Below are 53,032 nucleotides of genomic sequence, written 5' to 3'. Positions count from 1 at the left end.
ACTGCAATCTCAAATATCCGACTTAGAAAATCAGTTAGAAAATGCGTCTCAAACTCGATCGCAATTAGAATCGCAGCTCAACTCTCAACAGTCAGAATTCCAAACTCAAATCGAGATAGCCCATCAAAATCAAACTCAACTTCAATCTCACGTATCCGAATTAGAACAGCAGTTAGAAAGTCTAAATCAAACTCGCTCACAATTAGAATCTCAGCTAGAAACTCATCAGACAGAACGCTCACAGCTTTATTCTCAACTTTCGGAATTCCAAACTCAAATCGAGATAGCAAATGAGAATAAAACTCAACTGCAATCTCAAGCATCCGACTTAGAAAATCAGTTAGAAAGCGTAAATCAAAGTCGATCGCAATTAGAATCTCAGCTCAATTCTCAACAGTCAGAATTCCAAAATCAAATCGAGACAGCAAATCAAAATCAAACTCAACTACAATCTCAAGTATCCGAGTTACAACAACAGTTAGAAAGTGCGCGTCAAAGTCGCTCCGAAGTGGAATCTCAGCTAGAAACTGCTAACAGAGAACGCTCATACCTTTACGCTCAACTTTCGGAAATGCAAAGTCAAATCGAGACAGCAAACCAGAATCAAACCCAACTGCAATCTCAAGTATCCGAGTTAGAACATCAGTTAGAAACAGTATATCAAGAACGGTTGCAGCGAACATCGGAAATTTCCGCAACCGACGGAGCATCTCCCAAAGCTGAATTGGTAGAGGAAAATGCAGCATCAACCTCAGAACCAGCCGTTTTGAAAAGTCAAGAATTTGTGGTTTCTCAGCAAGGTCAAGGCGATTATACTACTATTAGCGAAGCACTGAAAAATGCTGTTTCAGGCATGAGAATTTACGTGCGTCCCGGCCTATATCAAGAAAGTCTAATTCTCGACAAATCTGTGGAAATCATCGGCAGCATAGAATCGGGTAGCGTCACTGTTGAAAGCACCGACTCAAACTGCATTCAAATGACAACAAATAGCGCTTTAGTGCGAGGTTTGACAATGAGAACAACGGGTAAATATTACGCCATAGATATTCGCAAAGGCGAGTTAATCGTAGAAGATAGCGATATGACTTCTGCGGACTATTCTGTCGTGGGAATTTGCGGCCCCGACGCTGATTCTGTACTCCGTCGCTGTCAAATTCATGATGCAATATGGAACGGAATCTTTATCTCGGATCGTGGGAAAGCAACGGTGGAAGATTGCAATATTTATGATAATGGTAGTCTGGGAATCGGTGTCGGATTGGGAGGAAAATTGATCGTGCGTGGCTGTCGGATTAATGGTAATCAAGGTGAGGCGATCGCAGTTTACAGAGATGCGATTGCTACGGTGGATGATTCCGATTTAACTGGCAATACTGGGGGTGCTTGGCGGATTGCAGATAACGGATATATGCGCGGCAAAGGCAATCAAGAATAGAAGAAAGTTCGGCAGCGGATTTTGTAACGGATTTAACGGATGTCACGGATGTAATACGCACGGATAGTCAGAAACCGGGTTTTTGCAACAATACTTCGTTATGGCCACGAGATTTGCTAAAAAACCCGGTTTCTTGAGGAGCAGTGCGTAAATTATGTAGGCTTAAATTCCTAACAAACGAGCGGGGTTTTCTTTGCTCATTAAATCAATTTCGCGCTGAGAAATGCCTTGGTTTATCAATTTTGTCACAAATAATTTGTAACCTTCCGCTGGCAAAGGATCGGGTTTTCTTCCCAAATCTGTGCTGAGAACAAAATGCTCGGCTCCGATTAGTTTAATCGCTGATACCATCTGACTAATTGAAACATGATGCCAGTTTCTGTGTCCCTTGTCAGCGGCATTTTCTCCCATCAAGTCGTTGACAAATGCTAGTTCTAGAAAAGCTCCCATTGCGGCGGCTGTTTTCATGTTTTCTAGGGACAAACCGGGTACGTCGGCCATTGCGTGGGTAATCAGGATGTTTTTAATGTTGAGAAGGTGGGCTTGCTGGACAACTGCCATAACTTCTGCTGAGGAAATGTGCCCGGTTTCCAACACTAAGTTATCTCTAGCTATAATCTTGAGTACCGCTTCAGTTTCCGGTAGAATCTTGCCATTTTCCGCTACTTTAATCCCGATTCCCGACTTGTGAAAAACCTTTAAATGATGCTCGGAATCAACTGTTGGCAGCCACACTACTTTACCGTATTTGCCGCCGATGCGGTGCATTGCTTCTACAGCGTCGGGATTCAGGCCGCCGATCGCGCGATTGAGAACAATTCCCCCGAAAACTTCGATTTGCGGTACAATTTTGTTAACTAGAACTGCGCGCGCTGCTGTGCTGCCATAGTGATTTTTTAGGACAACTGCTTTCATGTGCGATCGCGCGGCTGACTCAGCTACCTCAAAATCATCCAACCTGCGGGGAATCACATCGGGAGACGAATGGATGTGAAAGTCGATCGCACTTTCAATGATACTCCCTTCTGAGCTTACCATCGGCGACTGTCCGACAGCATAAACGGGCAAAGAAAAGACAGAGAAAATGAGCCAAAATACCACGATGATGTAAACCGCCGAATGGAATTCGGGGAGTTTACGGGAACACAAACGAAGTCCGCCTGCGCGGACTGAAGAGTTGGATTGAAATAACTTATAGAAAAGATTTAACCGCATTTGCTAAAGCTTCTGTGTTAAATCAGTAGTTTGAGTCATGGCTATTTATTGTTTTAATTTGCTTCTGCTTGCGCGCTCAATTCGCAAGCCAGAGCCTTGTTTCTCATCATTTGAAAGATGTTGTAAAAACCGTTAGCGCGGGAAGGTGTCAAGCTCACATTCAATCCCGTATCTTGAATGAAATCTGGAGTCACGTTGACTATTTCGGCTGGTGTTAATCCGCTCAAACCTTCGACGAGTAAGCCAACTAATCCTTTGACTAATTGAGCGTCTGAATCACCTTCAAACGAAACTTTTCCGTCGGCTAAATTTGCAGTAATATAAACTTGGGATACGCAACCAGAAACTTTGTTTTCTGGCAGTTTATCGCTTTCGGGAAATGCTGGGAGTCGCTTAGCATACCACAGCAGTTGTTCGTAGCGCTGTTTCGGGTCGGAGTGTCGCTGAAAGCGCTGGACGATTTTAGCTAGGGCTGCGGGTAGCACTGTATTTGCGGACATGATTTCGAGTAGCGGTTTACTTCGCTAATATTATAGACGAATTCGGGGACTCGCGACCTACTTTTTTGTCAATTTGCACGCAGCGGTAGCGCAACTGAATTGAAAAAGCAACTCCTCGCACCTGTGTGACAAGCTATTTCGCCAATTTGTTCTATTTTCAGCAGAATAGTATCGGCATCGCAATCGTAAAATATTTCTTTGACTTTTTGGATGTGCCCGGATGTTGCGCCTTTGTGCCAAAATTGCGATCGAGAACGACTCCAATAGTGAGCTTCACCTGTGGCTAGAGTCTGCTTAATTGACTCTTTGTTCATCCAAGCCATCATTAAAATTGTACCATCTCGATCGTCTTGGGCGATCGCCGGAATCAAACCGCGATCGTTAAATTTTAAAGCTTCAATCCACAAATATTTTTGATCCATATCTATTTAACACTAATTGTATTTCCTCAAGGCGAGGTTATAAACCGGGTTTTTTTACGATAATTCTTCGTTATAGCCAGCAGATTAAGTAAAAAACCCGGTTTCTTTGATCTTAAAGGAGATTTGTCAATGAACCGCAGAGGGCGCTGAGAGGGAAAGGAAAAGAAAAGAGAGCAAAAAAGATGGGCATCAAATTGACTCTCTTTCCTTTATTATGCCCAAGGGGGCGAAACTTTGTGTATCAGCGAATTCTATTCGCAGATAAGTCTAGTGAAAACTTGATTTATGCGCGATTAAACTCATGAATTCTTGACGAGTTCTGGCATCTTCAGCAAACACTCCCCGCATCGCCGAAGTCGCCGTCCAAGAACCTGGTTTTTGCACTCCCCGCATTACCATGCACATATGAGTAGCTTCGATCACAACTGCTACACCTTGAGGTTTTAGCAATCCTTGAAGTGCATCAGCAATTTGTGCAGTTAATCGTTCTTGCACTTGCAATCTGCGACCGTACATTTCACAAATTCTAGCAATTTTTGACAGTCCAATTACTTTGCCGTTGGGAATGTAAGCAACGTGTGCTTTGCCAATTATTGGCAGGATGTGGTGTTCGCAGGAACTGAAAATATCAATGTCTCGAACTAATACCATTTCGTTGGCATTTTCTGTGAACACTGCTCCGTTGAGCAGTTCGTCAAGAGATTGACGATAACCTCCAGTGAGAAACTGCAAGGCTTTGACAACTCGTTTGGGCGTATCTCGCAACCCTTCACGGTCTGGATCTTCTCCCAATCCTAGCAGCAATGTACGCACTGCTTGTCTCATTTCTTCATCTGAAACAGGGGGTTGAGATTGGGTAGAGATAGACGGCTCTACACCATTGCGATCGGTCAGTTTTGGACGACTAGATAAAGTCATGCTTGCAGTGCAGTTTGTGAAATTGTTTAAAAGTGGAATGGACTTTTAGTAACTACTCAATTATACCAATGTTTATAAGAATTGCCATGTTCATAAATGAAATATTTTATAATTTGATTTATAGCTTTTTACAGATTGAAAAATAAAACTAGCCCTTCGTATTTACACAGTTTTTGTTGTTAGCAAAACCTGCGGCAATACAAAGAGCGCAACTACACATAGCAAAGTTATAGACTGATTAAATCTTAAGCCAAGCAACTGTTAAGTTGTTCTCGAATTCCATCGGTATCTAAGTTGCGGCCGATGACTACGAGTTGATTGTTAGGTGCCACAACCCATTCATCTGCATCTAGTTCGTATCTGGGGCCGCTGAGTTGAAAAATGTGTCTCATCGGGCTGTCCTGAAACCAAAGAATACCTTTAGCCCGAAAAACATCGAAGGGCATTTTTTCGGTGAGGAATTCTTGAAATTTGTGGACATCAAAAGGTCTATCGCTCTGAAATGATATCGACACAAATCCATCATTATCTAAGTGGTGAGACTCATGTCCGTGGTGATGATGTTCGTGTCCGTGATGTTCGTGATGTTCGTGATGTTCGTGATGTTCGTGATGTTCGTGTTCGTGTTTTTCCTCAGTTTCAAGATTAAAATTCTTTGCTGAGGTTAACTCTACACCCAAAATTAACGGTAAAGGAACTGCACCGTGTTGAGAGTGGAGAATTCTCGCTCCTTCCTTGACTGTCCTAATGTAAGCTTCTAATTCATTTACCTTTTCTTGAGGAGCTAAATCAGTTTTGTTCAGCAGCACAATATCTGCAAAGGCTACTTGTTTAAAAGCTGCTTCACTATCAAAATGGTCTGGTGTGAATGTTTCGCTATCGACTACTGTAAGTACAGAATCTAGTCTGGTAAAATCTCGCAATTCCGTGCCGAGAAATGTCAGGATAATCGGCAGCGGGTCTGCAACTCCGGTGGTTTCAATCACCATGCAGTCGATGCGATCTTCTCGTTCCAATACTCGGTAAACGGCATCAACTAAACCATCATTGATTGTGCAGCAAATACAGCCGTTGCTTAATTCTACCATATCGTCTTCGGTAGAAATTAGAAGCTGCGAATCGATATTGATATCGCCAAATTCGTTAACTAAAACTGCAACTTTTAAGTCTTGACGATTTTTGAGAATTTGATTGAGTAAAGTGGTTTTCCCGCTGCCGAGAAAGCCTGTAATTATAGTTACGGGCATTCCTCTTTTGGGGATGTCGGAAATTAAATCTGGGGTTTGTACAGTGAGATTAGTCATTGTTCCTCATCTATTAATCGTAGAGGCCCTGTTTGAACTAGATTTAGATCCCCCCCCGCCCCCCTTAAAAAGGGGGGAGCAAGAGGCGGAAAGTCCCCCTTTTTAAGGGGGATTTAGGGGGATCTGAATCTCAAGGAGGAGTTTGAAAACACGCCCTAGCCCGATCGCACTTACAGACTAAACCACCGTGCGATCGACGCCCGTGCGATTTACAACGTATGGGCGATCGCCTGTCGTGATAATGATTCTCATTGTACCGGATATGTTGTTCACGCGCAAGTCCTAAGTTGTGGCGGATTTAGTTCCTGTAGCTTCAACCTCTTGTGGGATAGGCATCCTGGCCTACAGTTGAATTTGAATCTAAAATAGCTGACATATATTCCTCAGCTAGCTTATAAATAGCTATCATCCCTTTTCCAAATAAATACCTCGCCTGCTTGTCCTCCCGCAGCAAGTCGATCGCCTTGGGGATGCCAAGCCAAACAACAAAAACCACTGCTAGCACCTGTCAGAAATTGAGAGACTTGTTGCGCTTCATACCACAACAAAACTTGACCATCATCAGCAGCAGAAGCTAAATTAAATGTACCCGATTGAAAAGCAATATCTTGCACAATTCCCAAATGAAACTCTAACACCCAGCCATCCCATCGGGCCGATTCATCAACTTGTTTTTCTAAAATTCCCACTACCTCAGCGCTAGCAACTGCTAATAGTGGCACTCCCAATTCAGTATGAATATCAGACCAAGCCAATCGCCGGATTTTACCAGGGAAACCGCCCATAAAAACAGGTTTGAGGTCGCTCAATTTAGCAATAGCAATGTTATCATCAAGATTAGCAACAGCAATTCGTGTACCATCAGGAGACCAGGCGATCGCAGCACTCGCCGAAGGTATTTCTAATCTCCTCGGTACTTCCTCCCAACGTCTGGCATTCCAAACCTTCACCCCTTTAGAACCGCTAGCTGCTAAATGCTTGCCTTCGGGATGCCAAGCGATCCCGAAAATCGAAGAATTTTCAAAGTCCAATTGGGCGATCGCCTCTCTGGATTCAGCATCCCAAATTTGAACCTTTTTACCCAAACTAAAAGCAACTTGATTACAAGTAGGATGCCACGCCAGTTGGTCAATCCACCGGCGCGGATTTTCCAACTCGGCAACTAACTTAAGCGATTTGATACTCCAAACCCTCAAAACTCCATCCTGTCCGCCAGCCGCCAAAAATTGCTCATCGCAGGAAAAGCCAATACAGTCAGCAGAAGTCTTTCCGTGCGATCGCAAAAGGAACGACTGCGCCTCCATATCTTGCCAGAGTAAAACTTCTCCAGCAGCCGAACAAGCGGCTAACAGATTCCCATCTTTTGACCAGCAAATTGCCGTGACATAATCTGACAAATTGTCTTGCCAATGCACATCAAAAGACTTTATACTGGCGGCTGCGTTCATGGTAGAATTAGGATAATTTTGTTTGAGAAATGTTAATCAAGCTAGATGGTATTAAATACGCCAATGGCATCTTAAAAAACATTGACCTGCATCTTGAGTGAATTGCGATCGCACCGTTACTTTGCCCTTGAATCAAGAACAATTTTATCTCAATTAAAGGGCTCACACAAAATCCTGACTAATCAACCGCTGGTTTCAACTTTTCAGGAGCTTTAGGAATCGAAGAAGAGTGATGTTCAACAATCATCCATTTGCCGTCATTGCCCTTAAGATAAACAAAAGTATATCGGGCTGGAACGACTTTTTTCTTATCCCCTTCACCTTTGAAAGTAAAAGTGTAGTAACCGCTATTAATTGCTACATTATCGTAGACTCGAATCACGGGTTTATAGCCTTCCGCCTTCAACTCAGGCTGTTTAGCAAACACTTCAAAATAATCCCGAAGCTCCTGCGAAGTATCTCGCTTTTGTTCAGATACTGTCGCCCAGAGAAGAGCATTGGGAGCGTATAATGCCACAACTTCATCAACAACATTGGGTTTCCCCGATGTCACCGTATCTATCCATTGTTGTGTCGTCGCGGCAACTTCTTTTTTACTATCTTCAGGATTAACGGCAACAACTTGGGTCTTGACAGCAACAACATTTTGTGATTTGTTAGCCTCTGGTTCGGGTGAAGTTGTCGCCGTATTAGCCGTGTGAGCACAGCCAGACACTAAAAGGAGGGTAACTAGCAGAGAAAAGACTTGAGTTTTCATGGTTTTTACCTAGTTGCTTGAGAGATTCATTTTCAAGAGTAAAAAAATTATCCCACATCAGTTTACCCTAAATCGTCACCTTTCCCTCAATAGCTAGCTGTAGCCGATTTTGCAAATCTGCCATAGTTAGCGCACCGATATCTCCCTGTTTCCTAATCCGTACACTCAAAGTTTGCTCTGCTACTTCCTTTTTGCCCAGCACAGCAACTACCGGAATCTTCTCTATCTCAGCATTGCGAATTTGCTTGCCCAAACGATCGCGACTGCGGTCAATCTCAACCCTAAATCCCGCTTTCCTGAGAGTATTCATCACAGATTCAGCGTATTCTCTTTGGTCTTCGGTAACAGGCAAAAGCCGCACTTGTATCGGTGCTAACCATAGGGGAAAATCCCCTGCATAATTCTCAATTAAAATCCCAAAAAACCGCTCCAGCGAACCAAAAATAGCGCGGTGAATCATAATCGGTCGCTGTCTGCTGCCATCAGCCGCGACATATTGCATATCGAATCGTTCCGGCAAATTAAAGTCTACCTGAATTGTCGAACATTGCCACAATCTACCGATCGCATCTTGAATCTTAATATCAATCTTCGGCCCGTAGAAAGCGCCGCCACCCTCATCTGTAACATAATCCCAGCCTTTCGCATCCAAAGCTTCGATTAAAGCCGCTGTCGCCAAATCCCACACCTCATCAGTTCCTACAGACTTAGCGGGACGAGTGGACAAATTTACCTCATAATTCTTAAAGCCAAAATCCGATAAAATTCGCTCTGTCAGATTCAGAACTCCCAGAATTTCAGCAGTAATTTGGTCTGGCAAACAGAAGATGTGAGCATCATCTTGAGTAAATCCGCGAACTCGCATCAAACCATGCAAAGCACCCGATCGCTCATAGCGGTAAACTGTACCCAATTCTGCCCATCTGAGCGGCAATTCTCGGTAAGAATGCAGTTCATGCTTATAAGTTAACACATGAAAAGGGCAATTCATCGGCTTAATTTGATAAGCCTGTTCTTCAACTTCCATCGAGTCAAACATACTCTCTTTATAGAAGTCAAAGTGTCCCGATGTTTTCCACAAATCGAGATTAGCGACGTGGGGAGTGTAAAGGAGTTGATAATCTGCATCTAGGTGAGCTTTCCGCCAGTAATCCTCAATAACATAGCGAATTGCTGCTCCGTGAGGATGCCAAAAAACTAAACCGCCGCCAGCATCTTCTTGAATGCTAAATAGCTTTAATTCTTGACCTAATTTGCGGTGATCTCGCAGTTTTGCTTCTGCTTTTTGCTGCAAATAAGCTTGCAGTTGTTCCGCAGTTTCCCAAGCAGTACCGTAGATGCGCTGCAACTGCTGCTTAGTTTCATCGCCGCGCCAATAAGCACCGGCAACGCTTTCTAAAGCAAAGGCATCAGGATTGATTTCGCTTGTAAAATTAAGGTGCGGGCCTGCACACAAATCCCACCAATATTTGTTTGGAGGAAGTGCAATCGGTTCAATTAAGGAAGGTTCTAAATTGACGATGGCATCAGACAATTTGCCAGCATCGGGACTGCCAATAAAGTAGCGAGTAATTGTTTCGCATTCTGGGATGCTGTCGAGGATTTCTAGTTTGTATGGTTCCCCTGATTGTGCAATTTCAGCGCGAATTTGTTCGCGTTCTACAACTTCGCGAATTACTGGCAAATTAGCTTGAATAATTCGCCGCATTTCTGCCTCAATTTTGCTCAAATCTTCGGGAGTAAATGCTTGTTTTCTGTCAAAATCGTAGTAAAACCCGTTGTCTGTGGTTGGCCCGATCGTCACTTTTGTCTCCCGAAAGAGAGTTTGGACTGCCATTGCCAAGATGTGGGCGCAAGTGTGACGAGTGCGCTGCAAGCCTTGGGAGTCTGTCTGGATATGACTTTTAGCTGGTTGCGACTGGACTGGAGATGTAACCATAGCTTGTAATAATAATAATCATTATCATGTTAACATGGCAGGGAAATACTTATCGGACTTGCGTAGTTTAGATATCTCAACCCCCTTTTTAAGGGAGATTTCAAGATTCCTAGCAGCAAACTTATTCACTATCTCATGCAAAATCAAGAATCCGCCATTGTTTTCGACGAAGAACGCGCTTCTTCCTACGACAAAAGATTTGCTAAATTGGCTCCGTTGCGCGATGCCCTTCATTTACTGATCCGAACCCTGCTTTCTGAACTCCCTGTTGACGCTCACGTTCTGTGCGTTGGTGTCGGAACTGGCTCCGAATTGATTGACCTGGCTCAAACGTTTCCCCACTGGCAGTTCACGGCGGTTGAACCAGCGGCCCCGATGCTGGCTATCTGTCGTCAACGTGCCCAAGAGTGTGGCATCGCGTCGCGCTGCACTTTTCACCAGGATTATCTTGATTCCCTGCCCTCCGCGGCCCCGTTCGATGCGGCAACTTGCCTGCTGGTTTCTCACTTCTTCCTCCAGCCGGAAGAACGGCGCGACTTTTTCCGTCAAATTGCGTCCCGACTGCGCCCGAATGGATATTTGGTGAGTTCGGTTTTGGCTGCCGATATGTCCGCGGACGCCTACCAAAGCCTGCTGGAGGTTTGGCTGCGGATGCTGCGGTCTACTGAAATGCCCGAGGAGGAAGTTGAAAAGTTTCGCGATTCTTATGGCCGTGATGTCGCCATATTACCGCCTCAAGAGGTTGAACTAATCATTGCATCGAGTGGCTTTGACGCTCCGGTATTGTTCTTCCAAACTCTTCTTATTCATGCTTGGTATGCTAGGCGAACGTTTGCAGATTAATTTTGTGGGTTCCAGGTTCCAAGACAACACTCTTTCTTCAAGGCGAAGAGAGCGCTAGAAATTAAGAAATATAGCTTTTCTCAAAAAGATGAGGTATGTCTGGCAATTGGTAATAGGTAATTGGTAATAGGTAATTGGTAATAGCTAAGCGATATGTATTACAAGCTTTCTGAGGTTTCTCTCCGGTAAAGATGGTATTCGTGTGTGCATTCTCCCTGATTATCGTAGTAGAATTTGATATACCTCATCTTTATGAGAACCGCTATATTTAAGAAATCTGGATTTAGGCAAAAGATGCGGATTATTCGACAAGTATGTAGGCAAACTATAGCCTTTCTCAGAAAGATCAGGTACGCTTCCGGGGTAGGGCTATGGGCATAGGGCTATGGGCATAGGGCTATGGGCATACCTCACCACGCTTGAGAACCGCTATATTAATAATAATTCTCAGCGGATGGGTTTATTCAACAGTTTGATTTTCTCAATTCCACCTTTTAAAAATATGTTTCGCTTGAGTCTTACGAAGTTGGGATGAACCACTGATATTTGTGTTTGGACAGCGCTACAAACTAACTATTTTGAACTGTAGCGCACGGGGATCGGAAACCCGATTTTTGAGCCTGAGTCTCAATGCGATCGCGCCGCCCTCAAGTCAAGTCCAAGGGCGGCAAACCCCGCAACTGACGCAACGAATTAATACACAACTGACAGTCGCAGCCAAACAGCGCAGCCGCTGCATCGCTTTCTTCTTCCGTAAAATCCAGCATCGCCACCTGTTGGTCACCGGGGCGCTGCCAACCGATTCTCGGCTTAGAATTAGCAGCAGCAGCTTTTCCGGGAAGGCGCACGCAACTCAGACGCTGAGTGTGGGGCGATCGCACGCAGCGAGGCGAATCAGCCGATTTGCCCGGTGTTTCGCCAATTTGAGCGGGACTTGCCAGCACCCTTAAAGACATCAGAGATCCAAACAGCGTCGGACTTACAAGTAAAGTGAGGAGCAATCGATTCATTTGTCGTCAGGAGAGAACTTCAACGTATACAGTAACCGGTTATATGTTGCAATTCAACAAGGTTTTCAGCCCGACATCAGTACAGTTTGCCATTATTAAGGCTTAAAAGCCGAATATTTGCCACCCAAACCTTCAACAATTGTCCGCGTATTGGCAACCATCATTTTTTGATAAGTATCGCCTTCGCTTCCCGGTTCTCCCAAACCGTCCGCAAACAATTCTCGCGGTGAAACTTTTACTCTTGCTTCCTTAGCAACAGCTTCAATTAGTTTCGGATTAATCGTCGTTTCTGCAAAAATTGTCGGCACACCAGAAGCTCTAATATCTTTTACTAATGCTGCAACTCGTGCTGCTGTCGGCGCTTCTTCGGTACTAATTCCTCCCAGTGCACCTACTACAGGAAGTCCGTAAGCATTGGAATAGTAACCAAAAGCATCGTGAGTGGTTACAAGTTTGCGTTGCCGCGCCGGAATTGTGGCAATTTGCGATTTAATCCAAGTGTCCATTCTTGCTACTTGACCAGTAACTTTTTGGGTATTTGCATTGTACGCCGCCGCTTGACTGGGCAATACTTTTCCGAGTTGAGCGCCAATTACCTTTGCCATTGCTGCACCGTTTTTAGCATTGTGCCAAACGTGCGGATCTGGCTCTTTTTTCCCGTCTTCTTCAAATATTTCTGGTTTGGGAACTGCGAGTTCGGCTACAGCAATTTTCGGTGCTTTGTTGGAAGTCGCTTTGATTAATCGAATCAAACTGGGTTCAAAATTGTGACCGCTATAAAGAATTAATTTTGCTTGGTCGATGGCTTTGCGATCGTCCGGTTTCGGCTGGTAAACGTGGGGGTCTGAACCCGCATCGACGATACATTTGAGGTCTATAGTATTGCCAGCTATTTCTTTAGCTAAGCCGCATACAACTGTGGAAGTTGCTACTACTTGCGGGCGACTTTGGGCAATATTTACGGGTGTTTTAAGCGCCGGATTTTTGCTATTCTGCGAAGCCGTTGGCAATATGTTGCTCGATATTGCCGTCACTACTGTCATACTAAATATGGCAACGGTCTTGAAGTTGATTTTTTCTAACATTGTCAGAATTCTCCGAGATTGGATATAATGATAATCGTTCTCACCAGTGGCTTTATATGTTAGAGGTTTTAAATCTATCTGTCAACTACCGAGGAGTTTCTGCGGTTGAGGATGTCAGTTTCCGCTTGGAAGAGGGGCAAATTGTGGGGCTGATCGGCCCTAACGGTGCGGGAAAAAGTACGATGGTTAAGGCGATTCTGGGCTTAATTCCCGATGAAACGGGAGTTGTGAAATACCGGGGGCGATCGCTAAAACAGCAGTTAGGACAAGTAGCTTACGTGCCGCAGCGATCGCAAATTGACTGGGACTATCCAATCACAGTTAAAAATGTAGTCAAGATGGCGAGAACCCGCCATACAGGCTTGTTCCGCTTTCCTTCCCGCCAATCGAAAGAAATAGTTAAATTTTCCCTAGAAAGAGTCGGAATCTGGGAATTGAGAAACCGTCAAATTGGGGAATTGTCGGGAGGACAACAACAGCGCGTATTTTTGGCCCAAGCTTTAGCCCAAGAAGCGGAATTATTTTTCTTTGACGAACCTTTTGCTGGAGTTGACAAAAAAACAGAAGCCGTAATTTTTGAAGTATTTGACGAACTGAAATCCGCTGGAAAGATATTGCTAGTTATCGGGCACGAATTGGGAGAAGCTTCGCGAAAATATGACAGATTTTTATTGATAAATAAACAGATTATTGCCGACGGTTCGAGGGCGGAAGTAATCACCGCTGACAACATTCAGCGCGCTTACGGTGACAATGTTATTTTAATACAGCGGCAGAACGATTAATGTTAAATTTTATCCTCGAACCACTATCTTTTGAGTTTATGCGAAACGCTGTGATTATAGCTGTTTTGTTGGGCATTCTTTGCGCCGTTGTCGGGAGTTATTTGATTGTACAGCGGATGGGCTTGTTGGGAGATGTGATTGCTCACGCGGTTTTGCCCGGATTGGCGATCGCCTTTTATTTGGGCATCGATATTTTCGTCGGCGCGTTCATTTCCGGCACATTTAGCACTCTGATCATTGCCTGGATTCAATCTCAGTCTCGCGTCAAAGTTGATGCCGCAATGGCATTAGTTTTTTCCGGCTTTTTAGCCTTGGGAATCATGCTAATTACTTTGCTAAAAAGCAAACTAGATTTGCACAGTTTTCTGTTTGGAGATATCTTAGGCGTGACAGGCGACGATGTAATGAGAACTTTGGGAATTACTATTTTTGTTTTAGTAATGGTTGCCATTTTTTACAAAGAGTTGCTGTTTTATACTTTTAATCCCTTGGGCGCGCAGGCGATCGGATTGCCAGTTAATTTAATTCATTTCGGGTTGATTTCGGCAATTACCCTGACAATTATTGCCAGTATGCAAGCCGTGGGCGTGGTGTTGGTAGTTTCGCTGCTAATCGGGCCGGCAATTACAGCATATTTGCTAGTGAAAGAACTGCATCAAATGATGGGAATTGGAGCAATTATTGCCGTGATTAGCAGCGTTACAGGAATGTACATTAGCTATTACATGAATGTGCCATCTGGTGCAGCTATTGTGTTAGTAGTTACGGGATTTTTTGGACTGGCGCTGCTGTTTAGTCCGTCTCAGGGAATTTTAACGAGGCCGGAGATGGCGAGTCGCGGGAGTAAAGTTTTGCAGCAGTTGAAACAGTTGAAAAAGTGAGATAATAATCAACATTTGTTTCAACCTGTCGGACTAAGAGTTTAAGATTTGTTGCAATTTTAGTAAATCCCGATCGCCAGTGATAACAAATTCATCCAATTTGGGTAAACTGATTTCAGCAAGGACAACTCGCAGCAGCGAACAAGTTTACCTCAGAAAACGGGTGGGAGCGATGAGTACAGTTTTAGTAGTGGAAGATTCCCGCAGCCAGCGGGAGTGCATTTCACATCAGTTGAGATGCAGCGGATTAAATGTAATTCAAGCATCAGACGGTGTGGAAGCGCTGGATAAAGTTGGGAGAAATTACCCGGATTTAGTATTATTAGATATCGTAATGCCCCGCATGGACGGTTGGGGTGTTTGCCGTTTAATTAAAGCTAATCCCGAAACTCGGAATATACCGGTAGTCTTATTAACCGGGAAGGGACAGCAGTTAGCTTTGTTTTCTAGGGCGATCGATCGCGCCGAAGCCTATGTTAGCAAACCTTGGCAGCCGAGAGAACTTTTGGAGACTATCAAAAAAGTGTTGCTGAATGTTAATATTAAGTTCGATCGAGCTTCGGCTGACGCTTGGACAGAATACGGTATTTTAAACTTAAGTACGATCGAACTGTATCAAAGTAGCGCCGATGCTTGGACAAAATACAGCGCCCAAATTATTAAATTATACGATTCCAGCTTAGCAGCTTTCGAGCAAGCTTTGGCAATTGAACCGAGTCACTCCAATGCAAACAAATATCGCAACCGAGTGCAGACAATCCGGGCTATTTTGATGAAAAAATTAGAGCAAACTCAACCTTGCAAAGTCTGTGATTATTATTACGGCAAAGACGGCATCAATTGTGCAGTGCATCCCGCTGGCCGCCCTCAAGAACTGTGTCGAGATTGGGAATTTAATTAATTAAAGTCAAATGAAAACAAATAACCGCACCAATTTGGAAAAGTTGCTGCAAGAAAGAAACGAACATCCCGAAAAAATGGCAGAAATTGATGCCAAAATTAATGCAACTTTCCGTCAAGAACACACGATCCTGGTAATGGATATGTCGGGATTTTCTCGAACAACTGTCCGTTACGGAATCATTCATTTTCTGGCAATGATTCACCGGATGCACGGAATTGTCAAACCGATAATTTCGGAATGTGGCGGTACTGTTGTTAAGGAGGAAGCCGACAATATTTTTGCAGTGTTTCCCGATGTAAAATCGGCTGTAGAAGCTGCAATCGACTCTCTCAAGCAAACAGCGGCTGTCAACACAACTTTGCCGCCGGAGATGGATATTTACCTCTGCATAGGTATTGGCTGCGGCGATGTTTTGATGCTGGAAGGAGAGGATATGTACGGATCGGAATTTAATCTAGCCTCCAAGCTGGGAGAGGATTTGGCGGAACGGGGAGAGATTTTGCTCACCTCCGCAGCGTTTGAAAATTTGGAAGGTGAGAAGCAAGATTGGGAAAGATTGGAATTTTCGATTTCGGGTTTGGAATTGGTGGCATACAAGCGGGCATTGTCTGCTTAATTTGTCTCATGGTTTTTCACAATGCTAGAAAATAAAATTAATGATCGCCCGTGTTAAATCAAAGAAACCGGGTTTTTTCATGATCTCTCGACTACGAGGCAAGATTTTCGTAAAAAACCCGGTTTCTAACTACGCCTGTGTCCAGGAATATAAAATTTAAAATTAATGATATACCAACAAAAAAATTGGCAAGCTATCAATTTAGCGAATATTCAACAGAGGCTTGCTTGGGTGCAACAACAGCCGGATGGAGTTGTTTTTTGCAAAGATTCTGGATCTCAGTATGTTGCAGTTAGAAAAGACAAAGGTCAAATTAAGCTGTGTTTGATAGAAAAGCTTAATTTGCATACAGATTTATTGCAATCTGTCCTCGATCTCAACAATCCTCTACATTTAGTTTCAGAATATACCCAAGCGATGATGTTGGGTTTAGTTTGGCAAAATCAACCTAAAAAAGTCTACATAGCTGGGTTTGGCGGCGGCAGAATTCCGTTGGTTTTGCACCATTATTTGCCGGAAACTGTTGTAGAATGTGCTGATGTAGATGCGATCGCAATTTCAGCAGCCATACAGTGTTTTGGGGTGCAGTTTGACGGCAGACTAACCGTCGCAATCCAGGATGGGAGAGAATACCTAGAACAGCAAAGTCCAGATATTCGGTACGATATAATTATGACAGACGTGTTTTTTGGCAACGGCTACTTTCCGCACCGGCTGGCCACCAAAGAATTTTATGAACTTTGCAAAAAACACTTGTCAACCGCAGGAGTTGTGCTAGTAAATCTGCTGCAAAGAGATGAGTTTTATGCCCAAAAAGTTAAGACTTTTCAAAGTGTGTTTTCTCAGGTATGCGTCTGCCCTTGGAAGGATATTAATAGTGTTTTAATTGGGACTAACGGCCCTATTTTAGAGAAAGATGAGATTGTTTCCAGGGCAAAATATTTGCAAGATGGGCATGAATTTTCGTTTTCCTTCACAGATAGAGCACAGGATGTTAAAATAGGTACAGAATTAGCTGAAATTATACCTAATTTAGACAAAGCTCAAGTTTTTACAGACGATTCGCCACCTGCCGGTTATTTTGATTGCTGGTTATTTTAATATCAAAAACAACAAAATTGGTTCGTAGTAAGGACTTTAGTCCTCCGAAAATGAGGACTAAAGTCCTCACTACGAACTTAATTAGCATTTTTTTACCGGATTGGATATAATTTATCCTTTGATATATTCAGCCATTTGCTTTTCCAGGCGATCGATCAATGTATCGACATCCACCGCTGCGAGTTCAAAACAATCAGGAGGTGCGGGGTCAATTTCAAACAATATTAGCTTGATTTCACCTTCGCCGATCGCCACAATCGCCACCTCTTTCTCTGGTTTGTGAGCGTTCAGCACTCCGAGAATTTCCTGAATATGACTTTTAACTTGACGGTTTAACTCCTCGACTGCCTCTTTTTTACAGTACACGAAGCGTGGCGTTCCTGCAATATCAATTCCCAAAATATCGTCGTTTTCTTCTCCCCTTTCCAGAAACAGCCCCCAAGCTAAAGCCGCCAATTCTTGTTTGTTGGCTTTCACAAATTTATCTAACTTGCGTCGCCAGTTATTTTCGTTTTTTTGTTCTGAGTCAGGGCTACCAAATAGAAACATTTTCTCTCTTTGCTTGTAGAAACTAATATGTTGGAGTTCGTAGTGAGGACTTTAGTCCTCTCCTGCTGGCTTTAAGGACTAAAGTCCGAACGATCAAACCATAATTATCTTATACCAGATTGCACGCGCCACAGCGACGCATAAACTCCATCGTACTCGATAAGTTGTTCGTGCTGCCCCGATTCTACCACTCGCCCCTCTTCCATGACAAAAATGCAATCGGCATTGCGGACAGTAGAAAGACGGTGGGCGATCGCAATTGTAGTACGATTCTTGGTAATTCGTTCGAGCGATCGCTGAATTGCCGCCTCAGTTTCGTTATCCACTGCTGAAGTAGCTTCATCGAGGATCAAAATCGGCGGATTCTTCAAAACAGCCCTCGCAATCGCAATACGCTGCCGCTGTCCCCCCGACAATTTTTGACCGCGTTCCCCTACAATAGTCTCGTAACCCTCCGGCAATTGCGCGATAAACTCGTGAGCCTCCGCAATTTTAGCAGCATTTACGATCTCTCGATTGCTTGCCTCAAAACTGCCGTAAGCAATATTTTCAGCCACCGTACCGTGAAACAAAAACACATCTTGACTCACCAATCCGATCGCTCTCCGCAAATCTTTTAAATTCAGATTAGTTAATTCTATACCGTCGAGATAAATATTGCCGTACTGTACCTCGTACAGCCTCAAGATTAGTTTCACCAGCGTACTTTTTCCCGAACCAGTCGCGCCCACAATCGCCGTAGTTTTTCCCGCCGCCAGAGTCAGCGAGAAATACTGCAAAATCGGTTTTCTTTGATTATAATAAAAGGTCACATTTTTAAATTTCAGTTCACCCTTAATCGAACTAACTGGTAGCCGGATATCGCCTGTGCGAATGGCGATCGGCGTATCCAACAAATTCATCACCCGATTGGTAGAAGCCATTGCCCGCTGGTATCGATCCATCGTATCACCCAGCCGAGTCAGAGGCCACAGCAACCGCTGAGTCAAAAACACCAAAACACTGTAAGTTCCCACAGACAACCGGCCCGCCACCACCTCCAAACCGCCCAGAAATAGCGTTGCAATAAACCCCAAAAAAATCACAATCCGAATCAGCGGAATAAAAGCCGCCGAAAGGACGATCGCCCGTCGGTTGCTTTGGCGGTAAGCTTCGCTTTGTGTTTCGATGCGCTGAGTCTCATAATCCTCAGAAGTAAAACTTTTAATAGTAGTAATACCGCTCAAATTGTTCGACAATTGCCCGTTCAGAAAACTCACCTTTTCCCGCACATCCGCATAGAGAGGAGCGAGGCGGTTCTGAAAGGCGATCGAGCCCCAAATAATAAAAGGAATCGGCAACATTGACAAGGCAGCAACAGCGGGAGATGCAGCAAAAAAAGCGGCACCAATCACAATCACCGTGGTAATTACCTGAATCACCTCATTAGCACCGCCGTCCAAAAAACGTTCGAGTTGATTGATATCATCGTTGAGAATAGAAATCAAACCGCCCGTACTGCGTTCTTCAAAATAAGCTAATTCTAATTCTTGCAAATGGCTGTAAGCTTCCAGACGCAAATCGTGTTCGATATCCTGAGCCAAATTGCGCCATAAATAATCATAGGCATATTCAAAAATAGATTCCAGGGCCCAAACAATCGCGCTCACAAGAGTGATAATTGCCAGTTGCCAAAAGACATCTTTTATGCCCCATTGAGCCAGGATAGAATCTTGATTTTTCACCACCACATCAACAGCAATCCCGATTAATGCTGGCGGCGCTAAATCGAATAATTTATTCAAAAATGAACAGATACTTGCTAGCCAAGTTTGCAGGCGGTAGCGGCGTCCGTACTTTAGCAGCCGCTTCAGGGGATGGATAGGTTTAGGGGGATTTTGTGACAATTTAGGATGGGGATAATTGGACAAGTTTTAGATTTTTTACTTATTTTTAGGGTTTCATGAACGGGCTAGGAGCAACGTTCCACAGCTTATGAAATTGTTTTTAGAAACGGGCTAGGAGCAACGTTCCACAATCTGTAAAATTGTCTTTGGGAACAGTCTGCAATCCCATTCCACAATCTGTGAAACTGTCTTTAGGAACGGTCTGCAATCCCATTCCACAATCTGTGAAACTGTCTTTGGCAAAGGGCTGCAAGCCCATTCCACAACCTGGAAATTGTCTTGTGGAACAGGCTTCTAGCCTGTTCATGAAAACAGTTTTTGAGAACCGACAAATCAGCCTAGGCTTTAAACGTTAACACTGGCTTCATTTTAGCCACTATCCCCACCATTTGCGCCTCAACTTGTACATCAATTACTGGTTGAATTGGCTTGTAAGCGGCCGGTGCCTCTTCGATTCTACGTTCTTCGCGCAAGGTAATGCAATCTACGCCAGTTAATCCCAAAGCGGAGTCAGTTTTGTCAGCACCTTGGCGACTCATATCGAAGCGCGATCGCGCCCTGCCTGCACCGTGAGAAGCCGATCGCAAAAATTGATCGTTCCCCTTACCAACTAGCAAATAAGACGGCGCACCCATCGAACCCGGTACAATTACAGGCTGACCCGAATTTGCGGGACAAGCACCTTTGCGAGTCACCCAGCCGGCACCTTCAGCTAAGGTAATATTGTGAGGCAAATCGTAGACTAAGGGAGCTTCGACATCGCCGAAAACTTGCCGCAAACGCAGTCGCAGAAGTTCTGCTAGCAACAAACGATTGACAAAACCGTAATTAGCGGCCGTTGCTTCCGCTTGTAGGTAGCTGCTCACAAGTTCGGGATTTGCCTCTACAGACAGCGGAAAAAGCCCGGATTCAGGGTATTTCAGGGTTTTAGGCCAAGCTTCGCAAGCTCGATCGCGCCACATACCGCCGATGTATTTCCCCACATTCCGCGAACCCGAGTGAATCATGAAAGCGATTTGTCCCGATCGCACACCCCAAGTATAAGCCGTAGCTCGATCGACAACTTCCTCAACCACTTGAATTTCGACAAAATGATTGCCGCCGCCGATGGTAGCCAACCCGCCATCCCTGACTATGCCGTCGTTTGGGACTAATTCTTCGGGAGCCCATTTGACATCGCCATTCATGGAACCCCCGAGAAAAGTGCGATTGCACTCTTGCGCCAACTGTTGAAAATCCGAATTTGCTGCGCTACCAATTGCCAACTCCTGCATAGCATCCAGCCATCCGGGGATGCCGTGTTGGAACATGGCGCGGGCGGTTTTTGCAGTCATGCTGACATCGCGAGTACCGAAGAAATAATCGCCTTTCATCAATTCTACAAATCGATCGCGCTTTGCCAGAAATTGTGCGATCGACAAATCAGCAACGTGCAAGCGCATCCCGCAGTTAATATCGGAACCGACAGCCGCCGGAATCACCATTTTGTCAGTTTGGACGATCGAGCCAATTGCCACTCCCGCATCCCCCGGATGGAAGTCTGGAGTAGCGCAGGCGCGACAAACACAACCACCTTGAGGATGCCGAACATTCGCCAAATTTGCTAACTGTTTCAGCGCCTTTGCTTCCACCGGAAAACCTTCAGGAAGCAAAACTTCTGCTTTTGCAGCACCGACATTTTCACTGTTTTCTGTTGTTGTGGAACTGGCATCTTGCCAGTTTTCTCTAGCACCAACATTTTCACTGTTTTCTCTTGTGGAACTGGCATCTTGCCAGTATTCTTTCAGAGAACTATTGAGACAAATCGAGTAGACTTGATTGTCGTAACTCACATCAAGACCTTGGCGAGACAAAGCTCGCAAAAGCCTGTTCAAATTTTTTGGCTGCTGCATAAAGAGTCTGTTGCGGGTTGCAGTGCAACCCCCACAAATTGAAGAGATGTTGTAGTTGTTAAAAGACTTTGGTTCAGCAGCCGCAATCTTTTTAGAGACAAGTTGAAGGCAACTTATCTACTTATGGCGATCGTGGCACATAATTTTTTATCTGTCAACTTCCAGCGAGTATCAGAAACCGGGTTTCTGCCTAAATACTTCGCAGCCCAGCAAAAATTTTGGTCAGAAACCCGGTTTCTTTGCCCAGCGAGTATCAGAAACCGGGTTTCTGCCTAAATACTTCGCAACCACACAAAAATTTTGCCAAGAAACCCGGTTTCTTTTCCCAACGTCTCCTAAATAATTCCAGTTTTCATAGCTTACAGATAATATCTAACCGTTGTGACAACCCGACTTCTTTTAGCCCGCAAAGCCGCCTTCAAAAAGAAAGCAGTTTGATTGTGCAGCAGTCCCTCCCACCAATTTCGCGTCACAAAAGCCGGAATAATCAGCGTTAAGAACACTCCCGGCCGCTGCTCTTCAAACAAAGTCAAAAAGTGAGTCAACGCCTCGCCAACCGAACGGTAAGGCGATTCCAGAATTTCCAAAGGAATGTCAGACTGCAAATCTTGCCAAGCAGCTTGCAATTTTGCTCGATAGGTCAAACCAATATCTACGTGAACCGCCACAACCTCATCAGAAATTAAACGAGCATAATCGAGGGCCTCCAAAGTTCCCCGGTGCAACTGTCCGACTAACACCACAGCCGGATGTGTCACCGCCTTAACTTTAGGTCTGGGAAGATAAGATCTAGGTGCTATTCCCTGAATGCTCAAGCGAGCCGCCACATAGCGATAGTGGCGGTGAATTGCTAAAAACAGACTGACTACGACGGAATAGTTACCACAACAACCCAAGCTCCCAAAAGGAATTTTGTAGCGACAATTACACCCAAAACTCCCGTTGTTGCCACTGCACCGATACCGTTCATCACAGCACTAGCTTGCCAACCTTTACCTCGCTCCTTAAACCAGTGAATTACCATTCCCGATTGAGATAAAGTAAAAGAAGTAAAAACCCCAACCGCATATAGCGGAATTACTGCCGTGGTATCGCCTCGGAAAATGATGATTAACAACGCAGCGCAGAAACTGAGCAGATTAATGCCATTAGAATAAACCAGCCGATCGCCCAACAACGACAACTGCCTCGGCAAAAACCCGTCCCGCGCCAAAAAATAACAAAGTCGCGGAAAATCCGCATAACTCGTATTCGCAGCCAACAGCAAAATCAACAGAGTTGCGATCTGCAAATAGTAATAAAATATACCGTCGCCAACAATCTGTTTTCCCAACACAGAAAGGAGTGTTTCATTTTCTCTAGGAATCACCTGATAAATATGGGCCAAGTAACTAATTCCCAAAAACATCACTCCCAGAATTACCCCCAAATAAGTTAAAGTCAGGCGAGCATTCTTCCATTCAGGAGGCTTAAAAGCCAACACCCCATCGGAGATGGCTTCAACTCCAGTCAGGGCAGTACAGCCCGCCGCAAAAGCGCGCGCGATCAGAAACAATCCCAAAGGTTCTTTAGCTGGAATATTTTCTAATGTCGGCAAAACTTGACCTGTTGCCTGTTGGAATAAACCGCAGCCAATCAAGATAAAAATGCCAACGATAAACGCATAGGTGGGAACCATAAATATCTTGCCAGATTCCCGCAATCCCCTGAGATTGGCAAACATGATCAGGACAATAAAAACTAAGCACAGTTCAACGGTATAGGGGAGCAGCGAGGGAACTGCTGAAGTCAAGGCGGCAACGCCAGCGGAAATACTGACTGTGACGGTGAGGATGTAGTCAATCATCAGCGAAGCTGCTGCGATCAAACCCGAATAAGTACCCAAGTTTTCTCGCGCCACAATGTAAGCGCCGCCGCCGTTGGGGTACGCTTTAATTGTCTGTCGGTAAGACAGCGCCACGATCGCCAACAGTAAAATAATAACTCCCGAAATAGGCAGCGATAAACTCAAACTGCTACTCCCAGCTAGTAATAGTACCAGCAGGGTTTCTTGAGTGGCGTAGGCAACAGACGAAAGTGCATCGGAAGCCAGAACAGCTAGTCCTGTAGCGTTGCTTAGCCGTTCGTGAACAGATGCACTGGTGGGGAGAGTTTCACCCAGCAAAACTCGCTTGAGCCGAGAATAAGTGTACATTGAAACTCAAAATATAGGCGTCCACAATCATAATCGAGACGGAGACAGTTTGAAGCATTTTTTGACTCACAAGTTGTAATTTTCTCTCGCTTGTTGAGTCAGCTTCAGCTTGTCTTCGAGAGCTTGCCAATTTTGGGCATCGATATCGCTGATCAACTCGTCGAGAGTGTCTCGGTAAATAGAGAGCGATCGCAATAATTCCACCCGATTGTACCTTGCCACCATCACTCCCAGCTCGGGGTTCCCGCCCCCAACGCGGCTGGTGTCCCGAAAACCGGAACTAGCCAAATGTTGCGCTAAATTAACAATATCCCGATCGCCCTCAGCAGCGCACGCAGCAACCAGCGTCGCGCTAGCCACGATCGGCAAATGAGAAATCCAAGCCACAGCTCGATCGTGTTCTTGGGGCCCGCACCGATAAACCAACGCACCCAACAACCGCGCAATTTCCTCCACCTTCTCCACCGCCGCCTCCGGCGTCTGGGCTGTCGGAGTCAGCACGTAAGGCCGGCCCACAAACAAATCCCTTACCGCCGCCTCGATGCCGCTTTGTGCAGTCCCCGCCATCGGGTGTCCCCCCACAAAATTCGGCCACAGATCGGACACAGCCTGCACTATGGGTGTTTTTACCGAACCCACATCCGTTACGATAGTATCACGGGAAAGATGGGGGATTAATTTTTGGACGATCGGCTCGATCGCTCTTAACGGCGTGCAGATAAAAACCAAATCGGCTGCGGCCATCAGAGACAGGTGTATGCTGGCATCATTGACCACACCGCGTTCTTGCGCGCGATCGCAAGTCTGCTGGCGACTCGAAACCCCAAAAACATCAAACCCGTGCGATCGTAAATCCAGAGCGATCGAGCCGCCAATTAAACCAAGTCCTACAATACCGATATTCATAGCAATAAAATGGGGATATTTGATACGACGGTAACGCCCCCATGACAGTAGAGGAACTCCTTAAAAAATATGCCGCCGGAGAAAGAAACTTTGCCGGAATCAACCTGACTGAGGCCAACCTCAGCGGCGTCAACTTGAGCGGAGCCAACCTCAAGGGTGCGAATCTGAGTGTAGCAAACCTCAGCGGAGCCAACCTCAGCAAAACCAACCTCACCGGTGCCAAACTCAACATCGCCAGACTCAGCGGCGCCCATCTCGGCGGCGCCAACCTCACCGACGCCGACCTCAACGTCGCCTACCTAGTACGAGTTGACCTCAAAAAAGCCACACTCACAGGAGCCAAACTGATCAGAGCCGAGCTAATTCGAGCCGAACTCAGCGGCGCCAACCTACAAGGAGCCAACCTCAGCGGCGCCACTCTCACCGAAGCCACCCTCAGAGGAGCCAACCTCGCTCAAGCCAACCTCCGAGGCGCTCACCTCAGCGGCGCGTGCTTGACAGAAGCCAACCTCGAACAAGCCAACCTGCAAGGCGCCGACCTCAGCCGAGCCGACCTCAGCGGCGCCGACTTGCGAGGTACAGAACTGCGACAAGCAAACCTCACTCAAGCCATACTCAGCGGCGCCGACCTCAGCGGCGTCAATTTGCGCTGGGCCATCCTCAGCGGTTGCAATCTGCGCTGGGCTGACCTCAGCGAAGCTAAATTGAGCGGCGCCGACCTCAGCCGAGCCGACCTCTGCCACGCTAACTTGCTCAATGCCAGTTTAGTTCACGCCGACCTGTCAAATGCCTATCTGATCCGCGCCGACTGGATTGGAGCCGACTTAACCGGAGCCACCTTAACCGGAGCCAAACTCCACGCAGTTTCGCGACTCGGCATCAAAACCGAAGGCATGACCTGCAAGTGGGTCGATCTGAGCCCCAACGGCGACCACAGCCAAATTTACTGGTTGAACTCGGGAGGAACCCACGAATTTTTTCACGAAACCTTGCCCACAGTTCGGATTGTGATTGACTCGCCCTTAGACCAAGGCGCTCATTTTGCCCTAGCTGCAACTTATTACCAAATTGCCCAACAATACCCGAGTTTAAGTCAGCCACCCACAATCGAAGTCAGCTCCAGGCGCACCGTACTCGCCTTTAAAATGGACAGCGACGATAAATTGTTTGCCACCGCTTATGTTGCCATCATTCCTTTTAACGATGCCGCCACAACTCAAAAAAACGTGATAGCTTTGATGAAAATGATTCAATCCCAGGATGCAGGAAAACTTAACGTCAAAGAATCTAAACACGTGCAGTTATGCAGCAAAGCTCTCAATCAAGCTATCAGCAAAGTAGACCAAATTAAAATTTCCAGTTCATTTCCAAAAATCGGCGAAAGCATCAACTTTTTTCAAATTCCTACACAGATGATCTTAATTAATTCCCGCGACCAGAGACTCAGCGTATATCACCACCCAGCCTTCGGAAAACGCCTGATTAAAAAATACGACCCGAGCAACTCAGGCGCAGGCAAGTTAGCTGAAAGCACAAAATTGGGCCAAGCTAATATCACTACCATTTTGGATTTTATAAAAGGCTTCCATAACATAGATGTCTAAGCATATTGCATCAAGTTACAAAAAATGCTTATTCTATTTTAAGGGTTGGCATAACAAAGCTTTGTTCTAGCTAACACATCAGGGAAAGTCAAAAGCATGGACGCCGAAGAACTCATCACCAAATATGCAGCAGGAGAAAGAGATTTTACTGCCATCCTCCTGTGCGAGGCAAATCTCAGCCGGATCGATCTCAGTGGGGCTAATTTCAGCGAGGCAATCTTGAGCCTCACCAATATGAGCGGCACCAATCTGTCCAACGCCAACATGAGAAAAGCCAAACTCAATGTTGCCAGACTCAGCGGTGCAAATCTCAACAAAGCCAACCTCAACGGCGCTATCCTCAACGTAGCTAATTTGATTCGGGCCGACCTCAGCGAAGCCCAACTCGTAGACGCTACACTGATCAGAGCCGAACTGATCAGAGCCGACCTCAGCGGTGCAAACTTGAGCGGTGCAAACCTCAGCGAAGCAGATTTGAGAGAAGCCACCCTCAGAGAAGCTAATATCGAGCAAGCCGACCTCAGCGGGGCTCACCTGCGAGGCGCTTCCCTGACAGCGGCGAACTTGGAACGGGCTAACTTGCACAGAGCCGACCTCAGCAGAGCCGACTTGCGAGGAGTTAACCTCTGCAATGCCGAACTCAGACAAGCTAATCTTTCTCAAGCCAACCTCAGCGGTGCTGACTTGCGAGGTGCCAATCTCCGGTGGGCCGACCTCAGCGGGGCGAACCTGACGGGCGCTGACCTCGATGAAGCGAGATTGAGCGGGGCTAACTTGTACGGGGCAAATTTGAGCAATGTCAACTTGTTGAACGCTACTCTGGTACACGCGGATTTGACTCAAGCGAATTTGATTCACGCTGATTGGGTGGGCGCAGATTTGACGGGGGCGGCGCTGACGGGGGCAAAAATTTACGCGGTGTCTAGGTTCGACCTCAAAGCTGATGATATAACCTGCGACTGGGTGGATCTGAGCCCTAACGGCGATCGCAGCCAAATTCAGCGCTTTACCCCAGAAGAATCTCAACGGTTTTTTAATGCTACACCGCCGACAGTTCAAATTATTGTCGATCGACCCCTAGACCCCGACGCCAACTTTATCCTCGCTGCTACCTACCGCCAAATTGCCCGTCAATACTCGGGTTTGAGCAATCCTCCCAGCATAGAAGTTAATTCGCGGCGCACAATCATCTCATTTAGAATAGACCAGGACGATCAACTATTTCCCACAGCTTTCGTTGCGATTATTCCCTTTAGCGACGCGGCATTTACTCAAAAAAATCTCATTACTCTGATCAAGATGATTCAACCGCAAAGTGGCAATAATCTGGGCGTCAGAGTTTCAAATTTGGTAGCGCAATTGAACGTGACCCTGACTAAAACAATTAGGAAAATAGGGGAAATGAAAATTCAGCCGGTGCGCCTCGATCGCGAACCAGTCTCGACTTTTTTCCAATCGCCTACCCAAACTGTACTAGCCAACTCCAGCGCCGAAAGTTTGATGGTTCACTATCACCCCGACTTTGGCAGAAATTTGACAAATTTGCCGGGAGTAAACAAAACCTCGATCGGGCCGGCAATTAAAGCCCAAAGATTCACAACCCCGCCGCTAAATACGGTGATTGAGTTTGTCAAAAGCTTTTATCAGCTCGGCGAGTAAATACTATAAATTAATTTGATATCGTTTGTATTTATGCCAGATAAAAGTTAGCCGATCGCCCTTTCAGTTAGGTAAAAATAATGGAAGCTGAAGAACTTCTCAAACGATTTGAACTCGTCAAAAGATACACAGAAGGCGACAGAGATTTCACGGGAATTAACCTGAATGAAGCTAATCTCAGCCGCATCAACCTCAGCCAATCAATTTTAAGGCGGGCTAGCTTATTTGTCACCAACATCAGCGGCGCTAACTTGAGCGAAACTGACCTCAGCGAAGCTAACCTGAATGTGGCTAGACTCAGCAGCGTCAATCTCTCGCGGGCAATCTTAAACGGGGCTAGTCTCAACGTAGCCAACTTAGTGAAAGCCGATTTAAGTGGAGCTCAATTAATCGGAGCATCCCTGATTAGAGGCGAATTAGTCCGCTGCGAACTCAGCAAAACTAACTTCAGCGGAGCTAACCTGACAGAAGCAGATTTAAGGGAGGTAAAACTGACGCAAGCTAACCTGTGCGGTGCTAATCTTTCCGGTGCAAATCTCAGAGGTGCTTCGGCTTCATCAGCTAACTTTCAACAAGCTAACTTGCACGGCGCAGATTTGACGAAAGCAGAACTTAACGGCGTCAATTTGAGCAATGCCGATATGAGACAAGCTTCTTTGCAGCAGGTGAATCTCAGCGGTGCCAGTTTGAGTGGAGCTAACCTCAAATGGGCTGATTTGAGCGGAGCTAACCTCAACGGTGCCGATCTGAGCGATGCTAAATTCAGCGGAGCTAACCTCAACGGAGCAGATTTAAGAAATACTAATTTAGCAAATGCTAGTTTGGTGCACGCTGATTTGACGGAAGCCAATTTGATTAATACAGATTGGGTTGGCGCTGATTTGACGGGGGCAACTTTAACAGGGGCAAAACTGTATTTGGTTCCTCGGTTTGGGATCGTCGTTGATGATATTACTTGCCAGTGGGTGGACATGAGCCCCGCAGGCGATCGCACTTTGATTCAACAATTTAATTCGCCGTCAGAATCGAAAAAATTTTTAAATCACACGCCCGGATTAGTGCAAATTGTGGTTGACGCAGTTTTAGATTACTCAGCAAACAGCACTTTAGCCACAGCTTACAGCGAAATAGCTCGGCATTACGGGGCAATGAGCTGTCCTCCCAATATTGAAGTCGGCTACCGCCAGACAACTCTCACTTTTAGATTTGATAGCGACGAGCATTTATTGCCCGCAGCTTTTTTAGCGATTATTCCTTTTAATGATGCCTTAGAAACTCAGAAAAATATTGTGGCGGTCAGCAATAATATCGAAATTAAAGATTTGGAAAAAAAACGGATAGTGCAGTTGTCTAAAGCATTGAAGGCAGCGATGGATAATTTAAATGAGGTGAAAAAAAAGCTGCAAATAACACTAAATGCCAGTCAGCCAACAAAGTTTTTTCAGTCACCTACCCAAACTATTTTAATTAGTTCGGGGCAGGAGAGTTTGATTGTGCAGTCTCACCAGAATTTTGGTCGGCGAGGTGGAAATAATCAGGAGAGTAAATTCAGTTTGCCTGTGGGTGAAAAAGTAGTTGATTTTCTGGCAAGTTTTGATTATCTTGATTGAGCAAGATCAAGTGTGAAATCGATTGATTGAAGTAGAAGTCCACAACTCGCTGCTGCGCTTCCTGCGATCGAACTCCGAGCCGCACTGGCCCCACCATTTAACGATGGCGCGGCTGGTGGCCCGGGCTTTGCGCTTGAGGCGGAGCGCTCTGATTCAAACTGGGCTTCCCGCAGGAGCTTACCGACAGCGGTATCGAGTCAGCTATTTGATGCCGATTTTGATGTGGCCCGAGCCCGTGATTTTAGTGGCGCCAACACCGCTGCTGGAACATTTGCAGCAGGTGGAAATTCCGCGATTGCAAGAGTGGCTGCAAACAGAGAGGCCGATCGAGACTTACTCGCACCATGAGGTTGGACGAGGATTGATGCTAGCAGATCCGGAGTCTTGGCTGGCTGCTCGCTTGGCGGTGGATGCGCAACAGCACAGTCATATTCCGACAATTATCGACGGTGTGGATGACTTGGAAGTTTGGACGCGCCAGCAATTGACGGCAAGTTTGGCACCGGCTGACTGGAATGATTTAATGCAATCTCAGCCTTTGGAAGCCGATGCAATCCGAGAAGCGCGGGTGCTGCTAACGCGGGCTGTGTTTCAGCATCCGGCTAAGCCTGACGAGTGCTATTTGCTGGAAACGGCAGAGCAAAATATTTTGAAAGGGCTGTTTGAAAGCATCGAGCAAAACCCGCTGATTCCGGCTGCTTGGGTCAATTTTTGGCAGCGGTGGAACACAAACGGCAGACTGCGATGGGCGCAAATTCATCGATCGAGCGGGTCATTTTCGCTGTTTAGCGCGCCGGTGCAGGTGGCGGAGGTTTTGAGCAAAATTTGGTCTGCCGTGCCTGTGGTGTTGATTGGTGGGGCGGTGGATGTGGAACAGAAGGCTCCGATCTTCCGGCAAATGATGGGATTGCCTGAGTTGACGAGTGTGAAGTTTTCGCCCGATCGACAAAATGAGTTAATTCAACTGTACATTCCGAACTGGCTGCCGCTGCCGAATACGCCGGAATTTCAGGGAGTTTTAATGGAAGAAATTCGGACTTTGCTGTTAATGAGCGCGTCGGTGGCGGGTTTAACTGTGCTGATTGTGGGTGATGTACCGCTGAGGGCTCGGATGGCGGCGATTTTGGCTTCTGAGTTCGGTACGAGGGTGCAGGTGGAAAAAACAGATGTGGGGGAGAATGCGATTTTGGTGACTGGGTGGGAGTTTTGGCGGGAACATCAGGGGGAGTTGAGCGCGCCTCATTTGCTGGCGATCGCAACTTTGCCGCTACCTTCTTTGGAAAATCCTTTGGTGACGGCGCGTGTGGCTTTTTATAAGGAGCAGCGTCGGGATTGGTTTCGGTTGTATTTGTTGCCGGCGGCGTTGAATGAGTTGCAGCGGGCGATCGCGCCGGTGCGAGAACGTCAGGGGGTGGTGGCGATTTTCGACAGCAGGGTGATTCACCGCAGCTACGGACAGCAGATTTTAGCGGCGCTGAGTCCGTTTGCGAGGATTGATTATTTGGATACAACTTGGTTGACGCAGGCTTGAGATCACCTGTTGACGTATAATTTGGTTGGTTATGTAGTTGAAATCTCATTTAGCAAGCAAAGATTATGGGTGAAGCTAAGCGTCGTAAAGAGTCGATCGGCGATGAATTCGGTAAAGAAGAGCGTATCTATCCGTGGCTGCCAATCACGAAAACCCAAAGTGCAGATTTTGTGAAGTGGACAAGTCGCGGAAGTTGGGCGGGGATTAGTCTGTTGGTAGGTTGGTGGATTGTGGTGCGGTTTGTTGGCCCTTCGGCGGGTTGGTGGGTGGTTGATTGATGGCTGGGAGTGCGATCGGGCATTTGTTTGTGCGATCGTACGTTATGTCGAGTTTTCACTCCGAAACTAGCGGCTGAATTTTTGGGAAAAATTTAGTTGCGAATCTGGAGTTAGTATGTTATGATAGGTATCTGCGGGCGATTAGCACAGTGGTAGCGCGCTTCCTTCACACGGAAGATGTCGGGGGTTCAAATCCCTCATCGCCCATATTCTCAAAGGTATATCTATTAAGAGTTACAGGGATTGAGAGCAGGTTCGTGCCTCTTTTCTTTTTTCAGTTTTCTATCAATTTTGTCTCCGTTTTCTACAATTTTTAAGGTGTACATTGCGAACCCTACAGATTATTCGTAGATAGCTAACCGTAGGGTGCGGAGCGGGGGAAATTCTTAGTTTGTTGTGGTCACATTCTGCCCTGACGCACCCTACAACTGCTTTAAGGAGTCGTGCTGCCAAGTCTATCAAGAGCTTCTTTTTTGTATTGGGGAAGTTTATATTTCTGAAACAAGTCTGCGGACTTCAGGTAATCTTGCCGCGCTTTTTCTTTTTCCCCTATGTTAAGGTAAGCGGCACCGCGATTCAGGTAAGCACTCGCATCATTAGGTTGCTCAATTTTATCGTCCAGGCTCTCGGTAAAACAACTGATTGCTATTTGATGTTGCCCGGTCTTGGCGTAGGCGCGGCCTACTTTAAATAAAAATTCTGGTGACTTCACTGACATATTCACCTCCATAGATGCGCTAATATCTCCCCTCAAAGCTCTCCCAGTCGAGTAACCTAACTCCCTGAAATGAAGTAAACGGGCTTCACTGTATTTGTTGATAGCTTCCTGCCCTTTGCCTTGTTCCTCCAGTTTGTCTGCTTCAGCTTCTACGTCCTTGGATGATTCGTCTTTTCTGGTTGGGACATTAGGGAGGGATTCTAAACAGTTCGGAGCCGCAGCTTCGGGACTTTGTTGGAGCGGGGTAGAACTAGCTAAATCGCTCGAAATCGGAGCGCCCATGCACGCATAAAAGGTTAAAAGTGCGATCGCTGGCAATAAGGCAAGGCGGTTTGTCATAACTGAGTCCTAGTCCTGTTAGGGATATCAAGATTCTCTCATGATTTGACGACTTAAATAAGTATCCGATATCACCAGATACTGGGGAGGCTTGGCATTGAGTAAATCACGACAGAATAAGCATTTCAGCCATTGTGCTAAAAAAAGTGGTACACTTTGAGAAAGTAGGTTTTCTAAAAAATTTGGTGGGCAAGGATTCTAGCCATTTTGAAAATTCCTTCACACGGTAGATGTCGCAGGTTCAATCCTGTATTGCCCATTAAAAATTTTAAGGTGACTCATTTAGGCGATCGCAGGGATAGAGGAGAGGTAACTCTATGATACAAATAATTCTGAAAGCTGAACAAGAAAAGTTATTAGCAGAAAAAATTAAAATGAGCCGGGAACTTAAGAATAGTTATCAGGCCGATCCGCACAGACAAGCTTTAGCTGAAACTTTTAGCAACTTATGTGAAGAAACCCAGGCTTTACACGCCGAGCGTCCTTTAACTGATGAAGAAATTGCCGAAGAAATTGCAGCTTATCGGAGAGGAGAATGAGAAAATGACTGAAAATAAAAAGTAATTGGTGTTTAGCTTAAGCTTCAACATATTCGCAAATAGAGACAGGTTCGGGAATCGGAAAAGCATCCTCTTGTAGTCCTTCAATATGAAAGGCGATCGCCTCTTTAATTAAATGCCTCACCTCTTCTAAACTTTCAGCCACAGCTACACATCCAGGTAAATCGGGAACATACGCACCGTAGCTAGTTTCACCTTTTTCAATTACAACAGCATAACGCATTAATCTTCCTCCTCTAGTTGAGATTGTCGCAAAACACTTTTAAGCGTACCAATTGGCATATCAACGCCTAAATTACCTGACACAGTGACAGTTCCCGCCTTTTCTGGGTGTTTAAATTGACGATGACTGCCCTTTGTTCTAGCTAAATACCAACCATCTTCTTCTAACATTTTAATAACTTCTCTAACTTTCATTGTTCATCTATCTATAAAACTCATCAACTCCCGCACTTCTCTCCCCATAATATGCTCTAACTTCAGCAACCTCTCCATTGTAAGCGGGGCGACTGATAAAAAACCTCATCCTGCTTTGGGTTTGAGAGTCCCTACGACTACAATCTATCCCAAAGTTGGTCAACCTTCGAGCGTCGTTCGGGGTCAGTGAGCATAGATTAGTTTGTCTCTTCCACCTAATATATTCACAAGGAATACCCATCTAAACATAATAATTAATCTCTTGTTGTATGCGTTTCAATACCTTGTCAGCATCAGCTCCACCGATTTTTTTAGCATTAGCTAACCAATCGTTCGCTCTTGTATAAACTGCTCAAAATTCCGCCTTACCACTTCCTGATAATCTGGCAATGCCTCAATCTCAAACAACTATCCCAGAAACGCCAGCAAGCTATTCACCTTCAGATTAAACGCCTTGCGAATATTCGACTCCGACAACTGCACGTTTCCCCCCACGCAACTCTTGCCCTAGCGTACCCTCTAATATCACCAATTGCAAGTCCGTCACCGCTTGCCCGTTGCTAATCGTGGCAATTGTCGGGTGAGTCTCAACAATCTCCAACACCTTCCCCTCAAAGCGCTGGCGGTATTCCTCGTCGATCGTGAATTAGACACTGTTCAACAAGGCCAAAACAGCCGTAGCACGGGCGAGGGCGGGACGCGATCGATTAAAGCCGAGAAATCCCCATGTCCAAACAGGTTCAGGCTTTGCAGCAGGCGGCAGGCGACGGCGAAGTAGTGCGCTGGGCTTTGGCTGTATGTCGCAATATTTTTCAGAATTGGTATTAATTGCTGAAACATCAGTTTTTATTGCTTCTTCCTTCTTCCTGATGCTCTAAAATCTCAAATAAAATGACGCCCGCTGAAGTTTCCTACCAGTACAAAAGCACTTTACAGGAAACCAGCGGGCGTCAAAATCAAACAAGCTTAAATCTTAGAACAGACCCAAGGTGAAAGATTTGTCGATCGGGAAAATAGCACCAATACCCAACCACAGAGTTACCGCAGTTCCCAACAGGAAGACTGTGGTAGCAACAGGGCGGCGGAACGGATTTTGGAACTTGTTAACATTCTCGATGAACGGAATCAAAATCAAGCCAACCGGAACACCAGCCATGCAAGCAATACCCAACAATTTGTTAGGCAAAACGCGCAAAAGTTGGAATACAGGCCACAAATACCATTCCGGCAGAATTTCTAGCGGAGTAGCAAAAGGATTGGCAGGTTCGCCAATCATAGCCGGGTCTAGTACAGCCAAACCTACGCACAGGGAAATCGTTCCCATGATGACTATAGGGAAAACGTAGAGCAAGTCATTGGGCCAAGCGGGTTCGCCGTAATAGTTGTGACCCATGCCCTTAGCGAGTTTAGCGCGTAGCTCTGGATCGCTCAAATCTGGTTTTTTGAGAATAGACATAGTAACAGTGCTCTCCTTTGAGTTTTACTTGAGCCTGACATCCCGCTGTATTCGTGAGTCCGAATCAGCGGCGCGATCGCAAGAAGTATGGGCCGTAAATAAATATGATGAGTGATTAATTCTGAATTTTCAACTCAAAATTCAGCGGGGAGGCAAAAAAATACCGCCCCAGCAACTCAAAACTTACAACGGGCCAGAGATGCCTTGCTTGCGAATCATTAAGAAGTGAGCCAGCATGAACACTACAATCAGCCAAGGCAACACGAAAGTGTGCAAGCTGTAGTAGCGAGTCAAAGTGCCTTGACCGACGCTGACACCGCCGCGCAGCAGTTCCACAAGTGTAGAACCGACAAACGGGATGGCTTCGGGGACGCCGGAAACGATTTTAACTGCCCAGTAACCGATTTGATCCCAAGGCAGAGAGTAGCCGGTCACGCCGAAAGAAACAGTGATGACTGCCAAGATGACTCCTGTCACCCAGGTTAATTCGCGGGGCTTTTTAAAGCCGCCGGTCAAATAAACCCGGAAGGTGTGCAAAATCATCATCAGTACCATCATGCTGGCAGACCAGCGGTGGATGGAGCGGATCAGCCAGCCGAAGTTGACCTCATTCATCAGGTATTGCACTGAAGAAAAAGCTTCTGCTACCGTCGGACGGTAATAGAAAGTCATGGCGAAGCCGGTGGCAAACTGGATCAGAAAGCAAACTAAAGTAATTCCGCCCAAGCAGTAGAAGATATTGACGTGGGGGGGTACGTACTTAGTGGTGATGTCGTCGGCAAGCGCCTGAATTTCCAGGCGTTCATCAAACCACTGGTAGGTTTTTGAGTCGGTGATTTGTTTAGAAAACATGGAGCCAGAATTCCTAAAAGAATATTGCTGTGGTTGAGGTAAGCGGGCAGCAGCCACAATGTTTGTTTATCGCCCCGCCCCGAGCAGCTTGCTTTTACTAGCAAATGGCTGAGGCTATTTTTAAATTTGGAGCTGATGAAAGGAACTTTATTGTGCGATCGCCCCCGAGCACTTTGAAACTAAGCGGTCGCTTGTCCCTACTCGCTGGCGTTGCACGATCGAATTCCAGACTATGATAAAAAATGTAACATAATTGCGGTGGAAATTTCACCCTCGCCATGGTTTTGCTGAGCCTCAAATACCATTTTCTGCCCGGTCTACATCCGCCCCAAGCTGGCATACAGGCAAGAGCTCAGCTACAGCCCCCAGTCCGAGCCAGCCAGCCGTCGCTGCCGCCTAAAGTTTAATAAACATGATAAAACTTCACTCATTTGGCGCTTAAATGTTACATTTAACTAATTTTTTGTTGGCGGCCGAGGTTTGACGACGGCCTCGCTTGCGAGTTGAATGCACAAAAGCTTAAAAGCCTACAAACTAAAAATACAGCAGATGCCATACTTGCCTATCTTTTACAGAAAAATCATGCACAGACGAGTTTTCCAGACTGCAATTTTATTTTTCCTCCAAGTCGCCCTGGTTCTAGGCCCGTGGGTGCAGCCTGCGGCGGCGCTAACTCCTGAACAGCAGCTTTTGAGCGAAGCTTGGCGAATTGTCAACCGCTCTTATGTGGACGACAGCTTCAATTCTAAAAACTGGTGGTCGATTCGCGAAAAAGCCGTCAAGCAACCGCTAAACGACAGACAGCAGACTTACACGGCGATTCAGGGGATGCTGGCGAATCTCGACGACCCCTTCACTCGACTGCTGAAACCCGAACAGTACCGCAGTTTGCAGGTCAACACTTCGGGAGAATTGACGGGAGTCGGGCTGCAAATTGCGATCGACTCCCAGACAAATACCCTGACAGTGGTGGCTCCTTTAGCTGGTTCGCCAGCGGATAAAGCCGGCATTCAACCGCTCGATCGCATTTTGAAAATTGACGGCACTCCCACGTCAGAATTGAGCCTAGACGAGGCAGCAACTCGAATGCGCGGCCGCATCGGCACTCCTGTTACCTTGACCTTGGGACGCGAAGGAAGGGACGCTGCTGAGGAAATTGAGCTGGTGCGCGATCGCATTGCTCTGAATCCGGTTTACGCCGAATTGCAGTCGGGGCCGGAGAATTTACCGCTGGGCTACATTCGCTTGAGTCAATTCAGCGCTAACGCCACCGAGGAAGTCGCCCACGCGATCGACCGTTTGGAAAAACAAGGCGCCGCCGCCTATATTCTCGACCTGCGGAATAACCCGGGCGGGCTGTTGCAAGCGGGGATTGAAATTGCGCGCTTGTGGCTCGATTCCGGGACGATCGTCTACACAGTCAACAGACAAGGCATTCTCGGCAGTTTTGAAGCCTCTGGACAAGCCTTGACTGGCGATCCGCTAATTGTTTTGGTGAACAAGGGAACGGCCAGTGCTAGCGAAATTTTGGCTGGTGCGCTGCAAGATAACGGCAGAGCTCAACTGGTGGGCGAAAAGACTTTCGGCAAAGGGCTGATTCAGTCGCTGTTTGATTTGTCTGACGGTTCCGGGTTGGCTGTGACTGTGGCTAAGTACGAGACGCCGAACCACACGGATATTAACAAATTGGGGATTGCGCCCGATCGCCTAGTGCCGCTAGAACCCATTGCGCGCGATCGAATTGGCACCGAAGCCGACTTGCAATATCAAGCTGCACTGCAACTTTTGAAAGAAAAAACCGTGATGGCAAAGATGGCGGTTGAAACCGCGTCTACACAAACAATGTCGGCCTCCGCGGACGGAAGAGAATAAGGTAATTTCAACCGTCCTTTCTTCAACCCGCGCACCATCCGGGTTTTGTTTGTATAGGCGCGGTTTCAACCGCCCGCTCTTATTTGTGCGCTCTTCTTTCTTCTGTGTGCGCGGTACACATCCTACAACAATCTTCAGATTAAGGTTGCTGTCTGACGATTAAGGTTGCGGGGTTGATTCCTCGGCCTCGGGTGCTTCAGGTTCCTGCAAAATCACCGCACGCTGCTGGGGATCGACTCGATTACTTTGCTCTTGCATCACAGTTTTTGCCAGACTGGGGTCAAAGTAGCGGTTAAAGTCCGATCGCGACTTATCTACTCGTTCTTGAGTAAGATTCACTTCAGCTTGGATTTCCTGCAACTTTTCTTGCACGGCCCGGTAGTGAGGCCAAAGCTGAATCAAAGCAGAAGTCGCACATACTGAAAGTACGATATTGACTACTAACTTGACTCCTGTTTCGGCGGCCAACGTTTGGTGAGGGTATGAACGCTGGCTGCTGCTGCTGCGACGAGTAACCCGAGGGGAGTTTTTTACAGGACGCAGTGGAGTAACGGTGGGTTGAATCGCTTGCATAATTTTTTTTTCAAATACCTGAGACTGACGTTTGAGAGCTGACCGCAGAAAATTCTGAGCTTAACGCACACCCGCCCCTGTTTGTCAGGTGCTGACAGCCAAAATTTTTGAGAGTGAGTGACGCTGTTCGGACGGAATTTTCCCATAAAAATGCCTGCCCTTGCAGTCTCGTCTTCCTGACCACAAACAATCTACTCCACTGTGGCAGCAATTGTCTGTAATAAGAGAGATTTAACTGCTGGGACAGGCGCTTTACGGTTCGCGGCTGGTGTCTCGAAACTATTTGTACAGTTCAGTTGACAGCCGGAAAGCCAAGATTCCGGGAATCAGAGCAATTACGAGCGCTACGTAGACTTGGGTATCTGTTAAAGACATATCAGGAAAACTCCTTTTCGCGGACACGAGCTTTCACTAATTTGAGACAAATTGGCGCTTTTGGGAATCATTTGTAACAATTCGTTAAATTAAAGACTTACCAAGTTTACCCAGTTTGCATTTACTTTAAGGAGCGAGCTAAATATTTGTGTGCCTGCGGCACCAATCCCAATGGTGAAATTAAATAGAGCCGATACCCGTCAAGCCTCAATGATTTGATTCCCGTTATGCAACTGTCAACTGTCCACTGTCAACTGTCCACTGTCCACTGTCAACTATCCACTGCTATACCTGGGGACTGGCGGCAGAAAATGGCCCGAGAAATCCCAAAAACTTGGAACTTATACCAACAGTCTTTGGCGCGATAATTATCAAAGTTATTGTGGAAAACTTGCCGATTTCTGTGGAAAACCCCCCTTTTCCTGTGGAAAACTGCAACTAAATTAAGTGCGATCGCTTTCACCAGATTGATAACATTTAAAAAATGGCAGGAATTGCGATCGCAAAAACCCCCTTCCACCTTGCTCCTTCATCCGTCAACCTGCTATTTGCTGGAAATACAGCCTAAATCTTTCTTGCTTCATCCTTGCTTCTTACCTCTTGCTTCTTCCTTCTTGCTTCTTCCCTCTTCCAGCTCTTGGGCATCGTAGCTAATTTGGTCGGAGTGGTAAGCCGGGGGCTCAACGTGAATTAAGATGCGTACAGGGCTGAAACGTTCTTCCAAACGGGCTTCAACTTCTTCTGTAATCCGGTGAGCAGTTTCTACATCCACAGCATCCACAACCATGTGCATATCAATAAACACTTGACGCCCGATCAGGCCGCGGGAGGCGATCGAGTGACAGTTGATCACTCCGGGTACATCCATGGCGATCGCCTGAATAACTTCCGGGGCGATCGCCATTTCATCCACCAACCAAGGCAAATTTTCCCTTAAAACTTTCCAACCGCTGCTAAATACCAAAAGAGCGACAGGAAAAGACAAAAACACGTCCAGGGATTGCAATTGAGGTATATTTAATACCTGACCTTGCCAAACACCGATCAACCCGCCGATGACCATAATTGTCACCCAAACATCGCTCATCGTGTGTTGAGCATCCGCCACCAAAATCGCGCTACCGAGACGTTTGCCAACTCTGCGCTCGTAAAAAGTGACAAAAATATTAATCCCCAGTACAATCAGCAAAATCCACAGTTCATTTGGGGATATTTTGACAACTTTACCCCCGTTAATCAGCCTTTCGACAGCACCGCTGAGAATTTCAAAACAGGCAATTCCCAGAAAAGCAGCAATTCCCAGAGCTCCGAGAGCATCAAATTTTTGGTGTCCGTAGGGATGATCGCGATCGGGCTGCGGATTGGCATAATGATTAGTTACCAATCCTAAAATATTATTAGCGCTATCCGTGACGCTGTGCAAAGCATCTGCCAGCAAACTGAGGGAACCAGTCAGCCATCCCACGGCTGCTTTAATTGCCATCACCAGCAAATTTAGCAATAAGGTAATGATTAAAACCTTGCGGACTTCGGAACGGTTATCAGCAACCATAAAATCTCCTCGATCGGCAGTCAAGTTTTCAGGTTTCTAGTTTAAAGCTTATCAAGTCATAACAGGTTAAAAGTATTGCAGAATCTAGCTGGCGACTAGATTTATCTTCATTAATTTAGCCTAGCTTCTTGAGATTATTTTTAATTAATAGCATTCTCGCAGCTTAATTTAGCTGGCAGGTACTTCTTTTGGGTTACTATATCTTTTATCATTAACAATTGTATGTTAAATTTCATTGCCCATGTCTCTTTCTCCGCTGACACTGAATTTAGTTGAAGGTTCTGTCTCGTTTAGCTTTTCGGCGCAAGCCGCGCGGGATTTGCAAAGTGCGATCGCAACTTTGATGGACAGCTTGAAAGCCGTAGCAGCCAAAACCGCTGGCGGTAAAGCTTCTCCCCAAAAACCCATGGAATATCGGTATGCAGGGGATGTATTCTTGGAGGTTTTCTGCAACCCGAATATCTGGGCGACTCCCTTTGCTGCGAAAGTGCTGATTACCGTTAGGGACGATCGCCTGCGCGTCACCACCGAAGCCGAACTCAGCCGCCTGCGCGACGATCTCGCTCAGTATATCGAACAAGTCGGTTGAGATGCTCAACCTGAAACCCGCCCGTTTATCAAGGTTTAATTCCCATGAGAATGATTGGGTTTTGTCCTCAGTAGGGTGCGTCAGCTATGGTTATTTTATCGGTAATTGAGAGACTCCAAGCTGACGCACCCTACAACTACAACTAATTGCTAATTTTAATTTTTTCCAACGGGTAGCTATCTGCTGGCGAAGCCGACCATTCCCACATTGAACCTGCATAATTCTTAGCATTAAATCCCAAACTTGTCAAGACACAAGTCAACCATGCCGAGCGAATTCCCCCGGAGCAATAACTCACAATCTCAGCAGACAGCGAAACACCTTTCTGCTGCAAAATTTCCACCATTTGTTCGCGATCCAGCAATTGTCCCTGCTTGTTCATTAACTGTTTGTAATAGAGATGAACCGCACCGGGAATGTGGCCGCCCCGCGTTTCTCCGTAAGGCGTTTTTCCTGCATATTCTCGCAGCTCTCTAGCATCAATCACTACTAAATTATCATTGCCTAAAATAGCTTTTAACTCATCTTGCTGAATTTCCCAATTCGAGCGGCGAGATACGATAAAATCTCCGGGTAGCGGTGGATGATCTACACCTTTTACTTGAGCAATTCCAGCTTTGACTAAAGCTCGATATCCTCCATCTACAAAAACGGCTTTTTCGTGTCCCAAAGTCCGCAGCATCCAAACAATTCGCCCGTCTTCGCCCCACCCTTTCACAGAATCTGCAATGACGATTACAGGTTGGTCTTGACAAATTCCCAGTGCTTGCAGTTTTTGTGTTAAGATTGCATTATGTTCGATGATTTTGCCTTTGTGCGGAAAGTGCGATCGCGAAAATTCCTGCCAAGTTACCGGAATAGCTGATGGTAGTCGGCAAAACCACTTTAAAATACGTTGACGAGCATCCAGCAGAGTAGCTCCTTCTGACAGCAATTCCTTAGCTACATCTGCACTTACGATCCAATTATCTGGTAAATTACACAGTAAATTAGACATACTTTACTGAGCTACTTTTGCTGTATTAGCACCGCAGGCTAAAACCCCTTTGGTATTAGTGGGATTAGCTGGTTTAGTCTTACTTGGAGCATTAGCTTGACACAAGATTATTTGGATTTTACTTCCTGCTAAAAAGACTCCACCCACAAAGCTTTTGAGATTAGCTTGATTCGACACTGCATAATTAAATACAGCTTTGTTTACTGTATCAATTGAATATTTGTAATTAGCTGTGTCAGCTTTAATGCCGAGAGCTAGATTAGAAACAGAACTTGTAAAACCCGTGTTGTTGCGATAGTAGTCTTGCTGAGCTTTATTCATTTCTGCGACATATTGTTTAGCTGCTAATTCCTGAGATTTGAGGGTTGGCGACAACTGAGCATGAGCGACTGTAGGAAACAAAACTGGTATAATTATAGTTGTAATAACAACTTTTATCTGCTGGTTACGAGAGCTATAAGTCATGTTTTTACCATTGCTTAAAACTTGAATTCCGGTAGGACACCGCATTGCCGTGTCCTTACAGATGTCCGATTTTACCATACATATTTCACATCAAGTTCATCGATTAACATACTTGTGGAAAGCGGTATTATTTGCAGAAATGACTGAACAACTGAACGGTGGAGTAACATACAATTAAACTAATTGTTTTGCTTGAAACTGCTTCAACGCCCCAGGAGCAACTGTGCCGTGTTCGGTGATAATTCCCGAGATTAATGCCGCCGGAGTTACGTCAAAAGCGGGATTGTAAAATTCTACTCCCTCTGGACAAATTCGAGTAGTTCCAACTTGATACATTTCAACTGAATCGCGTTCTTCAATCGGGATTTTGCTGCCATCGGAAAGTTCAAAATCAATTGTTGACAGAGGAGCAGCGACAAAGAAGGGGACGTTGTGAGCTTTGGCAACAATTGCTAAACTATAAGTGCCAATTTTATTGGCGGCGTCGCCGTTAGCAGCGATTCTGTCTGCGCCGACAACTACGGCGTGAATCATGCCGAGTTTCATACAGTGGGCGGCCATATTGTCGGCGATTAATGTGACGGGAATTCCTTCTTGCACGCATTCCCAAGTGGTGAGTTTGGCACCTTGGAGACGGGGCCGTGTTTCGTCTGCAAAAACTCTGCCGAGTCTGCCTTCTCGCCAAGCAGAACGAAATACACCTAATGCTGTACCGTAGCCGGCAGTTGCTAATGCACCGGCATTGCAGTGAGTTAGTAAGTTCAATTTTTCGGGTGTACTTGGCAGAACTTCTAAACCTTTGTCGCCGATATCTTTGCAAGTTTGCACGTCTTCTGCTTGAATGGTTTTAGCCATTTCTAACAAAGTTTTCTGTACTTGTTCGACGGAACCGCTAGTTTGATTTGCTGTTTTGAGCATTCGGGATATCGCCCAAAATAAATTAACTGCTGTGGGACGAGTCGATCGCAATAAATCACCAACTTGTTCTAGTTTAGCCAGAAATTCGGTGCGATCGCCCGTTTCGATTTCTCGCGCCCCCAAATACATCCCGTAAGCTGCTGCTACCCCAATCGCCGGAGCACCTCGAACGATCATAGTTTTAATCGCCTCAGCCATGTCGTTGCTGCGACTAATTTCCACAGTCGTGTATTCTTGAGGCAATCGATTTTGGTCAATTAGTATAACTCGGTTTTCAAGCCAGGTGACGGGGGAAACGGGGGAGTTTTGAGCTGTCATCGATTTCAATGATGTGAGGGACAAGTTTCTATGATGCCATGAAGGCGACTATTCCTGTATGTTACGAGGGAGGCGCTGGATTTGCCAAAATCCCTGTCCTGGGGTTTGAGATTGGAGAATTGCTGGATACTTACCACTTTCTGGGTTTGGAACTTGCGTAGAGTTGCATTATTTTTGCACATTTTTGTACTTAGTAAAAAAAATAACATTAAGTTTTATAAATTAGATTGACATTTTTTGAAATATTTCCGGAATCGGGAACAAGCTAGTTGTACGTGGGGTCAGTCTTTTTTAAGTTGAGAAGGAGAAAGTGCGATCGACCAACTTTCGATCTCTAACAAATTCACAAAAATCACAGAAATAGATAATTGTAAAACTTTAGTGTGTGCAACTTTTACTGAGTTGAAGGCTGGTTTTGTGGTAGCCGTATCTGTAGCTGGAAGTTCGGCCGATCGCACGGAAACAACATTTTGGAAACCTACTTAGGTGCATGAGGGAAAGGTAATTATGAAAAACTTACAAATAGTCTTCGTAGATTCAGCAGTTGAAGATTGGCAGAGTCTGGCTGCGGGTGTGAAACCGGGGATTGAGGTCATTTTAGTCGATCGCACGCGTGACGGCATCGAACAAATTTCCGAAGCATTGCAAAGCCACAAAGGTATAGAAAGCGTTCACATTATTTCTCACGGGGAATCGGGGAGTTTGCAGCTAGGAAAAACTAGCCTGAATTCCGACAATTTAGAAACATATCGCGACTGTTGGAAACGGTGGTTTTCGTCATCTGTCAATTCAATTCAAAATCGATTTGAAATTCTGCTCTACGGATGTAACGTAGCTGCGGGTGAAAAGGGAGAAGCTTTTGTACAAAAGCTGAGCAAGTTAACAAAAGCTAATGTTGCTGCTTCTGCTGATATTACCGGGAGTGCCGAAAAAGGCGGCAACTGGTTGCTTGAATATGCAACAGGAGTGATAGAGACGGGATTGGCGATCGAGCCGGAGGTGATGGCAAATTACGCGCACGCCTTGGCTACGTTTGTTGTTACTAATACCAACGATGCTGGGCTGGGTTCGCTGCGGCAAGCGATTTTAGATGCTAATGCTACTGCTGCACCACCGCACAATATTAACTTTGCCATAGGTACAGGCGCGCAGACGATCGCGCCCCTGACTTCTTTGCCACCCATCACCGCGGCTGTAACTATCGACGGTTTCAGCCAACCAGGAGGGGCGACTCCTGCGACTGTGACTGCTCCAGCCACGGTACTGATTGAGCTAAGTGGTGTCAATGCCGGGCCTGGGATCAACGGCCTAATCATCATCGGCAGCAACAGCACCGTCCAAGGACTAGCGATCAATCGCTTCAGCAACTCCGGGATCTTCATCGCAGGCAACACTTCGACGGGAAACGTAGTGCGGGGCAACTACATTGGCACCAATCCTGTAGGGACTGCTGCCTTGGCAAACGTCAGTGGCGTGGTAGTTGACAATGCACCGGGCAACACGATCGGCGGAAGTACAGCAGCCGATCGCAACATCATTTCTGGCAACAGTCTTTTCGGCGTGTGGCTCAACAACACTGGTGCTGCAAATAACATTGTCCGAGGTAACTACATCGGCACCAACGCCGCAGGCACTGGTGCTGTGCCCAACGGTGGCACTGGCATACAGGTTCAAGGTGCGCCCAACAACACGATTGGCGGGACTAATCTGGGCGATCGCAATTTGATCTCTGGAAACGGTAGTGGCGCTGGCGTGTTCATCGATGCAGCCACTGCCACAGGCAACACTGTACTGGGCAACTTCATCGGCACTGACATCAACGGTACAGCAGACTTGGGCAACACCGGTTTTGGCGTAGCGATCCAGAATGCTCCCGGCAATACGATCGGCGGAAATACCGCAGGTGCGCGCAACATCATTTCCGGCAATAATGCTTTCGGTGTAGTCATTCAAAACAACCCTGCTACCAGCAATGCTGCCACAGGCAACCGAGTCTCAGGCAACTTCATCGGCACCGATGTCAGCGGTAACGCAGGCTTGGGCAACACTTTGACTGGCGTACTCATACAGGATGCTGCCAGCAACACGATCGGCGGGACTGCTGCGGGCGATCGCAACATCATTTCCGGGAATCTCGGTTTCGGCGTGCAAATTCTCAACGCCAATGCCACTCTCAACTCTGTACTCGGCAACTACATCGGCACCAACTCCGCTGGGACTGCTGCGGTGCCAAACATTATTGGTGTGGTTGTAAACAATGCACCCAACAACACGATTGGCGGTAGTGTGGCCGGCGCTGGCAATATCATTTCCGGCAACAGCAGTCCCAGCGCCGGTTTAGGCGTCCAGATTACAGGCGCTTCTGCAACAGGAAACACCCTGCGCGGCAATTCGATCGGCGTTGCAGCCAACGGTACTAGCCCCTTAGGCAATAGTTCGCTAGGAGTACAGATTATCGCTGCGGCAAGTAATAATGCGATCGGCGGTACGGCAGCAGGTGAAGGAAATATCATCGCCAACAACGGCAATATCGGCGTAGGTGTTGACTCCGGCACCGGCAACCGCATCCAAAACAACTCGATCTTCGCCAACGCCGGCCTAGGCATCGACCTCGGCAACAACGGCAGCACCGCCAACGATCTGGGCGATCCAGACATAGGGCCCAACCTCCTCCAAAACTTCCCCGTACTCACCACCGCCAATGTCGGCCCTGGCAACGTCACCGTCGCCGGAACCTTCAACAGCATTCCCAGCAACACCTTTACCCTGCAATTTTTCGCGAACACTCCCCCCGGCACCCAAGGTCAAACCTTAATCGGTTCTGCCACAGTAACAACTGATGCTGCCGGTAACGCCACCTTCAATCAAGTTTTCCCTGTAGCAGTTGCTCCCGGTCAATTAATCGCTGCCACAGCAATTGACGCTGCTGGCAACACCTCCGAATTTTCCGCACAGCCGATACCTGTTGTCGCGCCGCTGGGCAGCATTACTGGTATCAAATTTAACGACATTGACGGCAACGGCACTCAAACAGCCACAGAACTCGGTCTCCCCGGAGTGACTGTTTTCCTAGACACAAACGGTGACGGCGTTCTCGGCGCTGGGGAAACTTCGGTGACTACGGGTGCTAACGGAAACTTTAACTTCCCCAACTTGCCCGCAGCTAATTACAACGTTCGGGAAATTGTGCCTCCTGGAAACCGACCAACTACTCCCAATCCAGTTTCAGTAGCGCTGGCGGCTGGCCAAACAACTACGGTGAATTTCGGGAATCAACCGATACCCCCTGTACTTGGCAGCATTACTGGTATCAAATTTAACGACGTTGACGGCAACGGCACTCAAACAGCGGGAGAACTTGGCGTCGCTGGAGTGACTGTTTTCCTCGATACTAACGGTGACGGCGTTCTGGGCGCTGGAGAAACTTCGGTGATTACGGGCGCTAACGGAAACTTTAATTTCCCCAACTTGCCTGCTGGTACTTACAACGTTCAGGAAATTGTGCCAGCCGGAAGTCAACCTACGACTCCCAATCGGGTTGCGGTGACGCTGGCTGCTGGACAGACTACTCCGGCTACGGTGAATTTCGGGAATCGCCCATTGCCAGTTCCGACTCCGACACCTGCCGTACTCGGCAGCATTACTGGTATCAAATTTAACGACTCAGACGGCAACGGCACTCAAACAGCCGGAGAACTCGGTGTACCAGGGATTACTATTTTCCTCGACACTAATAATGACGGCATTCTCGGCGCTGGAGAAACTTCGGCAATAACTACCAGTCCTCTCGGCAGCTTCAATTTCCCCAACTTGCCCGCGGGTACTTACAGCGTCCGGGAAATTGTGCCACCAATCTTCCAAACCACCACTCCCAATCCAGTTTCAGTGACGCTGGCTGCTGGGCAAACGACTCCCGCTGTGGTGAATTTCGGCAATCAACAGATTCCGGTTCCGACACCCTCCGTACTTGGCAGCATTACTGGTGTCAAATTTAACGACGCTGACGGCAATGGCACTCAAACAACCGGAGAACTTGGCGTCGCTGGAGTGACTGTTTTCCTCGACACTAACAATGATGGCATTCTTGGTGCTGGAGAAACTTCGGTGACTACAGGTGCCAACGGCAGCTTTAATTTCCCCAACTTGCCCGCAGCTACTTACAACGTGCGGGAAATTGTGCCGGCCGGAAGCCAACCAACTACTGCCAATCCGGTTTCGGTGACGCTGGCTGCTGGCCAAACGACTCCCGCTGTGGTGAATTTCGGGAATAGCCCATTGACGGTTCCGACTCCGACTCCCACTCCAACTCCGACTCCCACTCCAACTCCGACTCCGATTACGACTCCGACTCCGGCGCAGCAAGGCAGCATCAGCGGTCTAAAATTCAACGATGCCAACGGTAACGGCACTCAAGATGCAGGGGAAATCGGTCTTTCGGGATGGCAAATTTTCTTAGATGCTAACGGGAACAACTCTTTAGATTCGGGCGAAACTTCTGTTACCACTGGCTCGAATGGCAATTACAGTTTCACCAACCTCAACTCCAGCAATACTTACAACGTGCGGGAAGTGCAGCAGACTGGTTGGACACAAACGACTGCTAATCCGGCGGCGATTAATCTGGGTAGCGGCGAAAGTCGATCGAACGTTAACTTCGGCAATTTCCAAAATATTAGCATCTCGGGTAGCAAGTTTAATGACCTCAACAATAACGGGGTTTTGGATGCTCAAGAACCGCTATTGCCTAACTGGCAAATTTTCCTTGATGCTAACGGCGACGATTCTTTAAATGGGGGAGAAGTTAACACTGCAACTGATAGTTTGGGGGGCTACAGTTTTACTAATTTAGGCCCGGGAACTTATCGAGTTCGGGAAGTCAATCAACCTGGTTGGACTCGAACTACTGCGAATCCTGCTGATGTTATTGCTGTCAGCGGTACGAATGTTGGCAGTATTAACTTTGGCAATTCCTTCACCCAAGCACCAACACCAACGCCAACGCCAACGCCAACACCAACACCCACACCAACACCAACACCGCCAGGAGAAGATGCTGACTGTATTTGTTCGCAAATTGTTTTGCCGAGTCTTGGCAGTATTCGCGGCCCGAGTTCTGTCACGAATACCCGCAACGGTACTAACGGCAATGACACTATTCTGGGCACTAATAACGGTGACGAAATCAACGGCTTTGACGGCAATGATTTGTTGGCAGGGTTGCGGGGAAATGATAATATTTATGGGGGACTTAACAGCAATTTCCCGGTTGGCCCAAATATAGACAGGGATACGCTGTTTGGCAATGAGGGTAATGATTACCTCAACGGGGTGGCTGGAAATGATTTGATCTTTGCGGGCGAGAACAATGATGTTGTTTACGGTGGCAAAGATAATGATATTATTTTTGGCGACAAGGATAGCGATACTTTAATTGGTGACCAGGGTAACGATACTATTTACGGGGGAACTCTTAACCCGTTCGACCCGGATTTGAATGGTAACGATTTGCTGTTCGGTTTGGCGGGGAATGACTTCCTCAGCGGTCAGGAAGGTCAAGATACGATCGCAGGTGGTGACGGCAATGATACTGTACGCGCCGGCAAGGGCAACGATGTGCTCGTGGGCGAGTTGGGCAATGACTTGCTGTTTGGCGACCAGGGCAGCGATACTATCTGCGGAGGCGACGGGGAAGATACTGTGTACGGGGATATTGGCAGCCGTCTCCCTGTCGGTTCTGCTGGCGGACAAGACCAAATCTGCGGCGGTTCTGGCAACGATTTGCTGTTTGGCAATGAAGGTCAGGATACTGTTAACGGCGATGCTGGAAATGATACTCTTTACGGCGGGAAGGATGAGGATAGTTTGCTCGGCGGTGCTGGGGATGATTGGTTGTTTGGAGATGAGGGGAATGATACTCTGATTGGAGGCACTGGGAGCGATCGATTTATCTTAGGTCTTGACCTCGGCAGCGAGACTATTTTAGACTTTCAAGGTGGCTTGGATTCGATCGGCTTAATTAACGGTCTGAATTTCTCACAACTGAGCATTGTGGCCGAGAATAGTTCTACTCTGATCCGAGTTACCGGTTCGGGTCAACTTCTGGCAACTCTCAGCAATGTGCCGACGAGCCTGATTACTGCTACAGATTTTGCGATCCTGTAGTTCGATCGCGCTTCATCAACTAAGTTAGAATCTTGTAGGGACGATCGATCGTCCCTACAAGATTCTAGAATTGCATTTAATCTCAAGTTTGATCGCTCGCCCTACCCGAGCCATTGGTTGTTGGCAAATATTTGGACGGCGCGTCAGATTTCCCGAGCAGTCCGCATTACAGAATCGAGCTACTTTGGTAACTATCGACCCATATTGCGCTTCATGCGATCGAGCTCTTCCTGAGCTTCCCAGTGTTGAAACTTTTCTTCTAAAGGATCTGCCGCATTAAAACTGCTATAATTAGAAGTCTGATTCCAACCCTTTGTATCCCAATTCGGCTCTGTTTTCGTGGTAGTTCGAGTTGCGGCTTCTGCTGCTTTGGCTCGAACTTCTTTGCGCCGCACTTGAATTTGGCGGTACAATTCTTTGGCTTTCTCTATCCGTTCTTTGCAGCCTTGCATTTGTCCCCAGCGCTGATTTCCCTGACGGAGCAAAGCTGCTTGGCGCTCTTGGGCTGCTTGAGCTAAATCGAGCCTTTGAGCTGCTTTAGCTTTGTTTGCGCGATCGTTCCAGCGCTGAATTTCTTGGGCGGCGGAGAGGATTTCTGCTTGCAGTGTTTTCTCTTGTTTCTGAATGTCGAGAATCAGCCGCAGCGTGTCTTCTTCTTGTTCCTTCAGTTGTTCTTCTATTGCCTGCAATTCCAGATGGGGATTGCTGCGCAAAAATTCTTCTAATCTGGTTTCTAGAAAACGGCTGAAATCGTCAAATAAGCCCATTTTTTATAATTCCTCAGTCATTGGTCATTAGTTGTTAGTCATTAGTTGTTAGTCACTGGCGAGCGGTCATCAGTCATTAGTTGTTACTGATTATAACTGTTTACAACCCTTGTGAGGTACAGTCTCATAATTGCCAATTACCAATTACCAATTACCAATTACCCATTACCAAACTCATAACTAATGACTGATGACCAATGACGGGTGACTGATGACTAATTAGAACTTTTGTCCGACAAAAACCGATCGCACATCTCCACCCTTGCGGATAACTGCTTCTTGATTTTTGATTTCTGCCAGAGTCCAACCGCTAGCGCCGATGCTTTCGCCGACATAAATTCTGCGGGCTACACCGTCTACTTCAAACAAAGCAGCCGATCGATCGCCCAATTCCAAAATTCCTACCAGCGTGTGCGCCGAAATCGACGCGGTACCAGCAGCCGGTGCCGATTGCGGCCTGGGCGCGGGCGCGGATTGCTGAGCTGCTGGTGCTGGTGCTGGTTCGGTTTCGCGAGCCAAAATCTTGGGCTGGGGAGACTCGGAGGGGTTCGGGGAAGCGGCGAGGGGAGTGCGATTGCCAGCAGCGGCGATCGCTCTACCGGAGGCTGTGGCCGTAGGCGATGGGGAAACCGAGGCCGTTTGAGGAGCCTGAGTGACAGTCACCTGAGCCGGAGCAGCGGGAGCCACTGTCACCTGAGCCGGAGGCGGGATGACTACCACTTGTGGTGCAGGTGCTCCCGGCTGCGCGGCGACTTGTTCTAGGGCATTAGCGATGCGGTTGACTGCTGTCGAAAGACCTGCGGTTGCCGGCGGCTGACCGGAAATTGAAATGCTCGGCAGCGTCCCTGGGGTAGTGGCTCCGGAAACTCCCGCTAGTTGTGGCAGTGCTTGAGGTGCTTTCTTTTGTTCGATCGCCACTAGCGAGCGCTGCACGTATTCGACAAACTGGGTGTCTGGTGCGGTTTTGCCACTTGCTGCCGGCGTCTGCGGGGCGGGGGCTGTTGGCAAGCGCACCAGTCCCGACCTACTTGCCAGCCACAATCCCATGACTAGCAGCAGCGAGCCGCAGGCTGCTCCCAGCAGGATTTTGTCGAATGATTGTTTGGACTGCTGTTTTTTGGTTGTTTCTAGGGCGACTTGGCGGGCGATCGCTGCTACGTCTTTTTCGCCGCTTCGCGGAGGCTCTGGCGCCAACTGCGACAAAACTATTTGAGGTACCGAGATCGATTTGAGCGCCACGAATTCTGGCGCCACGGGTTCCGGTGGCTGCGTGCCGCTGCCGTCGAATGCTCGATCGACTCCTTCAAACAATTCGTCCATCAACCGATCGGCGTAGGACTCTACTGCCACTGCTTCGGCTGGCACGGTTTCGACTGTCGCCTTCACGGCGATCGGCTCTGACGATGATTCCAAAGACATCTGTTTGGCGATTACTTTTTGAGGCATAGTTTTATGTTACTCCCGCTCCCCGACAACCCTGAGGTTCTCAACTTCAGACTTCTACAGGATACTTCTAATATTTACCAATTCTTTGCTCAGAACAGGTCAATTGTATCTCACCTACCACCATATTTTTAGTCCTGGGTGAACTTACACTATTTTGCATGGGAGCCGTGAGATTTGAGATTGGGAAATGGTATACTGCCTATGGGTTTGAAGCGCCAGCTTGCAGTTGCATTTTTTTCTTGGGGATTGCTGCAAGCCCGATCGACTTTTGTTTCACGGGTTTTAGGCTTTTTCACTGCTCTTTTCTGCTGTTAGTCTTGCTTGCTCTGACTTTTTCATCGCATTTTACCGCTTTTGTCAACCCCCCACGCCCTAGGACTGCGCAGCTTTTGACACAAAACTTTACTTTGATTCTCTGCTCAAAAACCTGGGTTGTCTCGCCCTTTGCCCTTGGTTTCCAGATTCGATCGGGGTTTCATACTTGTAGCCCTCTTAAATTTATTGGCTTGTTTGCTTGAGAGCAATAACTTGCTCCAGATTGTATAACTTTAACAGTACCATAGCTTCATCACATTTTAGCAATCTAGCCTCAAATCCCGCAAAATCCTCGGCTTAATCATAATAATTCTCATTAATTTTGGGATTTTTTTGAGAATACAATTCGTAACATGACAATATGAAATTCATGCTGTCGAACATATAAGATTTACTTATACAGTGAGGGCGATCGAATTTTCCCAGAAAGCAGCAAACTCTAAATTTACCTGATTTACCTTTTTTGTCGATCGGACGCTAGTCCTCAGACTAAAATTATTTTTTTGTAATAGTGACCGATATCAGATGCACCAAACAACCCGGTTTCTCCTTGGCAAAATTGAATCCAAATCGCGCAATGACTTTAATAAATCGAGTTTTGGCGTTCAATATTGTCTGGGTTGGTGCGATGGCTCAAAAATATCTGATGAAAATTTCCGAGGCTCGATCGCTCTTGGGAATTTTTACAGGAATTTTTGTTAAACAAGCCCTAAGTATTTTAATATCATACAAACAATTGTCTGTCAACAAGCATCGGGTGCTGTGCGATCGCCACGAAACAGCGGACGATGGTCTGGCGCGCGATCGATCGATTAATCAACTCGCCGTTAGCAGGCTTCAGAGCGGGGCAAATTAACGAGCAACCAGTGACGGCATTCTCTGCTCTCTGTTTGATGTCTAAAAACCAGAGCTTGTCTTTTTAAGTTGAGAGTTATATTTCAAATCATTAATTGAGTAAAACGGTTAACCTTTGAATACTTCACCCCAGCCTGGTGAGTCGCGCAAGTCTTGGTTTCCACTCAAAAAGCAATCTGGCGGAACATTGTCCGCTGGCGGAGCCACCATC

The 53,032-nt window shown here is 46.7% G+C and carries 49 protein-coding genes and 1 tRNA gene; 19 read left to right on the top strand and 31 right to left on the bottom strand.

Annotated features, from left to right (window positions below):
- The coding region (locus tag QUB68_RS03390; protein WP_332989410.1) for a right-handed parallel beta-helix repeat-containing protein at nucleotides 1-1,438 on the top strand (1,438 nt) is incomplete at its 5' end.
- A 162-nt stretch (nucleotides 1,439-1,600) separates the two neighbouring features.
- Here QUB68_RS03390 and QUB68_RS03385 read toward each other — a convergent pair.
- The 8 genes from QUB68_RS03385 to thrS all read right to left on the bottom strand — a co-directional run bounded on the left by QUB68_RS03385 (nucleotide 1,601) and on the right by thrS (nucleotide 9,941).
- The gene (locus QUB68_RS03385; protein WP_332989409.1) at nucleotides 1,601-2,539 is read right to left on the bottom strand and encodes a DUF6282 family protein; all 939 of its coding nucleotides are present in this window, start codon (nucleotides 2,537-2,539) and stop codon (nucleotides 1,601-1,603) included.
- Nucleotides 2,540-2,706: 167 nt separating this feature from the next.
- Entirely contained in the window at nucleotides 2,707-3,153 is a 447-nt protein-coding gene (locus tag QUB68_RS03380) for a SufE family protein (protein WP_332989408.1), read from the bottom strand.
- 68 nt (nucleotides 3,154-3,221) lie between these two features.
- Nucleotides 3,222-3,575 (bottom strand): phosphoribosyl-AMP cyclohydrolase, encoded by a 354-nt coding sequence (gene hisI, locus QUB68_RS03375; RefSeq protein ID WP_332989406.1) that lies wholly within the window; start codon nucleotides 3,573-3,575, stop codon nucleotides 3,222-3,224.
- A 267-nt stretch (nucleotides 3,576-3,842) separates the two neighbouring features.
- Nucleotides 3,843-4,493 carry a GTP cyclohydrolase I FolE gene (gene folE / locus QUB68_RS03370; RefSeq protein WP_332989404.1) on the bottom strand — a complete coding sequence of 217 codons (651 nt, stop codon included), beginning with the start codon at nucleotides 4,491-4,493 and terminating at the stop codon, nucleotides 3,843-3,845.
- Nucleotides 4,494-4,738: 245 nt separating this feature from the next.
- Nucleotides 4,739-5,797 (bottom strand): CobW family GTP-binding protein, encoded by a 1,059-nt coding sequence (locus tag QUB68_RS03365; protein WP_332989402.1) that lies wholly within the window; start codon nucleotides 5,795-5,797, stop codon nucleotides 4,739-4,741.
- A gap of 392 nt (nucleotides 5,798-6,189) precedes the next feature.
- Nucleotides 6,190-7,245: a WD40 repeat domain-containing protein gene (locus QUB68_RS03360; protein WP_332989400.1), complete on the bottom strand. Its 1,056-nt coding sequence runs from the start codon at nucleotides 7,243-7,245 to the stop codon at nucleotides 6,190-6,192.
- Between the two features lie 178 nt (nucleotides 7,246-7,423).
- Nucleotides 7,424-8,002, bottom strand: a complete 579-nt coding sequence (locus QUB68_RS03355; RefSeq protein ID WP_332989398.1) for an SgcJ/EcaC family oxidoreductase — start codon at nucleotides 8,000-8,002, stop codon at nucleotides 7,424-7,426.
- Nucleotides 8,003-8,069: 67 nt separating this feature from the next.
- Entirely contained in the window at nucleotides 8,070-9,941 is a 1,872-nt protein-coding gene (thrS, locus tag QUB68_RS03350) for a threonine--tRNA ligase (protein WP_332989396.1), read from the bottom strand.
- A gap of 135 nt (nucleotides 9,942-10,076) precedes the next feature.
- Between thrS and QUB68_RS03345 the strand changes: the two genes are divergently transcribed.
- Nucleotides 10,077-10,784 carry a class I SAM-dependent methyltransferase gene (locus tag QUB68_RS03345; protein ID WP_332989394.1) on the top strand — a complete coding sequence of 236 codons (708 nt, stop codon included), beginning with the start codon at nucleotides 10,077-10,079 and terminating at the stop codon, nucleotides 10,782-10,784.
- A 647-nt stretch (nucleotides 10,785-11,431) separates the two neighbouring features.
- On the opposite strand, the gene QUB68_RS03340 is transcribed toward QUB68_RS03345, so the two are convergent.
- Nucleotides 11,432-11,794: a hypothetical protein gene (locus tag QUB68_RS03340; protein ID WP_332989392.1), complete on the bottom strand. Its 363-nt coding sequence runs from the start codon at nucleotides 11,792-11,794 to the stop codon at nucleotides 11,432-11,434.
- 95 nt (nucleotides 11,795-11,889) lie between these two features.
- Nucleotides 11,890-12,879, bottom strand: coding sequence for a metal ABC transporter solute-binding protein, Zn/Mn family (locus QUB68_RS03335; RefSeq protein WP_332989391.1), 990 nt, complete (start codon nucleotides 12,877-12,879; stop codon nucleotides 11,890-11,892).
- Nucleotides 12,880-12,935: 56 nt separating this feature from the next.
- Between QUB68_RS03335 and QUB68_RS03330 the strand changes: the two genes are divergently transcribed.
- The 5 genes from QUB68_RS03330 to QUB68_RS03310 all read left to right on the top strand — a co-directional run bounded on the left by QUB68_RS03330 (nucleotide 12,936) and on the right by QUB68_RS03310 (nucleotide 17,166).
- Nucleotides 12,936-13,664, top strand: coding sequence for a metal ABC transporter ATP-binding protein (locus QUB68_RS03330; protein WP_332989389.1), 729 nt, complete (start codon nucleotides 12,936-12,938; stop codon nucleotides 13,662-13,664).
- Nucleotides 13,664-14,545, top strand: coding sequence for a metal ABC transporter permease (locus QUB68_RS03325; RefSeq protein ID WP_332989387.1), 882 nt, complete (start codon nucleotides 13,664-13,666; stop codon nucleotides 14,543-14,545). The genes QUB68_RS03330 and QUB68_RS03325 overlap by 1 nt, the downstream gene beginning before the upstream one ends.
- 79 nt (nucleotides 14,546-14,624) lie before the next feature.
- Entirely contained in the window at nucleotides 14,625-15,446 is an 822-nt protein-coding gene (locus tag QUB68_RS03320) for a response regulator (RefSeq protein WP_332989385.1), read from the top strand.
- Between the two features lie 10 nt (nucleotides 15,447-15,456).
- A complete protein-coding gene (locus tag QUB68_RS03315; RefSeq protein WP_332989383.1) occupies nucleotides 15,457-16,065 on the top strand; it encodes an adenylate/guanylate cyclase domain-containing protein in 609 nt (202 codons plus the stop codon).
- A 165-nt stretch (nucleotides 16,066-16,230) separates the two neighbouring features.
- Nucleotides 16,231-17,166: a spermidine synthase gene (locus QUB68_RS03310; RefSeq protein ID WP_332989382.1), complete on the top strand. Its 936-nt coding sequence runs from the start codon at nucleotides 16,231-16,233 to the stop codon at nucleotides 17,164-17,166.
- Nucleotides 17,167-17,277: 111 nt separating this feature from the next.
- On the opposite strand, the gene ccmS is transcribed toward QUB68_RS03310, so the two are convergent.
- From ccmS to QUB68_RS03280, 6 genes are all read right to left on the bottom strand, one after another.
- Entirely contained in the window at nucleotides 17,278-17,715 is a 438-nt protein-coding gene (ccmS, locus tag QUB68_RS03305; RefSeq protein ID WP_332989381.1) for a beta-carboxysome assembly chaperone CcmS, read from the bottom strand.
- Nucleotides 17,716-17,819: 104 nt separating this feature from the next.
- On the bottom strand, nucleotides 17,820-19,601 hold the full coding sequence (locus tag QUB68_RS03300; RefSeq protein ID WP_332989380.1) for an ABC transporter ATP-binding protein: 1,782 nt from the start codon (nucleotides 19,599-19,601) through the stop codon (nucleotides 17,820-17,822).
- Between the two features lie 338 nt (nucleotides 19,602-19,939).
- Nucleotides 19,940-21,493, bottom strand: coding sequence for an RtcB family protein (locus QUB68_RS03295; protein WP_332989378.1), 1,554 nt, complete (start codon nucleotides 21,491-21,493; stop codon nucleotides 19,940-19,942).
- Between the two features lie 359 nt (nucleotides 21,494-21,852).
- Entirely contained in the window at nucleotides 21,853-22,389 is a 537-nt protein-coding gene (locus QUB68_RS03290; protein WP_332989376.1) for a hypothetical protein, read from the bottom strand.
- Nucleotides 22,359-23,687 carry an APC family permease gene (locus tag QUB68_RS03285; RefSeq protein WP_332989374.1) on the bottom strand — a complete coding sequence of 443 codons (1,329 nt, stop codon included), beginning with the start codon at nucleotides 23,685-23,687 and terminating at the stop codon, nucleotides 22,359-22,361. Before QUB68_RS03285 ends, QUB68_RS03290 begins: the two co-directional genes overlap by 31 nt.
- A 66-nt stretch (nucleotides 23,688-23,753) precedes the next feature.
- Complete coding sequence (locus tag QUB68_RS03280; RefSeq protein ID WP_332990148.1) at nucleotides 23,754-24,617, bottom strand: prephenate/arogenate dehydrogenase; 864 nt, start codon at nucleotides 24,615-24,617, stop codon at nucleotides 23,754-23,756.
- Nucleotides 24,618-24,634: 17 nt separating this feature from the next.
- On the opposite strand from QUB68_RS03280, the gene QUB68_RS03275 reads away from it, so the two are divergent.
- The 6 genes from QUB68_RS03275 (at nucleotide 24,635) to QUB68_RS03250 (ending at nucleotide 31,482) form a co-directional block, all read left to right on the top strand.
- The gene (locus QUB68_RS03275; protein ID WP_332989372.1) at nucleotides 24,635-26,197 is read left to right on the top strand and encodes a pentapeptide repeat-containing protein; all 1,563 of its coding nucleotides are present in this window, start codon (nucleotides 24,635-24,637) and stop codon (nucleotides 26,195-26,197) included.
- Nucleotides 26,198-26,293: 96 nt separating this feature from the next.
- Complete coding sequence (locus QUB68_RS03270) at nucleotides 26,294-27,856, top strand: pentapeptide repeat-containing protein (RefSeq protein WP_332989370.1); 1,563 nt, start codon at nucleotides 26,294-26,296, stop codon at nucleotides 27,854-27,856.
- An 80-nt stretch (nucleotides 27,857-27,936) separates the two neighbouring features.
- Nucleotides 27,937-29,466 (top strand): pentapeptide repeat-containing protein, encoded by a 1,530-nt coding sequence (locus QUB68_RS03265; protein ID WP_332989368.1) that lies wholly within the window; start codon nucleotides 27,937-27,939, stop codon nucleotides 29,464-29,466.
- Nucleotides 29,467-29,488: 22 nt separating this feature from the next.
- Nucleotides 29,489-30,997 carry a helicase C-terminal domain-containing protein gene (locus QUB68_RS03260; protein ID WP_332989366.1) on the top strand — a complete coding sequence of 503 codons (1,509 nt, stop codon included), beginning with the start codon at nucleotides 29,489-29,491 and terminating at the stop codon, nucleotides 30,995-30,997.
- A gap of 65 nt (nucleotides 30,998-31,062) precedes the next feature.
- Entirely contained in the window at nucleotides 31,063-31,275 is a 213-nt protein-coding gene (locus QUB68_RS03255) for a DUF2839 domain-containing protein (RefSeq protein ID WP_332989364.1), read from the top strand.
- Between the two features lie 135 nt (nucleotides 31,276-31,410).
- Nucleotides 31,411-31,482: transfer RNA gene (locus QUB68_RS03250), tRNA-Val, on the top strand.
- A 226-nt stretch (nucleotides 31,483-31,708) separates the two neighbouring features.
- Here the strand turns inward: QUB68_RS03250 and QUB68_RS03245 are convergent.
- Nucleotides 31,709-32,332, bottom strand: coding sequence for a tetratricopeptide repeat protein (locus QUB68_RS03245; protein WP_332989362.1), 624 nt, complete (start codon nucleotides 32,330-32,332; stop codon nucleotides 31,709-31,711).
- Between the two features lie 317 nt (nucleotides 32,333-32,649).
- On the opposite strand from QUB68_RS03245, the gene QUB68_RS03240 reads away from it, so the two are divergent.
- A complete protein-coding gene (locus QUB68_RS03240) occupies nucleotides 32,650-32,871 on the top strand; it encodes a hypothetical protein (RefSeq protein ID WP_332989361.1) in 222 nt (73 codons plus the stop codon).
- Nucleotides 32,872-32,908: 37 nt separating this feature from the next.
- Here the strand turns inward: QUB68_RS03240 and QUB68_RS03235 are convergent, their stop codons facing one another.
- The 5 genes from QUB68_RS03235 to petB all read right to left on the bottom strand — a co-directional run bounded on the left by QUB68_RS03235 (nucleotide 32,909) and on the right by petB (nucleotide 35,617).
- Nucleotides 32,909-33,115 (bottom strand): type II toxin-antitoxin system HicB family antitoxin, encoded by a 207-nt coding sequence (locus QUB68_RS03235; RefSeq protein ID WP_293125396.1) that lies wholly within the window; start codon nucleotides 33,113-33,115, stop codon nucleotides 32,909-32,911.
- A complete protein-coding gene (locus QUB68_RS03230) occupies nucleotides 33,115-33,309 on the bottom strand; it encodes a type II toxin-antitoxin system HicA family toxin (RefSeq protein ID WP_332989356.1) in 195 nt (64 codons plus the stop codon). The genes QUB68_RS03235 and QUB68_RS03230 overlap by 1 nt, the downstream gene beginning before the upstream one ends.
- A 445-nt stretch (nucleotides 33,310-33,754) precedes the next feature.
- Nucleotides 33,755-33,913: a hypothetical protein gene (locus QUB68_RS03225; protein WP_332989354.1), complete on the bottom strand. Its 159-nt coding sequence runs from the start codon at nucleotides 33,911-33,913 to the stop codon at nucleotides 33,755-33,757.
- Nucleotides 33,914-34,282: 369 nt separating this feature from the next.
- Nucleotides 34,283-34,765, bottom strand: coding sequence for a cytochrome b6-f complex subunit IV (petD, locus tag QUB68_RS03220; protein WP_332989352.1), 483 nt, complete (start codon nucleotides 34,763-34,765; stop codon nucleotides 34,283-34,285).
- Between the two features lie 183 nt (nucleotides 34,766-34,948).
- Nucleotides 34,949-35,617 (bottom strand): cytochrome b6, encoded by a 669-nt coding sequence (petB, locus tag QUB68_RS03215; protein WP_332990147.1) that lies wholly within the window; start codon nucleotides 35,615-35,617, stop codon nucleotides 34,949-34,951.
- Nucleotides 35,618-36,199: 582 nt separating this feature from the next.
- Here petB and ctpA point away from each other — a divergent pair.
- Complete coding sequence (ctpA, locus tag QUB68_RS03210) at nucleotides 36,200-37,489, top strand: carboxyl-terminal processing protease CtpA (RefSeq protein WP_332989350.1); 1,290 nt, start codon at nucleotides 36,200-36,202, stop codon at nucleotides 37,487-37,489.
- A gap of 159 nt (nucleotides 37,490-37,648) precedes the next feature.
- On the opposite strand, the gene QUB68_RS03205 is transcribed toward ctpA, so the two are convergent.
- From QUB68_RS03205 to QUB68_RS03195, 3 genes are all read right to left on the bottom strand, one after another.
- Nucleotides 37,649-38,062, bottom strand: a complete 414-nt coding sequence (locus tag QUB68_RS03205) for a hypothetical protein (RefSeq protein WP_332989348.1) — start codon at nucleotides 38,060-38,062, stop codon at nucleotides 37,649-37,651.
- Nucleotides 38,063-38,341: 279 nt separating this feature from the next.
- Nucleotides 38,342-38,437 (bottom strand): photosystem I reaction center subunit XII, encoded by a 96-nt coding sequence (gene psaM, locus QUB68_RS03200; protein WP_015174804.1) that lies wholly within the window; start codon nucleotides 38,435-38,437, stop codon nucleotides 38,342-38,344.
- A 580-nt stretch (nucleotides 38,438-39,017) separates the two neighbouring features.
- On the bottom strand, nucleotides 39,018-39,989 hold the full coding sequence (locus QUB68_RS03195; RefSeq protein WP_332989346.1) for a cation diffusion facilitator family transporter: 972 nt from the start codon (nucleotides 39,987-39,989) through the stop codon (nucleotides 39,018-39,020).
- Nucleotides 39,990-40,230: 241 nt separating this feature from the next.
- Here QUB68_RS03195 and QUB68_RS03190 point away from each other — a divergent pair, with 241 nt between their 5' ends.
- Complete coding sequence (locus QUB68_RS03190) at nucleotides 40,231-40,578, top strand: hypothetical protein (protein ID WP_332989343.1); 348 nt, start codon at nucleotides 40,231-40,233, stop codon at nucleotides 40,576-40,578.
- A 142-nt stretch (nucleotides 40,579-40,720) separates the two neighbouring features.
- Here QUB68_RS03190 and QUB68_RS03185 read toward each other — a convergent pair whose 3' ends face one another.
- From QUB68_RS03185 to mtnA, 3 genes are all read right to left on the bottom strand, one after another.
- Nucleotides 40,721-41,575 (bottom strand): sulfurtransferase, encoded by an 855-nt coding sequence (locus QUB68_RS03185; RefSeq protein WP_332989341.1) that lies wholly within the window; start codon nucleotides 41,573-41,575, stop codon nucleotides 40,721-40,723.
- 3 nt (nucleotides 41,576-41,578) lie between these two features.
- Complete coding sequence (locus QUB68_RS03180) at nucleotides 41,579-42,085, bottom strand: type IV pilin-like G/H family protein (RefSeq protein WP_332989339.1); 507 nt, start codon at nucleotides 42,083-42,085, stop codon at nucleotides 41,579-41,581.
- 129 nt (nucleotides 42,086-42,214) lie between these two features.
- Nucleotides 42,215-43,276: an S-methyl-5-thioribose-1-phosphate isomerase gene (gene mtnA / locus QUB68_RS03175; protein ID WP_332989337.1), complete on the bottom strand. Its 1,062-nt coding sequence runs from the start codon at nucleotides 43,274-43,276 to the stop codon at nucleotides 42,215-42,217.
- A 38-nt stretch (nucleotides 43,277-43,314) separates the two neighbouring features.
- Here mtnA and QUB68_RS03170 point away from each other — a divergent pair, with 38 nt between their 5' ends.
- On the top strand, nucleotides 43,315-43,437 hold the full coding sequence (locus QUB68_RS03170) for a hypothetical protein (RefSeq protein WP_332989335.1): 123 nt from the start codon (nucleotides 43,315-43,317) through the stop codon (nucleotides 43,435-43,437).
- Nucleotides 43,438-43,783: 346 nt separating this feature from the next.
- The gene (locus tag QUB68_RS03165; RefSeq protein WP_332989333.1) at nucleotides 43,784-49,438 is read left to right on the top strand and encodes an SdrD B-like domain-containing protein; all 5,655 of its coding nucleotides are present in this window, start codon (nucleotides 43,784-43,786) and stop codon (nucleotides 49,436-49,438) included.
- A 191-nt stretch (nucleotides 49,439-49,629) separates the two neighbouring features.
- On the opposite strand, the gene QUB68_RS03160 is transcribed toward QUB68_RS03165, so the two are convergent.
- From QUB68_RS03160 to QUB68_RS03150, 3 genes are all read right to left on the bottom strand, one after another.
- Nucleotides 49,630-50,205 carry a TIGR04376 family protein gene (locus tag QUB68_RS03160; RefSeq protein WP_332989331.1) on the bottom strand — a complete coding sequence of 192 codons (576 nt, stop codon included), beginning with the start codon at nucleotides 50,203-50,205 and terminating at the stop codon, nucleotides 49,630-49,632.
- Between the two features lie 219 nt (nucleotides 50,206-50,424).
- Nucleotides 50,425-51,651, bottom strand: a complete 1,227-nt coding sequence (locus QUB68_RS03155; RefSeq protein ID WP_332989328.1) for a hypothetical protein — start codon at nucleotides 51,649-51,651, stop codon at nucleotides 50,425-50,427.
- A 149-nt stretch (nucleotides 51,652-51,800) separates the two neighbouring features.
- Nucleotides 51,801-51,947, bottom strand: coding sequence for a hypothetical protein (locus QUB68_RS03150; RefSeq protein ID WP_332989326.1), 147 nt, complete (start codon nucleotides 51,945-51,947; stop codon nucleotides 51,801-51,803).
- Nucleotides 51,948-52,543: 596 nt separating this feature from the next.
- Here QUB68_RS03150 and QUB68_RS03145 point away from each other — a divergent pair.
- On the top strand, nucleotides 52,544-52,822 hold the full coding sequence (locus QUB68_RS03145) for a hypothetical protein (protein WP_332989324.1): 279 nt from the start codon (nucleotides 52,544-52,546) through the stop codon (nucleotides 52,820-52,822).
- Nucleotides 52,823-53,032: the final 210 nt, after the last annotated feature.

The organism is Microcoleus sp. A006_D1, from assembly GCF_036702805.1.
In the GTDB taxonomy this organism is placed as follows: domain Bacteria; phylum Cyanobacteriota; class Cyanobacteriia; order Cyanobacteriales; family Microcoleaceae; genus Microcoleus.
Note: the sequence above shows the minus strand (reverse complement) of the source record. Positions and strands in the feature narration are given on the sequence as shown.

Bases quoted from the DNA above. Each gene is read 5' to 3' on its own strand.
- QUB68_RS03380 (WP_332989408.1), bottom strand. From the start codon at position 3,153: ATGTCCGCAAATACAGTGCTACCCGCAGCCCTAGCTAAAATCGTCCAG.
- hisI (WP_332989406.1), bottom strand. From the start codon at position 3,575: ATGGATCAAAAATATTTGTGGATTGAAGCTTTAAAATTTAACGATCGC.
- folE (WP_332989404.1), bottom strand. From the start codon at position 4,493: ATGACTTTATCTAGTCGTCCAAAACTGACCGATCGCAATGGTGTAGAG.
- QUB68_RS03365 (WP_332989402.1), bottom strand. From the start codon at position 5,797: ATGACTAATCTCACTGTACAAACCCCAGATTTAATTTCCGACATCCCC.
- QUB68_RS03360 (WP_332989400.1), bottom strand. From the start codon at position 7,245: ATGAACGCAGCCGCCAGTATAAAGTCTTTTGATGTGCATTGGCAAGAC.
- QUB68_RS03355 (WP_332989398.1), bottom strand. From the start codon at position 8,002: ATGAAAACTCAAGTCTTTTCTCTGCTAGTTACCCTCCTTTTAGTGTCT.
- thrS (WP_332989396.1), bottom strand. From the start codon at position 9,941: ATGGTTACATCTCCAGTCCAGTCGCAACCAGCTAAAAGTCATATCCAG.
- QUB68_RS03345 (WP_332989394.1), top strand. From the start codon at position 10,077: ATGCAAAATCAAGAATCCGCCATTGTTTTCGACGAAGAACGCGCTTCT.
- QUB68_RS03340 (WP_332989392.1), bottom strand. From the start codon at position 11,794: ATGAATCGATTGCTCCTCACTTTACTTGTAAGTCCGACGCTGTTTGGA.
- QUB68_RS03335 (WP_332989391.1), bottom strand. From the start codon at position 12,879: ATGTTAGAAAAAATCAACTTCAAGACCGTTGCCATATTTAGTATGACA.
- QUB68_RS03330 (WP_332989389.1), top strand. From the start codon at position 12,936: ATGTTAGAGGTTTTAAATCTATCTGTCAACTACCGAGGAGTTTCTGCG.
- QUB68_RS03325 (WP_332989387.1), top strand. From the start codon at position 13,664: ATGTTAAATTTTATCCTCGAACCACTATCTTTTGAGTTTATGCGAAAC.
- QUB68_RS03315 (WP_332989383.1), top strand. From the start codon at position 15,457: ATGAAAACAAATAACCGCACCAATTTGGAAAAGTTGCTGCAAGAAAGA.
- QUB68_RS03310 (WP_332989382.1), top strand. From the start codon at position 16,231: ATGATATACCAACAAAAAAATTGGCAAGCTATCAATTTAGCGAATATT.
- ccmS (WP_332989381.1), bottom strand. From the start codon at position 17,715: ATGTTTCTATTTGGTAGCCCTGACTCAGAACAAAAAAACGAAAATAAC.
- QUB68_RS03295 (WP_332989378.1), bottom strand. From the start codon at position 21,493: ATGCAGCAGCCAAAAAATTTGAACAGGCTTTTGCGAGCTTTGTCTCGC.
- QUB68_RS03285 (WP_332989374.1), bottom strand. From the start codon at position 23,687: ATGTACACTTATTCTCGGCTCAAGCGAGTTTTGCTGGGTGAAACTCTC.
- QUB68_RS03275 (WP_332989372.1), top strand. From the start codon at position 24,635: ATGACAGTAGAGGAACTCCTTAAAAAATATGCCGCCGGAGAAAGAAAC.
- QUB68_RS03270 (WP_332989370.1), top strand. From the start codon at position 26,294: ATGGACGCCGAAGAACTCATCACCAAATATGCAGCAGGAGAAAGAGAT.
- QUB68_RS03265 (WP_332989368.1), top strand. From the start codon at position 27,937: ATGGAAGCTGAAGAACTTCTCAAACGATTTGAACTCGTCAAAAGATAC.
- QUB68_RS03255 (WP_332989364.1), top strand. From the start codon at position 31,063: ATGGGTGAAGCTAAGCGTCGTAAAGAGTCGATCGGCGATGAATTCGGT.
- QUB68_RS03245 (WP_332989362.1), bottom strand. From the start codon at position 32,332: ATGACAAACCGCCTTGCCTTATTGCCAGCGATCGCACTTTTAACCTTT.
- QUB68_RS03240 (WP_332989361.1), top strand. From the start codon at position 32,650: ATGATACAAATAATTCTGAAAGCTGAACAAGAAAAGTTATTAGCAGAA.
- QUB68_RS03235 (WP_293125396.1), bottom strand. From the start codon at position 33,115: ATGCGTTATGCTGTTGTAATTGAAAAAGGTGAAACTAGCTACGGTGCG.
- QUB68_RS03230 (WP_332989356.1), bottom strand. From the start codon at position 33,309: ATGAAAGTTAGAGAAGTTATTAAAATGTTAGAAGAAGATGGTTGGTAT.
- petD (WP_332989352.1), bottom strand. From the start codon at position 34,765: ATGTCTATTCTCAAAAAACCAGATTTGAGCGATCCAGAGCTACGCGCT.
- petB (WP_332990147.1), bottom strand. From the start codon at position 35,617: ATGTTTTCTAAACAAATCACCGACTCAAAAACCTACCAGTGGTTTGAT.
- ctpA (WP_332989350.1), top strand. From the start codon at position 36,200: ATGCACAGACGAGTTTTCCAGACTGCAATTTTATTTTTCCTCCAAGTC.
- QUB68_RS03205 (WP_332989348.1), bottom strand. From the start codon at position 38,062: ATGCAAGCGATTCAACCCACCGTTACTCCACTGCGTCCTGTAAAAAAC.
- psaM (WP_015174804.1), bottom strand. From the start codon at position 38,437: ATGTCTTTAACAGATACCCAAGTCTACGTAGCGCTCGTAATTGCTCTG.
- QUB68_RS03195 (WP_332989346.1), bottom strand. From the start codon at position 39,989: ATGGTTGCTGATAACCGTTCCGAAGTCCGCAAGGTTTTAATCATTACC.
- QUB68_RS03190 (WP_332989343.1), top strand. From the start codon at position 40,231: ATGTCTCTTTCTCCGCTGACACTGAATTTAGTTGAAGGTTCTGTCTCG.
- QUB68_RS03185 (WP_332989341.1), bottom strand. From the start codon at position 41,575: ATGTCTAATTTACTGTGTAATTTACCAGATAATTGGATCGTAAGTGCA.
- QUB68_RS03180 (WP_332989339.1), bottom strand. From the start codon at position 42,085: ATGCGGTGTCCTACCGGAATTCAAGTTTTAAGCAATGGTAAAAACATG.
- mtnA (WP_332989337.1), bottom strand. From the start codon at position 43,276: ATGACAGCTCAAAACTCCCCCGTTTCCCCCGTCACCTGGCTTGAAAAC.
- QUB68_RS03170 (WP_332989335.1), top strand. From the start codon at position 43,315: ATGAAGGCGACTATTCCTGTATGTTACGAGGGAGGCGCTGGATTTGCC.
- QUB68_RS03165 (WP_332989333.1), top strand. From the start codon at position 43,784: ATGAAAAACTTACAAATAGTCTTCGTAGATTCAGCAGTTGAAGATTGG.
- QUB68_RS03160 (WP_332989331.1), bottom strand. From the start codon at position 50,205: ATGGGCTTATTTGACGATTTCAGCCGTTTTCTAGAAACCAGATTAGAA.
- QUB68_RS03155 (WP_332989328.1), bottom strand. From the start codon at position 51,651: ATGCCTCAAAAAGTAATCGCCAAACAGATGTCTTTGGAATCATCGTCA.
- QUB68_RS03145 (WP_332989324.1), top strand. From the start codon at position 52,544: ATGACTTTAATAAATCGAGTTTTGGCGTTCAATATTGTCTGGGTTGGT.